The organism is Rhizobium sp. Root708 (genome assembly GCF_001429725.1).
Taxonomy (GTDB): domain Bacteria; phylum Pseudomonadota; class Alphaproteobacteria; order Rhizobiales; family Rhizobiaceae; genus Rhizobium.
Genome location: NZ_LMHV01000003.1, coordinates 112,178 through 168,915, shown reverse-complemented (window position 1 = coordinate 168,915; position 56,738 = coordinate 112,178). Strand labels below are relative to the sequence as shown.

50 protein-coding genes and 1 pseudogene (2 of these 51 running past the window's edge) are annotated in these 56,738 nt (G+C 60.9%); 30 read left to right on the top strand and 21 right to left on the bottom strand.

The genetic code is table 11. The features are described 5' to 3' along the window. Together ASE04_RS03945 and ASE04_RS03940 are read left to right on the top strand one after the other, a co-directional pair. A protein-coding gene (locus ASE04_RS03945) for a GntR family transcriptional regulator (RefSeq protein ID WP_056812304.1) crosses the window boundary here: on the top strand, positions 1–14 show its end. It extends 691 nt beyond the left edge of the window; the window shows 14 of its 705 coding nt (coding positions 692–705); its start codon lies beyond the left edge, outside the window; it ends in the stop codon at positions 12–14. Positions 15–137: 123 nt separating this feature from the next. After that, on the top strand, positions 138–1,100 hold the full coding sequence (locus tag ASE04_RS03940; protein WP_056812301.1) for a dihydrodipicolinate synthase family protein: 963 nt from the start codon (positions 138–140) through the stop codon (positions 1,098–1,100). A 70-nt stretch (positions 1,101–1,170) separates the two neighbouring features. Here the strand turns inward: ASE04_RS03940 and ASE04_RS03935 are convergent, their stop codons facing one another. After that, positions 1,171–2,205 carry an Ldh family oxidoreductase gene (locus ASE04_RS03935; RefSeq protein ID WP_056812298.1) on the bottom strand — a complete coding sequence of 345 codons (1,035 nt, stop codon included), beginning with the start codon at positions 2,203–2,205 and terminating at the stop codon, positions 1,171–1,173. 147 nt (positions 2,206–2,352) lie between these two features. Between ASE04_RS03935 and ASE04_RS03930 the strand changes: the two genes are divergently transcribed. Then, positions 2,353–3,870, top strand: coding sequence for an aldehyde dehydrogenase (NADP(+)) (locus ASE04_RS03930; RefSeq protein ID WP_056812410.1), 1,518 nt, complete (start codon positions 2,353–2,355; stop codon positions 3,868–3,870). 174 nt (positions 3,871–4,044) lie between these two features. Continuing rightward, positions 4,045–5,286: an NAD(P)/FAD-dependent oxidoreductase gene (locus tag ASE04_RS03925; RefSeq protein WP_056812295.1), complete on the top strand. Its 1,242-nt coding sequence runs from the start codon at positions 4,045–4,047 to the stop codon at positions 5,284–5,286. 81 nt (positions 5,287–5,367) lie between these two features. Here ASE04_RS03925 and ASE04_RS03920 read toward each other — a convergent pair whose 3' ends face one another. After that, a complete protein-coding gene (locus ASE04_RS03920; protein ID WP_056812290.1) occupies positions 5,368–7,143 on the bottom strand; it encodes a cytochrome c biogenesis protein DipZ in 1,776 nt (591 codons plus the stop codon). 319 nt (positions 7,144–7,462) lie between these two features. On the opposite strand from ASE04_RS03920, the gene ASE04_RS03915 reads away from it, so the two are divergent. The 8 genes from ASE04_RS03915 to ASE04_RS03885 all read left to right on the top strand — a co-directional run bounded on the left by ASE04_RS03915 (position 7,463) and on the right by ASE04_RS03885 (position 15,958). Next, a complete protein-coding gene (locus ASE04_RS03915) occupies positions 7,463–8,506 on the top strand; it encodes an alpha/beta fold hydrolase (RefSeq protein ID WP_056812286.1) in 1,044 nt (347 codons plus the stop codon). A 96-nt stretch (positions 8,507–8,602) separates the two neighbouring features. After that, positions 8,603–9,343: a response regulator gene (locus ASE04_RS03910; RefSeq protein ID WP_056812281.1), complete on the top strand. Its 741-nt coding sequence runs from the start codon at positions 8,603–8,605 to the stop codon at positions 9,341–9,343. Continuing rightward, positions 9,340–10,662: an ATP-binding protein gene (locus ASE04_RS03905; protein WP_056812278.1), complete on the top strand. Its 1,323-nt coding sequence runs from the start codon at positions 9,340–9,342 to the stop codon at positions 10,660–10,662. The genes ASE04_RS03910 and ASE04_RS03905 overlap by 4 nt, the downstream gene beginning before the upstream one ends. A gap of 171 nt (positions 10,663–10,833) precedes the next feature. Next, positions 10,834–11,250, top strand: coding sequence for an organic hydroperoxide resistance protein (locus tag ASE04_RS03900; protein WP_056812275.1), 417 nt, complete (start codon positions 10,834–10,836; stop codon positions 11,248–11,250). Positions 11,251–11,309: 59 nt separating this feature from the next. After that, positions 11,310–11,438, top strand: coding sequence for a hypothetical protein (locus ASE04_RS31885; protein ID WP_274533861.1), 129 nt, complete (start codon positions 11,310–11,312; stop codon positions 11,436–11,438). A 141-nt stretch (positions 11,439–11,579) separates the two neighbouring features. Continuing rightward, complete coding sequence (locus tag ASE04_RS03895; protein WP_056812272.1) at positions 11,580–14,141, top strand: GcvT family protein; 2,562 nt, start codon at positions 11,580–11,582, stop codon at positions 14,139–14,141. Between the two features lie 131 nt (positions 14,142–14,272). After that, positions 14,273–15,307, top strand: coding sequence for a CorA family divalent cation transporter (locus tag ASE04_RS03890; protein ID WP_056812269.1), 1,035 nt, complete (start codon positions 14,273–14,275; stop codon positions 15,305–15,307). A gap of 96 nt (positions 15,308–15,403) precedes the next feature. Continuing rightward, positions 15,404–15,958 (top strand): RrF2 family transcriptional regulator, encoded by a 555-nt coding sequence (locus ASE04_RS03885; RefSeq protein WP_244490327.1) that lies wholly within the window; start codon positions 15,404–15,406, stop codon positions 15,956–15,958. Between the two features lie 164 nt (positions 15,959–16,122). Here the strand turns inward: ASE04_RS03885 and ASE04_RS03880 are convergent, their stop codons facing one another. Continuing rightward, positions 16,123–17,166 carry a porin gene (locus ASE04_RS03880; RefSeq protein WP_056812263.1) on the bottom strand — a complete coding sequence of 348 codons (1,044 nt, stop codon included), beginning with the start codon at positions 17,164–17,166 and terminating at the stop codon, positions 16,123–16,125. A gap of 341 nt (positions 17,167–17,507) precedes the next feature. Further along, the gene (locus tag ASE04_RS03875; protein WP_082597243.1) at positions 17,508–18,575 is read right to left on the bottom strand and encodes a hypothetical protein; all 1,068 of its coding nucleotides are present in this window, start codon (positions 18,573–18,575) and stop codon (positions 17,508–17,510) included. A gap of 256 nt (positions 18,576–18,831) precedes the next feature. On the opposite strand from ASE04_RS03875, the gene ASE04_RS03870 reads away from it, so the two are divergent. The 4 genes from ASE04_RS03870 to ASE04_RS03855 all read left to right on the top strand — a co-directional run bounded on the left by ASE04_RS03870 (position 18,832) and on the right by ASE04_RS03855 (position 22,057). Then, entirely contained in the window at positions 18,832–20,883 is a 2,052-nt protein-coding gene (locus tag ASE04_RS03870; protein ID WP_056812407.1) for an NAD(+) synthase, read from the top strand. A 66-nt stretch (positions 20,884–20,949) separates the two neighbouring features. Beyond that, positions 20,950–21,153 carry a hypothetical protein gene (locus ASE04_RS03865; protein WP_056812405.1) on the top strand — a complete coding sequence of 68 codons (204 nt, stop codon included), beginning with the start codon at positions 20,950–20,952 and terminating at the stop codon, positions 21,151–21,153. Between the two features lie 49 nt (positions 21,154–21,202). Further along, positions 21,203–21,409 (top strand): hypothetical protein, encoded by a 207-nt coding sequence (locus ASE04_RS03860; protein WP_156408701.1) that lies wholly within the window; start codon positions 21,203–21,205, stop codon positions 21,407–21,409. Positions 21,410–21,592: 183 nt separating this feature from the next. Then, positions 21,593–22,057 carry an RrF2 family transcriptional regulator gene (locus ASE04_RS03855; protein ID WP_056812258.1) on the top strand — a complete coding sequence of 155 codons (465 nt, stop codon included), beginning with the start codon at positions 21,593–21,595 and terminating at the stop codon, positions 22,055–22,057. A gap of 3 nt (positions 22,058–22,060) precedes the next feature. Here the strand turns inward: ASE04_RS03855 and ASE04_RS03850 are convergent, their stop codons facing one another. Further along, positions 22,061–23,164 (bottom strand): monooxygenase, encoded by a 1,104-nt coding sequence (locus ASE04_RS03850; RefSeq protein ID WP_056812255.1) that lies wholly within the window; start codon positions 23,162–23,164, stop codon positions 22,061–22,063. 188 nt (positions 23,165–23,352) lie between these two features. Here ASE04_RS03850 and ASE04_RS03845 point away from each other — a divergent pair, with 188 nt between their 5' ends. Further along, complete coding sequence (locus tag ASE04_RS03845; protein WP_056812253.1) at positions 23,353–24,090, top strand: metallophosphoesterase; 738 nt, start codon at positions 23,353–23,355, stop codon at positions 24,088–24,090. On the opposite strand, the gene ASE04_RS03840 is transcribed toward ASE04_RS03845, so the two are convergent. The 8 genes and pseudogenes from ASE04_RS03840 to ASE04_RS03810 form a co-directional block, all read right to left on the bottom strand. Next, positions 24,091–26,451 (bottom strand): polysaccharide biosynthesis tyrosine autokinase, encoded by a 2,361-nt coding sequence (locus ASE04_RS03840; protein WP_056812249.1) that lies wholly within the window; start codon positions 26,449–26,451, stop codon positions 24,091–24,093. It abuts the gene before it with no gap. After that, positions 26,448–27,464, bottom strand: coding sequence for a glycosyltransferase family 2 protein (locus ASE04_RS03835; RefSeq protein WP_056812246.1), 1,017 nt, complete (start codon positions 27,462–27,464; stop codon positions 26,448–26,450). Before ASE04_RS03835 ends, ASE04_RS03840 begins: the two co-directional genes overlap by 4 nt. Further along, positions 27,461–28,387 (bottom strand): glycosyltransferase, encoded by a 927-nt coding sequence (locus ASE04_RS03830; RefSeq protein ID WP_056812243.1) that lies wholly within the window; start codon positions 28,385–28,387, stop codon positions 27,461–27,463. Before ASE04_RS03830 ends, ASE04_RS03835 begins: the two co-directional genes overlap by 4 nt. After that, the gene (locus ASE04_RS31110) at positions 28,387–29,382 is read right to left on the bottom strand and encodes a glycosyltransferase family 2 protein (protein WP_056812402.1); all 996 of its coding nucleotides are present in this window, start codon (positions 29,380–29,382) and stop codon (positions 28,387–28,389) included. The genes ASE04_RS03830 and ASE04_RS31110 overlap by 1 nt, the downstream gene beginning before the upstream one ends. A gap of 75 nt (positions 29,383–29,457) precedes the next feature. Continuing rightward, positions 29,458–30,591 (bottom strand): annotated as a pseudogene (locus ASE04_RS32015) (glycosyltransferase); the annotation flags it as partial. Between the two features lie 35 nt (positions 30,592–30,626). Next, positions 30,627–31,418 (bottom strand): glycoside hydrolase family 16 protein, encoded by a 792-nt coding sequence (locus ASE04_RS03820; protein WP_056812399.1) that lies wholly within the window; start codon positions 31,416–31,418, stop codon positions 30,627–30,629. Positions 31,419–31,423: 5 nt separating this feature from the next. Further along, entirely contained in the window at positions 31,424–32,545 is a 1,122-nt protein-coding gene (locus tag ASE04_RS03815) for an acyltransferase family protein (protein WP_056812396.1), read from the bottom strand. Between the two features lie 196 nt (positions 32,546–32,741). Then, positions 32,742–32,954 carry a hypothetical protein gene (locus ASE04_RS03810; RefSeq protein ID WP_056812240.1) on the bottom strand — a complete coding sequence of 71 codons (213 nt, stop codon included), beginning with the start codon at positions 32,952–32,954 and terminating at the stop codon, positions 32,742–32,744. Between the two features lie 127 nt (positions 32,955–33,081). On the opposite strand from ASE04_RS03810, the gene ASE04_RS03805 reads away from it, so the two are divergent. Beyond that, a complete protein-coding gene (locus tag ASE04_RS03805; protein WP_056812237.1) occupies positions 33,082–34,050 on the top strand; it encodes a glycosyltransferase family 2 protein in 969 nt (322 codons plus the stop codon). Here ASE04_RS03805 and ASE04_RS03800 read toward each other — a convergent pair. Both ASE04_RS03800 and ASE04_RS03795 read right to left on the bottom strand, forming a co-directional pair. Beyond that, positions 34,047–35,048, bottom strand: coding sequence for a glycosyltransferase family 2 protein (locus ASE04_RS03800; RefSeq protein ID WP_056812234.1), 1,002 nt, complete (start codon positions 35,046–35,048; stop codon positions 34,047–34,049). The genes ASE04_RS03805 and ASE04_RS03800 overlap by 4 nt on opposite strands. Before the next feature lie 133 nt (positions 35,049–35,181). Further along, on the bottom strand, positions 35,182–35,454 hold the full coding sequence (locus ASE04_RS03795; protein WP_056812230.1) for an exopolysaccharide production repressor protein: 273 nt from the start codon (positions 35,452–35,454) through the stop codon (positions 35,182–35,184). A gap of 769 nt (positions 35,455–36,223) precedes the next feature. Here ASE04_RS03795 and ASE04_RS03790 point away from each other — a divergent pair. The 4 genes from ASE04_RS03790 (at position 36,224) to ASE04_RS03775 (ending at position 40,591) form a co-directional block, all read left to right on the top strand. Then, positions 36,224–36,904 (top strand): sugar transferase, encoded by a 681-nt coding sequence (locus ASE04_RS03790; protein ID WP_056812228.1) that lies wholly within the window; start codon positions 36,224–36,226, stop codon positions 36,902–36,904. Positions 36,905–36,978: 74 nt separating this feature from the next. Continuing rightward, positions 36,979–38,250 (top strand): polysaccharide biosynthesis/export family protein, encoded by a 1,272-nt coding sequence (locus ASE04_RS03785; RefSeq protein WP_056812225.1) that lies wholly within the window; start codon positions 36,979–36,981, stop codon positions 38,248–38,250. A 9-nt stretch (positions 38,251–38,259) separates the two neighbouring features. After that, positions 38,260–39,525, top strand: coding sequence for an O-antigen ligase family protein (locus ASE04_RS03780; protein ID WP_056812223.1), 1,266 nt, complete (start codon positions 38,260–38,262; stop codon positions 39,523–39,525). 58 nt (positions 39,526–39,583) lie between these two features. Continuing rightward, a complete protein-coding gene (locus ASE04_RS03775; RefSeq protein WP_056812220.1) occupies positions 39,584–40,591 on the top strand; it encodes an acyltransferase family protein in 1,008 nt (335 codons plus the stop codon). On the opposite strand, the gene ASE04_RS03770 is transcribed toward ASE04_RS03775, so the two are convergent. Together ASE04_RS03770 and ASE04_RS03765 are read right to left on the bottom strand one after the other, a co-directional pair. Next, the gene (locus ASE04_RS03770) at positions 40,586–43,780 is read right to left on the bottom strand and encodes an efflux RND transporter permease subunit (protein ID WP_056812217.1); all 3,195 of its coding nucleotides are present in this window, start codon (positions 43,778–43,780) and stop codon (positions 40,586–40,588) included. The genes ASE04_RS03775 and ASE04_RS03770 overlap by 6 nt on opposite strands. Further along, the gene (locus tag ASE04_RS03765; protein ID WP_056812214.1) at positions 43,777–44,952 is read right to left on the bottom strand and encodes an efflux RND transporter periplasmic adaptor subunit; all 1,176 of its coding nucleotides are present in this window, start codon (positions 44,950–44,952) and stop codon (positions 43,777–43,779) included. The genes ASE04_RS03770 and ASE04_RS03765 overlap by 4 nt, the downstream gene beginning before the upstream one ends. A gap of 439 nt (positions 44,953–45,391) precedes the next feature. Between ASE04_RS03765 and ASE04_RS03760 the strand changes: the two genes are divergently transcribed. Genes ASE04_RS03760 through ASE04_RS03750 form a run of 3 tightly spaced genes read left to right on the top strand, consistent with a single transcriptional unit; the run spans position 45,392 to position 48,609 of the window. Then, on the top strand, positions 45,392–45,856 hold the full coding sequence (locus ASE04_RS03760) for a MarR family winged helix-turn-helix transcriptional regulator (protein WP_056812211.1): 465 nt from the start codon (positions 45,392–45,394) through the stop codon (positions 45,854–45,856). After that, complete coding sequence (locus ASE04_RS03755; protein WP_056812208.1) at positions 45,849–47,075, top strand: HlyD family secretion protein; 1,227 nt, start codon at positions 45,849–45,851, stop codon at positions 47,073–47,075. Before ASE04_RS03760 ends, ASE04_RS03755 begins: the two co-directional genes overlap by 8 nt. Next, positions 47,068–48,609 carry a DHA2 family efflux MFS transporter permease subunit gene (locus tag ASE04_RS03750; protein WP_056812205.1) on the top strand — a complete coding sequence of 514 codons (1,542 nt, stop codon included), beginning with the start codon at positions 47,068–47,070 and terminating at the stop codon, positions 48,607–48,609. The genes ASE04_RS03755 and ASE04_RS03750 overlap by 8 nt, the downstream gene beginning before the upstream one ends. A gap of 3 nt (positions 48,610–48,612) precedes the next feature. Here ASE04_RS03750 and ASE04_RS03745 read toward each other — a convergent pair whose 3' ends face one another. From ASE04_RS03745 to ASE04_RS03735, 3 genes are read right to left on the bottom strand one after another with little or no spacing between them, the layout of a single operon-like run. Continuing rightward, entirely contained in the window at positions 48,613–49,203 is a 591-nt protein-coding gene (locus ASE04_RS03745) for a DNA-3-methyladenine glycosylase (protein ID WP_056812202.1), read from the bottom strand. A gap of 30 nt (positions 49,204–49,233) precedes the next feature. Then, a complete protein-coding gene (locus ASE04_RS03740; protein WP_040674664.1) occupies positions 49,234–49,554 on the bottom strand; it encodes a hypothetical protein in 321 nt (106 codons plus the stop codon). A gap of 46 nt (positions 49,555–49,600) precedes the next feature. Beyond that, positions 49,601–50,491 carry a LysR family transcriptional regulator gene (locus ASE04_RS03735; RefSeq protein WP_056812201.1) on the bottom strand — a complete coding sequence of 297 codons (891 nt, stop codon included), beginning with the start codon at positions 50,489–50,491 and terminating at the stop codon, positions 49,601–49,603. A gap of 120 nt (positions 50,492–50,611) precedes the next feature. On the opposite strand from ASE04_RS03735, the gene ASE04_RS03730 reads away from it, so the two are divergent. Both ASE04_RS03730 and ASE04_RS03725 read left to right on the top strand, forming a co-directional pair. Next, complete coding sequence (locus ASE04_RS03730; RefSeq protein ID WP_056812197.1) at positions 50,612–51,352, top strand: SDR family oxidoreductase; 741 nt, start codon at positions 50,612–50,614, stop codon at positions 51,350–51,352. Positions 51,353–51,435: 83 nt separating this feature from the next. Further along, positions 51,436–52,335 (top strand): SDR family oxidoreductase, encoded by a 900-nt coding sequence (locus tag ASE04_RS03725; protein ID WP_056812194.1) that lies wholly within the window; start codon positions 51,436–51,438, stop codon positions 52,333–52,335. A 240-nt stretch (positions 52,336–52,575) separates the two neighbouring features. Here ASE04_RS03725 and ASE04_RS03720 read toward each other — a convergent pair whose 3' ends face one another. Further along, positions 52,576–53,487 carry a LysR family transcriptional regulator gene (locus ASE04_RS03720; RefSeq protein WP_056812191.1) on the bottom strand — a complete coding sequence of 304 codons (912 nt, stop codon included), beginning with the start codon at positions 53,485–53,487 and terminating at the stop codon, positions 52,576–52,578. A 168-nt stretch (positions 53,488–53,655) separates the two neighbouring features. On the opposite strand from ASE04_RS03720, the gene ASE04_RS03715 reads away from it, so the two are divergent. From ASE04_RS03715 to ASE04_RS03705, 3 genes are all read left to right on the top strand, one after another. Beyond that, positions 53,656–54,477 carry an alpha/beta hydrolase fold domain-containing protein gene (locus ASE04_RS03715; RefSeq protein WP_056812393.1) on the top strand — a complete coding sequence of 274 codons (822 nt, stop codon included), beginning with the start codon at positions 53,656–53,658 and terminating at the stop codon, positions 54,475–54,477. Positions 54,478–54,518: 41 nt separating this feature from the next. Beyond that, a complete protein-coding gene (locus ASE04_RS03710) occupies positions 54,519–55,709 on the top strand; it encodes an efflux RND transporter periplasmic adaptor subunit (protein ID WP_056812188.1) in 1,191 nt (396 codons plus the stop codon). 123 nt (positions 55,710–55,832) lie between these two features. Continuing rightward, positions 55,833–56,738, top strand: the 5' end (the start) of a protein-coding gene (locus ASE04_RS03705) for an efflux RND transporter permease subunit (RefSeq protein WP_056812185.1). Its footprint extends 2,295 nt past the window's final position; the window shows 906 of its 3,201 coding nt (coding positions 1–906); its start codon is at positions 55,833–55,835; its stop codon lies beyond the right edge, outside the window.

Below are 56,738 nucleotides of genomic sequence, written 5' to 3'. Positions count from 1 at the left end.
ACATCGCCCTGTGAGCGGCTGTCGATTTTTTGTCGACAAATAAAATACAAGACGCTATTGTGTCTCTCGAGGGCACGGCTCCCGCTCAGGTCTCATGAGCGCGGCGATGTCAGTCCATTCGGCCAACAGGAGTTAGCATGAGAGCCAAGATTTTCTCCGGTGTCATTCCGGCATTGATGACGCCTTGCAAGGAAGACCGCAGCCCGGATTTCGACGGTCTGGTCCGCAAGGGCAAGGAGCTTATCGCTCAGGGCATGTCGGCGGTCGTTTATTGCGGCTCGATGGGCGATTGGCCCCTGCTGACGGACGCACAGCGCATGGAAGGCGTCGAGCGCCTTGTTAAGGCCGGCGTACCCGTCATCGTCGGAACCGGTGCCGTCAACACCGCTTCTGCGGTCGCACACGCGGCCCATGCGCAGAAGGTTGGCGCGCAGGGCCTGATGGTCATTCCGCGCGTCCTGTCGCGCGGCTCGTCGGTTGTCGCCCAGAAGGCGCATTTCAAGGCGATCCTGGCGGCTGCTCCCGACCTTCCGGCTGTCATATACAACAGCCCGTATTACGGCTTCGCGACCCGCGCCGATCTATTCTTAGCGATCCGCGCCGAGCACCCGAACCTCGTCGGCTTCAAGGAATTCGGCGGCCCTGCCGATATGCGCTACGCGGCTGAGTACATCACCAGCCAGGACGACGGCGTTTCGCTGATGATCGGTGTCGATACGGCCGTTTTCCACGGCTTCGTCAACTGCGGCGCGACCGGCGCGATCACCGGCATCGGCAACGTTCTGCCGAAGGAAGTCATCCATCTCTGCAATCTGTCACAGGCCGCCGCCAAGGGCGACGCCGATGCACGCCAGCGCGCCCAGGAGCTGGAGCAGGCCCTCGCAGTGCTGTCGTCCTTCGACGAAGGCGCTGATCTTGTTCTCTATTTCAAGCACATGATGGTGCTGAAGGGTGACAAGGAATACACACTGCACTTCAACGAAACAGACGCGCTGACGCCAAGCCAGCGTGGCTACGTCGAAGCCCAGTTCGCGCTTTTCAACACGTGGTACGCCACCTGGAGCAAGCTCCCGGGCGCTGTCGAAGCCTACAAGGGCTAAGCCTGTCGGCAACGAGAAAGAAAAGCCCGCCGGATGGCGGGCTTTTTATTGACTGCCTCCCGATCGCTCGTCAGGCGATGGCGTCGAGGCCGAGTGCCTCCAGCCGATCGAGCTGCTCGACCTCTGCAGCGGTCAGAGCAATGCCGTTGGCGACCGACTTGGAGCGCGCGGCATAGCGGCGCTCGGAGGGCAGGCGGGCGCCCTGTCCGACGATCGCCTCGAACAACAACTCGGCGCGTGCAAACGGATCGCCGCTGCGACCCGCCGCAAAAGCTTTTGGCGAAAAGGCGAGGATGAGTTCGCCGTGCCGCGGCGCGAGCGTCGTCGTGCCGAGATAGTCCAACACCTCAGGGCTGGTCAGATCGCCGATCATGATGCCGGCGAGCAGCTCGATCATCGTTCCGATCGCCGAACCCTTGTGCCCGCCGAAGGGCAGCATGGCGCCTGCCAGGGCTTCCTGCGGATCCGTCGTCGGATCGCCGTCGGCGTCGATCGCCCAGCCATCGGGGAGGGGCTTTCCGGCGCGTCGATAGAGTTCCATTTCACCGCGCGCGGCGACCGAGGTCGCGAAATCAAACACGTAGGGAGAACCGTTCGGGCGCGGCCAGCCGAAAGCAAGAGGATTGGTGCCGAGCAGCGGTTTGTTGCCGCCGGTCGGAGCCACCGTTGCGTAGCTTGGGCACATGACGAGACCGGCGAGGCCCTGCGCCGTTACCGCTTCAACCTCGGGCCACAAGGCGGAGAAGTGCGTGCAGTCGTTGATTACAAGAGCGGCCAGACCGGATGCGCGTGCGCGCTCGGTGAGCGCCGGCAGGCCGAGCTCGAACGCGGCGTTGGCAAAGCCGCCCTTCGCGTCGACGCGAACGATCGCCGAATTCTCCTGCTCGACCAGAACAGGCAGAGCATCCGGGCTGACCTTGCCGGCCTTGACGGTACGCAGGACGCCTTCGATCCGGTAAATGCCATGCGACTTACAGGCGTCACGTTCGCCGGCAATGATGACGCGCGCGATCGCGCCGGCTTGAACGGAGTTGAGACCTGCCTTGGCGAAGATCGCTTCGACACGCTGTTGCAGGGCTTCGACGGTGACGGTGAGGTCGGTCATGACATGCCTTTCTCGAACGCCATTCTGCCGGGAAGGGCGCGATTGAATTCTGAATACATAAAGTATACAAAGATCTTGCAAGTGCAATTCGGCTATGAACCGATTCTCGCTGAAACGCGCCCAAAGATACAGAGAAAGGATCGGCTTATGGTCTTCGTTCCCACAGGAAAACACCTTGTCGCAGGCGAATGGCTGGACGGGGAAAGCACTTTTCAATCCTCACCCGCTCATGGCCCGTCGCACGCTTTTGCCGCCGGCACGGTCGAGCACGTAAACCGTGCCTGTGAAGCCGCGGAAGACGCCTTCTGGACCTACGGTTACTCCACGCGCGCCGAGCGCGCAGCATTCCTCAGAGCCATTGCCGAGGAAATCGAAGCGCGCGCCGAGGCCATCACCGAAATCGGCAGCCAGGAAACCGGTTTGCCGGCAGCACGCCTGCAGGGCGAGCGTGGCCGCACGACCGGCCAGCTGCGGCTTTTCGCAGATCACATCGAGAAGGGTGAATACCTCGATCGTCGTCTTGATCAGGCGTTGCCGGATCGCCAGCCGGCGCCGCGCCCGGAAATCCGCCTGCTTCAGCGGCCGATCGGTCCGGTGGCGGTGTTCGGCGCCTCGAACTTCCCGCTCGCCTTCTCCACCGCCGGCGGTGATACCGCTGCCGCGCTTGCCGCAGGTTGCCCGGTTGTTGTGAAGGGCCACTCCGCGCATCCGGGTACCGGTGAAATCATCGCGCAGGCGATCGATGCCGCCATCCGCCGCACCGGCGTTCATCCGGGCGTTTTCTCGCTGATCCAGGGCGGCAGCCGTGACGTCGGCCATGGCTTGGTCAAGCATCCGCGCATCAAGGCCGTTGGCTTCACCGGTTCGCTCGGCGGCGGCCGCGCTCTGTTCGACCTCTGCGCTGCGCGTCCGGAGCCAATTCCGTTCTTCGGCGAGCTCGGCTCGGTCAATCCGATGTTCCTGCTGCCGGAGGCCCTCAAGGCACGCGCCGAAACGCTCGGCCAGGGTTGGGCGGGATCGCTGACGATGGGTGCCGGCCAGTTCTGCACAAACCCGGGTATCGCCGTCGTCGTCAAGGGTTCGGATGCCGACCGCTTCACGGCTGCGACCGTCGAGGCACTCGGCAAGGTCGCGCCGCAGACGATGCTCACGGACGGGATCGCCAAGGCTTACCGCGACGGACAGGAGCGCTTCTCGACGCGCAACACCGTCAAGGCACTGCTGACGACCGAATCGTCCAACCGCAACGCCTCGCCGAACCTCTATGAGACGACAGGCGAACAGTTCCTTGCGGACCACGCGCTCGGCGAAGAAGTATTCGGACCGCTCGGCCTCGTCGTGCGTGTCGACACGGTCGCTGAGATGGAGACACTCGCCCGCGGCTTCGAAGGCCAGCTGACGACGACCATCCACATGGATGGCGGCGATCTCGATGCGGCCCGCCGCTTGCTGCCGGTTCTCGAGCGCAAGGCAGGACGTGTCCTGGTGAACGGTTTCCCGACCGGCGTCGAAGTCGTCGATTCCATGGTTCACGGCGGCCCGTATCCGGCGTCGACGAACTTCGGTGCGACCAGCGTCGGAACGATGTCGATCCGCCGCTTCCTGCGCCCGGTTTCCTACCAGAACATGCCTGAAGGCCTGCTGTCCGAGGATTTCCTCGGCTGATTGCCGCATGAACAGAGGGAGGGCTTTCACCAAAGCCCTCCCGTGCCGACCCAACTCATGCAAGGGCGGTGGATCACCGAGCCGGTGAGCCGGTCCATGCTTCGAAATGCTTCCCTTTCAAGAATATGACGTTGGCCGACCGTCCCGGCCTCCGGTGTCTGCGGAGATAGTGCAGTGGTTGAGCGTGATGTGATCGTGATCGGTGCCGGTGTTGTCGGCCTGTCGGCAGCCATTGCCGCGCAGGCTCGCGGTTTTTCCGTTACCGTGCTTGATCGCGTCGGGCCGGCTGCGGGCGCTTCCGCCGGAAATGCCGGCGCGTTCGCGTTCACCGACGTTCTGCCGCTGGCCTCGCCGGGCATCCTCAAGAAGGCGCCGAAGTGGTTGCTTGATCCGCTTGGCCCGCTGACGGTGCCGCCGGCCTACGCGCTGCAGATCGCGCCGTGGATGTTCCGGTTCTGGCGCGCCTGCGCGCCTGACCGGGTCGCGCAATCGACTGCGATGCAGACGGCCCTGATGGATCTTTCGAAGGCCGAGCTCGAGCCCTTCCTGAATGCCACGGGCACCGCGGCCATGCTGCGCAAGGAAGGCAATCTGCAAGTTTACGAAAGCGATGCGGAGTTTCGCGGATCGCTGCCGGGCTGGAAGGCCCGCGAAGATCACGGTGTCGAGTTCCGTCACGTCAAGGGCGACGAGATGGCGGCGATCCAGCCGGGCCTTGCGTCCCGGTTCATCCTCGGCACCTTCACACCCGGTTGGTATTCGATCGCGGATCCGAAGCTCTACACTCTTGCGCTCGCCGATCATTTCCGTGCCAAGGGCGGGCTGATCGAAACCGGTGAGGTCGTCGACCTGAAGCCTGGCGATAGTGCCGTCGAGGTCCGGACGGCTGATGGCAAGACGCGCAAGGTCGGCCAGGTCGTTCTTGCGGCTGGCGCTTTCTCTCACCGGATCGCTCGAACCATCGGCGAGAATATCCCGCTGGAAACGGAGCGCGGTTACAATACGACGCTGCCGACAGGGGCTTTCGATCTGCGCACGCAGGTGACCTTCGGTGGCCATGGCTTCGTCGTGACGCGGCTGTCGACAGGCGTTCGCGTCGGCGGCGCCGTCGAACTTGGCGGCCTGCAGTTGCCGCCGAACTTCAAGCGTTCGCAAGCGATGCTGAAGAAGGCCGCGATGTTCCTGCCGGGGTTGAAGACGGAAGGCGGCGTCGAATGGATGGGCTTCCGCCCGTCGCTTCCCGACAGCTTGCCGGCGATTGGCCGGGCTCGCGCGACCGGTCGCGTCATCTATGCCTTCGGTCACGGCCATCTTGGGCTGACGCAGTCCGCGGGAACGGCCAGGATCGTTGCCGACCTACTGAGCGGACAAACACCATCGATCGACATCAGCAGGGTTTCCCCGCAGCGTTTCTAATTGACGGCCCTTTGGGTCCGACGAATGAGAGCGGCCCGGATCGGTTGATCGCGGGCCGCTTCTCTTTGCGCGTGGCTGGGCTCAGCCGAAGGTGAAGGCATAGGCGTTCACGCCGGGATCCAGAAACTTGATCTCGAAGTTGCGCGCAGTGACCGTGCCGGACTGACGGACCAATTGGTACAGTCTCGTCGCCGTCACCGTGCCATTGCCATCGGCATCGACGTCGGCGCCGTGGTCGGCTCCGGGCGGCTTCCCGTCAACGGTGACCTTGAATCGGATGGGCTTGCCCGCTTTATCCGGCCCGAGCACGAGATGAAGGTCGCGGGCGCTGAAGCGGTAGGCGATGCCGCCGTCAGACTGGTCCAGTGTCGCGGCCTCGGCCCCGACGGTCCATGTGCCGGACAGACCCCATTCGTTCAGGTGTGGATTGCTGATCGAATAGAGATGGGGTGCGTCGGAATGCAAACCTTCCGGCGACACGAAGTTCGATGCCTGCTGGTAGCCGATGTAGGTTTCGCCGGACCGTATGGCGGCAAGATCCGGTGCCATTTCGGCACCCTTGGCATCCGGGGCGACGATCGGGGTGTTCTCGGCGGTCTTGCTGCCGGCCTCATGCAGCAGGTCCTGAATGGCCTGTTCCGTCTCCCGGTAGTCGCCTTCGCCGAAGTGATGGTAGCGAATTTGTCCATCGGCATCGATCAGGTAATGGGCGGGCCAGTAGTTGTTCTCGAACGCCCTCCAGATCCGGTAGTCGTTGTCGATTGCGACGGGATAATCGATCTTGAAGTCTGCGACCGCCTTCTTGACGTTGTCGATCTTCTTCTCGAAGGCGAATTCGGGAGTGTGGACGCCGATCACGACGAGGCCCTGATCCTTGTATTTTTCCGCCCATTCCCGAACGTAGGGAAGGGTGCGGATGCAGTTGATGCAGGAATAGGTCCAGAAATCGACAAGCACGACCTTCCCACGAAGCTGCTTTTCAGTGAGCGGCGGTGAGTTGAGCCACTCGACGGCACCATCAAGCGATGGAGCGCGACCCTCGACGCCGAGCGAGCTGTGATACGGCTGCTTGTTGTCGACGAGCATGGCGGTCGCGTTGCTGGCCACCTCGGTTGGTGCCGTGCTCAGCGAGCGGGCATCCAGCCGGTTGAGCACGGCCTGTTCGAACGAGGCTGTGCTGGCATAGGAGAGTCGTGCCAGAAGCGTTGTGTCGAGACCGGACGCGATGATCGCAACGCCTGCGAGGACAGCGACGCCGAGCACCTGGCGGATACGTTCGCCGATGCCGAGCGACCGCTTCATCGCGGCGAATATCCTGCCGCCGAGCAGAAGTGCGGCGGCAAGCGACGTAGCCGCACCGGCTGCGTAGGCAAGCAACAGCAGACTGGTGGTCAGGTTCGCGCCGTGCAGGGCGGCACCCGTGAGAACAAGGCCGAGGATCGGGCCTGCGCAGGGAGCCCACAGCAGACCGGTCGCGACGCCGAGCAGGAGAGAACTTCTGATGCTCGAGGCTGCGCCGCGATCACCGGTGGCGGCCAGCAGATCGTTTCCAAGGCCGACGACCGGCTGGGTGATGCGCGTCGCAAAGCGTGGCGAAAGCAGGCTCAGTCCGAAGAATGCCAGCAGGACGATGGCGGCGATGCGGCCGTATTCGTTTGCCTGAATGGCCCAGGCACCGCCGACCGCGGCCAGTGTCGCGACGACCGCGAAGGTGGCCGCCATGCCGACGAGCATCGGAAGCGTGCTTTTCAGGAACGGCTGCCCGGCGCGTGCGAAGACGAAAGGCAGGATCGGAAGAATGCACGGGCTGAGGATCGTCAGCGCGCCTCCAAGATAAGCAATGATAAGAAGCGTCATCGTCGTTTTCCTTTGGTGCCGATAAGTCGGTTCTGGTGACGCGATGCGCCAAAGCCAGAAAACGAGATGCATATGGCCGTGCGCTGGTATCCTCGATGTGTCCGGTACCTTGGTGATTTGTAGCGGAATGTCGGTTTCGGCGGCCTCGCTACAGAGCGATACAAAGTCGCGCCGCTGGCGGCTTTCCTGGTGTCGATTGTATCGCATTGTATCCGGAGGGCTGCTCGCTACATCTCCATTCAAAAAAGGTCGCGTGCGACACATCGACGATACACGCAGGCTGTTTTCTTCGGGTCATATTCAAACGCAGGAGAGATCAATGTCCCAGGGGATCAATCGCCGCCGATTTTTCGGCATCACCGCCATGGCTGTCGCCGCTGCCGAGATCGGCATGTCAGGCCTTGCAGGGCGCGCAGCGCAGGCGGCGCAGCCTCCCGCAACCGCCTCGATGGCCGGCAAGCACAGCTCCTTTGAAGCCCTGAAGCAGATCAGGGCTGGCGTGCTCGATATTGGTTATGCCGAAGCAGGTCCGGCGAACGGTCCCGTCGTGCTGCTGCTGCACGGCTGGCCCTACGACATCTACAGCTATGTGGACGTCGCACCGCTGCTCGCGGACGCCGGCTACCGCGTTCTCATTCCTTATCTGCGCGGCTACGGGACAACCCGGTTCGTTTCAGCCGAGACCCCGCGAAACGGCCAACAGGCGGCGCTCGCCGCCGACATCATCGCGTTCATGGATGCGCTGAAGATCGAAAAGGCGGTCGTTGCCGGATATGACTGGGGCGCGCGCACCGCCGATATCATGGCGGCGCTCTGGCCCGAGCGTTGCAAGGCGCTGGTCTCGGTTAGCGGCTATCTGATCGGCAGCCAGGAGATCAACCGGAAGCCGCTTCCGCCGAAGGCCGAGCTTGCCTGGTGGTATCAGTTCTACTTCGCGACCGAGCGCGGTCAGCTTGGCTACGAGGCCAACCGCAGCGAATTTGCGCGGCTGATCTGGCATACGGCATCGCCGAAGTGGAATTTCGACGATGCGACCTTCGAGAGATCGGCTGCCGCCTTCGACAATCCCGATCACGTCGCCGTTGTGATCCACAATTATCGCTGGCGCCTCGGCGTCGTCGAAGGCGAAGCCAAGTACGACGCCTACGAAAAGAAGCTGGCAATGGGTCCTTCGATCTCCGTGCCGACAATCACCATGGAAGGCGATGCCAATGGTGCACCACATCCGGAGCCTGCGGCTTACGCCGGCAAGTTCACCGGCCGATACGAGCATCGGACCATCACCGGCGGCATTGGACACAACCTGCCGCAGGAAGCGCCCGAAGCCTTTGCCAAGGCCGTGATCGACGTCGATCATTTTTAAGCCGGAGCGCGGTGCGAAGCGCGGGATATTCAATTTGCGCTTCGCAGGCTAAAGAGAGTCGAGGCTGCCTTCTGGGTGCGCAGCGTGGAGAAGTTCATGGAGCATGTCGATCATATCATGATCGTTGACGACGATCGCGAAATCCGCGAGCTGCTGTCGGGCTATCTGACGAAGAACGGGCTGCGGGTGACCGTAGCCGCCGACGGTCGGCAGATGCGCAGCTTCCTGGACGGTAACACTGTCGACCTGATCGTGCTTGATGTGATGATGCCCGGTGATGACGGCCTTGTTCTCTGTCGCGAGTTGCGTGCCGGGAAGCACAAGGCAACGCCGGTCCTGATGCTGACCGCGCGCAGCGACGAAATGGACCGCATCCTCGGGCTCGAGATGGGGGCCGACGATTACCTCGCCAAGCCGTTCGCCGCGCGCGAGCTTCTCGCCCGCATCAAGGCGGTGCTGCGCCGGACACGGATGCTGCCGCCCAATTTGCAGATCAGCGAAGCCGGGCAGCTGCTGATATTCGGGGAATGGCGTCTGGATACCGTCTCGCGGCACCTTCTCGACAAGGACGGCACCGCGATTGCGTTGAGCGGTGCTGAATACCGCTTGCTCAAGGTCTTCATCGATCATCCACAGCGTGTTCTCAATCGCGATCAGCTGCTCAACCTGACGCAGGGCCGGGATGCCGATCTTTTCGATCGGTCGATCGACCTGCTGGTCAGCCGCCTGCGTCAGCGTTTGGGCGACGATGCGCGCGAGCCGACCTACATCAAGACGGTTCGCAGCGAGGGCTATGTGCTGTCGGTTCCGGTTGAGATCGCGGAGACCAGGCAATGAGCAGTCGAGGCGCCGTCAGCCTTGTCGGGTTCTGGCCGCGAACCCTGAGGTCCCGGTTGTTCATCATCCTGCTTGCCGGGCTCGCGGTTGCCTACGGGCTTTCCTTCAGCGTTCTTTACACGGAGCGCTCGATGTCGGCGAAAGCGGTGATGCTCGGAACGCTCGAGAGCGATGTCGCAACATCGATCGCTGTGCTCGACCGGCTGCCAGCCGACGAGCGCGCGGCCTTGGTCGATCGATTGGGCCGCGGCAACTATCAGTTCGTCCTTGGACCGGGCATCGCCGGCACTCCCGACACCTCCAGCCGTGGCGCGGAAATCGCCGCCAAGATCGAGGATGCCGCGGGCAGTCGCTTTCCCATCCGCATGGAGAAGATCCCCGGGGACGTAACCCGGCTGCAGGCGCATCTGACCTTGAGCGACGGTAGCCCGTTGACGATCGACATCACGCCGAGGGGCGTCATGCCGATCGCGCAGTGGCTGCCTTATGTGTTCGGCATCCAGATGCTGCTCGTCGTGCTCTGTGCATGGCTTGCGGTGCGACAGGCTATTCGACCGCTTGCCGATCTCGCGGCCGCCGCGGATGCGCTTGATCCCAACACCAAGGCGCCGCTGCTCAGCGATAGCGGACCAAGCGAAGTCGCGCATGCCGCGCGCGCCTTCAACGCGATGCGCGATCGGATCGCGCATTATCTCGAGGAGCGCGTCCAGATCCTGGCGGCGATCTCCCACGACTTGCAGACGCCGATCACGCGCATGCGTCTGCGCGCTGACATGGCTGATGATTCAAACGAGAAAACCAAGCTTCTGCACGATCTCGGCGAGATCGAGCGGCTTGTGCAGGACGGCATCGCCTATGCCCGGAGCTCGCACGGCAATGGCGAGAAGCTCTCCCGCATAGATCTGGCATCGTTCGTAGAGAGCATCTGTTACGACTATCAAGACACCGGCAAAGCAGTGTCCCTCGTCAGCGCGGTCAGCGGTACGGCGGCGACCAAGCCGCATGCCCTGCGGCGCATCCTTTCCAACTTCATCGACAATGCGCTGAAGTTCGCCGGATCCGCCGATGTCAGCGTCGAGCGCAAAGAGGATGGCCGGATCGCCATCACGGTGATGGATCGGGGGCCGGGCATTCCGGAAGAGCAGCTGGAGGCGGCGATGCAACCGTTCTTCCGGCTCGAACAGTCGCGCAATCGCGAGACAGGCGGGGCAGGGCTCGGCCTTGCCATCGCCCAGCAACTGGCCGCCGCGCTCGGCGGATCGGTCCGGCTCTACAACCGCGACGGCGGCGGGCTGGCGGCGGAAATCACCATCGGCTGATGCGCGCGCCCCACGGGGGCGCGTTGCATTTGTAGCGTATCGTATCCACAAAACCGGCCGCTACGCTTTGTGACATTTCTCCATGTTTCCGAAACATGCGGGATACCTCGACTTGGCAAAAACCACCTCGTCAACGCAGCCGCAAAGAGCGGCGCAACAACGGAGTGTTCGATGACTAAGATCGAGAAGGTTCTCTACACCGGCAAGACCCATACCACCGGCGGCCGTGACGGCGCTGCGCGCAGCGACGATGGTGAGCTGGATATCAAGCTTTCTCCTCCCGGAAGCGCCCGCGCCGGCACCAACCCCGAGCAGCTCTTCGCCGCCGGATGGTCGGCCTGCTTCATCGGCGCCATCGGGCTTGCAGCCGGCAAGCACAAGGTAAAGCTGCCTGCGGACCTTTCTGTCGATGCCGAAGTGGACCTCGGAACCACCGATGGCGCCTACTTCCTGCAGGCGCGGCTGAACGTTCGTCTGCCGGGCCTCGATGCCGAGCTGGCGCGGACGCTTGTCGAGGAAGCGCACCAGACCTGCCCTTACTCAAAAGCGACACGCGGCAACATCGCCGTCGAGCTTAATATTGTCTGATTGCAAGCGGGTTCGTCGCGGCGTCAAGCCGCGGCGAATCTCGCAAACAGGAGGTACCAATGAAGCTGTTCATCATTCTTCTTCTGGGGGCGATCGTGTTCGCTACCCCTTGTATCTATGACATCAGCTCGCGCGAGCCATCCGCGTTCGGCGGGTTCGTTGCGGCGGTCGGGGCCGGCGATTGGTGACCGGTTGCCGGGATGAGGCGCAGGGTTCCGCGACGATCGTGACGACAGTCGCGCGGCTTGCGAATTGTGTCGCAGAAAGGCTGCAATTTTGCTTCGGCAGGGCTTACAGTCGCGCCACATCTTCATTCGGAGTCACAGGCAATGGCAGAGTTTCCTCAGAAGGCAAAGGTCGTCATCATCGGGCTGGGCGGCATAGTGGGGGCGTCGATTGCCCACCATCTGGTGGAGCGTGGTTGGGACGATATCGTCGGTATCGACAAGTCGGGCATTCCGACCGATATCGGCTCGACGGCGCATGCCTCTGACTTCTGTTACACGACCAGCCACGACAATCTCTCGGTCTGGACGACGCTCTACTCGATCGATTTCTACGAGAAGATGGGCCACTACGCCCGCATCGGTGGCCTCGAAGTCGCGCGTACCGGCGACGACACCTGGATGGAAGAAATCAAGCGCAAGCTGTCCTCGGCAAAGGCCTTCGGCACGCGCGCTCACTATGTCAGCCCCGCCGAGATCAAGGAAAAGTTCCCGCTGATCGAGGAAGACCAGGTGATGGGCGGCATGTTCGACCCGGACGCCGGCCTCGTCATTCCGCGCTCCCAGACGGTCGCCGGCAAGCTGGTCGATTCCGCTGAGAAAGCCGGCAAACTCAAGGTTTTCGCCAATACGCCCGCAAAGTCGCTGATCGTCGAAGGCGGCCGGATCAAGGGCGTCGTAACGCATCGCGGCACGATCATGGCTGACCATGTCATCGTCTGCGCCGGCCTCTGGGGCCGTCTCATTGCCGAGATGGTCGGGGAAGATCTTCCGGTCATGCCGGTTGACCATCCGCTGACCTTCTTCGGGCCGTATAACGAGTTCGAAGGGACTGGCAAGGAAATCGGCTTCCCGCTTCTGCGCGACCAGGGCAATTCCGCCTACATGCGCGACACCGGCGATCCGAAGACCACCGAAGGTGGCCAGATCGAATGGGGTTACTACGAAACGACCAATCCCCGCATGTGCCATCCGCGCGAGCTTCTTGAAAAGCACGAGGCGCGTCTGTCTCCCTCGCAGCGCGACCTGGAAATGGAGCAGATCATCGAGCCTCTCGAGCGTGCGATGGAGCTGACGCCCATCCTCGGCGAACTCGGCTACAATGAAGGCCACTCGTTTAACGGCCTGCTGCAGGTTTCGGCCGGCGGCGGCGCTTCCTGCGGCGAAAGCCAGAAGGTGCGCGGTCTGTGGTATTGCGTTGCCATCTGGGTCAAGGATGGCCCGGGCTACGGCAAGCTGATCGCCGACTGGATGACGGACGGTCGCACCGAGATCGACCACGCCAGCATCGATTATTCGCGTTTCTATCCGCACCAGCTGAGCGAAGATTTCATCGCCGGCCGGTGTTTCGAGGCGGCGCAGAAGATCTACTTCCCGGCCGTGCATACCCGCGAACCCTACGCGTCCAACCGCAACGTCAAGCGCTCGCCCTTCTACGAGCGCGAAAAGGAACTCGGCGGCTACTTCATGGAGCTTGGCGGCTGGGAGCGTGCGCATGGTTACGCTGCCAACGAGCACCTGCTCGAGAAATATGGCGACCGCGTTCCTGTCCGCGCGAACGAGTGGGACAGCCGTCACTTCTGGCGCGTTTCCAACGCCGAGCACCTGGCGATGAGCGAGGATTGCGGCATCGTCAACCTCAGCCACTTCTACATGTTCGATATCGAAGGTCCTGACCATGTCGAGCTAATGGAATGGGTTGCCGCTGCCAAGATTGGCGGCGACGCGAACATCGGCAAGGGCATCTACACCCACTTCCTCGATGACGAGGGAATGGTGCGCGCCGACCTTACGATCATCCGCATGGCCGACCGCTGCCGCGTCATCGATGGCGCCGATGCAGGCCCGCGTGACTTCAACTACATCAAGCGTATTGCCGAGGATAAGGGCTTCAACGTCACGGTCACCGATGTCTCGGAGACGTTCGTCACCGTCGGCATCTGGGGTCCGAACGCCCGCGAGACGCTGAAGAAGGTGGTTGCCGATCCGGCTGGTCTCGATGCCGAGAATTTTGCTTTCGCAGCGATCAAGCCGATCGAGATTGCCGGCAAGACCGTTACCGCCTTCCGGATCTCCTATGTCGGCGAACAGGGCTGGGAACTTCATATGAAGTATGAGGACGGCCTGGCGGTATGGGACGCGCTACGTTCCACCGGCGTCATGGCGTTCGGTGTCGAAACCTACGCCAACTCGCGCCGCATGGAAAAGAGCCTTCGCCTGCAGAACGCCGATCTGTTGACCGAGTACAATCTATTGGAAGCCGATCTCGCTCGTCCGAAGGTCAAGGAAGCCGACTTCCGTGGCAAGGCGAAGCATCTGGAATACAAGGCGCGCGAACACCAGCCGGCGATGCTTTGCACGCTTGTCATGACTGAAAACGTCGACGCAAAGGGTGTCGCCCGGTATCCGGTCGGTAGCATGCCGGTTCTCGATCCCGAGACCGGCAAGACGCTGGTGGACGTACTCGGTCGACGCTCGTTCACGACCTCGGTCGCCTTTGGCCCGACTGTTGGCAAGAACATCGCGCTTGCATATCTGCCCTGGGATTATTGCCAGGTCGGCCGCAAGCTGCAGGTCGAGTATTTCAGCGAAACCTATCCGGTAGAGGTCGTCGGCATCGGTTACAAGCCGATCTACGACCCCGAGAATCTCAAGCCGCGCAGCTAGGCTGACGGCAAACGAAACGCCCGCCACAACGGCGGGCGTTTTTGTTTTCAATGATGTTGCGCGACTCATACGAGGTGTTAGAATCACGGACGGCAAGCTTCTGTGTTTCCTGCATTTTTGAGGTTCGGCGAATGGAGACGACAGCTGCAAATATCACCCGGATCAGCTACGGGGCCGAACCCGGAATACGCTTCGCCTTGCTGTTGGATGGCAAGGGTGGCTGTCGGCAGCTCGACATGGCCGGCATGTGTGCCTGGAAGCCCTCCGACGGTGTGATCTGGCTTCATCTCGAGCGCGATCATCCGGCGGCGGCCTCCTGGGTCAACGTCGAAGGACGCTTCGATCCGCTTGTGGCTGAAGCGCTGCTCGAAGAGGAAACGCGGCCGCGCGTCGAGCCCGTCGAGGAAGGTCTTCTCATCATTCTGCGCGGTGTCTGCGCGACGTCGCCCGACGAGGCCGAAGAGCCGCATCCGGACATCGATCTTGTACCTCTGCATCTGTGGGTCGACGTCAACCGTGTCGTCTCGCTGCGCGATAGCGGGCACTACATAACGGCTCTTCGCGATATCCGTGCCGCGCTGGAAAAGGGGAAGGGGCCGCAGCGCAGCGGCGACCTTCTCGCGCTCATCGGCGACAAGCTCGTGCGCGATCTAGAGCCGGTGCTGGATGCGATGGACGAGGAAGTCGACGAGCTCGACGAGATGATCTTCCATGGTGACGCAGGCGAGGTCCGCGAACGGCTGAAGCTGCTGCGTCGGCGGTCTGTTCAACTGCGCCGCTACCTTGCTCCGCAGCGTGACGCTCTCAGCCGGATCGAGCACGATGACGCAACCTGGCTTGTCGAGCGCGACAAGCTGCGGCTACGCGAGGTGATCGACAAGCTCATGCGCTTCATCGAGTATTTAGACGCGATCCGCGATCGTACGGGCATTCTACACGACGATTTGTCGACCGTTATCAGCGAACGCATCGCGCGCAATTCAAATCGCCTCGCGGCACTTGCCGCCCTTCTTCTGCCTCCAAGCGTCGTTGCCGGTCTGTTCGGCATGAATGTCGGCGGCATCCCCGGCGTCAACGACACCTGGGCCTTCATCATCATCGTCGCCTTCGTGACGATCTCGTCCGTCGCGACGCTGTGGGTTCTGAGGCGAATCGGGTGGCTCTAAGGGAAGCTCAAGGCTTTCGGGCGCGGCTAGGCATTCAAACAACCGTGATTTTAGGTCCCAATTCTTGACAACCAAATTTTCACGGAAATATCTGGTTTGGGACAAAAAATCTGCGGCGGTTCACGTCGTGGGATGGGGACTAGGACAGGACTTCAGATCGAGATGATCGACACTCGTTTCTCGACAGCCATGCAAATCGTGATAAGCGTCGCGGTGAACGATGAAGCGGGAACTCGGACAACAAGCCAGTCGCTGGCGGTGGCGCTGGACACCAGTTCCAGCTTCGTGCGCAAACTTCTTCTGCCGCTGACGGAAGCGAATATTCTTGTCGCTTCGGTGGGCGGCAAGGGTGGGGTGCGGTTGGCACGCCCGAGGAACGAAATCCAGCTGGGCGAAATCTATGCCGTCGTCACCGGCAACAAGCGGCTCTGGGCCACTAGGCACGAGATTCCCCACGAAGGTCTGGTGGGCGAGAATATCGGCGATCTTTCCGAATATCTCTGCGATCGGGCGGAACAGGCGGTTGTCGATATGCTGGGATCAGTGACCGTGGAGGATAGCGTGGCAGAATTGCGTCGCCTCGACGTGGAGAGGCAAAAGCTCGCGGCGGCCGAGACATCCGCGGCCGATCGGCGTGACGCGGCGGAATAAAAATTCAGCCAATAGCAAAAGGTGGCTCGGCAGGGAAACCGCGCCACCTTCCGTAAACTGATCGGAGGTCAATCTGATCAGAAACACCTGTTTCGGGCGCCATTCTTCAATCACGCCGGATCAAAGTATCCGGCGTGATTGAAGGAGAGTGGCGCCCGAAAATATTAGAATGCGCGCTGCAGGCGGAAGAAGCCCGTCGTTACGCCGTCGGCGTTGTCGGCGTCGAGGTAGTTGACGGTCGCCTTGGCATAGAGGTTGTCGACGATCTGATAGTCGACGGTTACGCCGTACTTCCAAGCATCGACGTTGGCGAAGTCGGTGTTGCCGCTGATCGCGCCGTAGTTGCCGTAGTACTGAACGGCCGGGGTGATCTTCAGCTTGTCGGTTGCCTTGATGGCGTATTCAGCAACGAGAGCCCACTCAGACTTGCTGTAGTAGGAGTTCGGGTTGCTGGAGTAGACGCCTGCGAGACCGAGAACGCCAGGACCGATTGCAACGGTGCCCATAGCGCGAACAGCGCCTTCTTCGTTGTCGGTGTCGTAGCCAGCGGTGATCTGGTACGTGAAGATGCCAGCCTTGCCGCCGAGGCCGACTGCGATGCCAATGTTGTTGCCGTTTTCGCCGGTCTTGAAGACGCCGTCTTCCAGTTCGTCGGCGCTGATGCCGGCGTAGAAGCTGTCAGCTTCGTACTGGTAGCGGAACGAGTTGTGGAGGGTTACCTTCGAGCCGATATCGTCGGTCTCGCCGGAGAGGCCATCGTCCCACCAGCTGTAGAACAGACCGGCGCGGATGCCGGCGATGTCGATGTAAGCGGAGTCGAGGACGGCAGCCTGCGAGGAGGCGTTGTCCGCATTGGTCTGCAGAACGATAACGCCCGTGAGCGGGCCGTATTCAGTGTCGCTCTTGGCGGTGAACTGAACCTGACCACGGGTGTACATGTCCCAGTCCGAATTGTTAGCGACAGTCGAGCCGTTACCGGTCGTCGCGCTGGCGTTAGGGCCGGCGTTGACCTGCGTACGGATGTAGCCGCTGATCTTGAGGCAGGTTTCCGTGCCCGGGATGTAGAAGTAGCCGGTGCCGTAAGCGTCGCAAACGCGAACGTATTCTACAGCTTCCGGTTCAGCAGCGACGATAGCGTCTGCAGCCTGAGCGCCCGATACGGCTGCGAGAGCCGCTGCCGAGCTGATGAGCATCATACGAATAGTCATAGTTGAGTCCAATCTATTTAGGATTGGGCACAGGTCATTGCTGCCGAGAACGGCCCCTACCTACCCCAATTTCAAAACAAGCCCTCACGGGGACGTGATGTTCCCGTGACCGGCAAATTACATTTTGGCTTAAATGTATCAATCATAGATACAGTCATAATTCGTTTTATTTGCGATGCAACATCGGGCTGTTGCAGAAAGGCAACTGTGGCAAAGGCCGCAATAATCCCTTTATTAGCCATTCAGAAAACATAATGTTCTCAATGGCATGGAAGACATCTCTTTCGCCGGCGAACAATGTTGCAATGCAGCATTATTGCGAGAGAGGCGTGCTGTCCCGGTTATGAAGCCCTTGGTTTCTCTCCGTCCGATCTGCCCATAAGACGATCCAAGACCGCATCCTTACGCTGCAGCCAAAGATGTTCCCCGGGTTCAACCAAGTGTTCGAGCAGTCGTCGGACACAATCACTGAACAATCGACTTGCTTCGGCGGCTTCGTTGCTTGCGAGCAGCGTCGAGCCGACGATGCTGACTGCGTGCGCGGTCACTGTTTGATCGATGCGCGTGAATGCGCAGTTTCCTCCGTTCGCGGCTGCAAGGTCGATGATGACCGAGCCGGGGGGCAGGGAGCTGAGCGTTTCTTCGTCGATCAGCACCGGGGCGGCGCTGCCTGATTCGTGGAGGTTCGTGACGATCATCTGCATCGAGGCAAGCTGACGACCGAGTTGCCGGCGAGCTTGCTCGGGCTTGAGACCGGCAGCCAGGATTGCCGTGTCTATCGCCGAGAATTTTGCTCCCAGTCGCTCCACTTTCGCTCGATCGATCTCGCTCAAGCCGAAAACGTGGGTGAGGGCGCCTAGCTTTCTGGCGGTTGCAATCGCTTGCAGGGATGCCGTGTTGACGCCGATGGCTGCCATTCTGATCGGGCGGACGAAGCTGCCTTCCAGCGTCAGCATCGAATGTCCGATCTTCATCAACCGTACGCCCTCGAGGACGGCAGCATGGCCAAGAACGGTAGCCTGCGTGGTGGCCGCATCCATTGCGGCAGCATCCGCAAAGCCTTCGAGGCGCGCGAGCTCGAGCTCGAGCGACGGGCCGAGCGAGGTGTTTGCAGCGCGTGCCGAGCTTCCGAGAAAGACGGTAGCAGTGTGATTGGGGACGGACCTCTCCGGTCTGCGGACGCTGACGACGAGATCGCATTGTACGACGTCGGCTGGTGCAGCGGCGTGCGCGCCGGCTTTCATGTAGTCGGGATCGCTGTAGCCGGCGGACTCGCCGCATCCGGGCTCGAACAGAAAGGTAAAGCGGCTGGATAGTCGGCGAATGTCGTCCGGCGTCAACGCAACGCGGCGCTCACCGGGAAAAGATTCCCGAAGCAGTCCGGCGCGGACATGGGCAGGTTCAGACATTCATCGCTCTACTAGAAGGCATGCAGAAGGGGCGCGGGAGTGCGATATAGGCCGCGTCGCTCATAGTTTTATGACAGTTTTGTAATTTTTTGCCCCTAATCGCACTTGATCTTTGGTGTATGCAACCTGCGGTCATGCAAGCGCGTGCAACCTTTCGGTAGGCTTGCAGAGCGGGGGCGTCGTCGGCAGATATGGTTTTGCCGCAGCGCTTTTGGATGTAATGGTTGGGCAGGGCGCTTTGCTGCTGGAGGCATTGGTGAATTTCTATTCGGTTTACGATCAAGGATTTGTCCGCGTGGCGGCATGCACGCCGAGCTGCGAGATCGGCGATCCGGATTTCAACGCAGCGGCAACGCTCGAACTCGCGCGCCAGGGCCATACACGCAGCGTCGGCTTGATGGTCTTTCCGGAGCTCGGTATCTCCGGCTATTCGATCGACGATCTGCTTGGACAGGATGCGCTGTTGAGATCGGTCGATGCGGCGATCGCCGATATCGTCAGGGCCAGCAAGGATCTGACGCCGGTGCTGATCGTCGGCGCTCCGCTGCAAAGCGGCGGACGTCTTTATAATTGCGCGATCGCGATCCATGCCGGCAAGGTTCTCGGGGTCGTGCCGAAGACCCATCTTCCGAACTACCGCGAATTCTATGAGAAGCGCTGGTTTGCGTCGGGGAGGGACGTCAGAGGTCGCAGCATCACTGTGGCCGGCGATGTTGTGCCGTTCGGCACGGATCTGATTTTTGCGGCCGAGGAGCTGCAGGATTTCATCTTCCATGTCGAGATCTGCGAAGACCTGTGGGCGCCGGCGCCTCCGAGCGATTTCGGCGCGCTGGCCGGCGCGCTGGTCCTCGCCAATCTCTCCGCAAGCAACATCACCGTGGGTAAGGCCGATACACGCAAGCTGCTTTGCTCCGCGCAGTCAGCCCGCAGTCTCTCGGCCTATATCTACTCCGCCGCGGGCCCCGGTGAATCGACCACCGACCTTGCCTGGGACGGCCAGGCCTGCGTCTACGAGCTCGGCACCATGCTGGCGGAGACGGATCGCTTCCCCACCGAGTCGCAGATGTGCGTCGCCGATGTCGATCTCGAGCGGCTGCGCCTCGAACGCCTGCGGACCGGGACGTTCAACGACGCTGCGACGCTCAATCTGACGGCGGACAGGCAGTTCCGCACGGTTCGCTTTTCATTTGCGAAGCCTGCCGGAGACGTCGGCTTCGAGCGTGACGTCGCGCGCTTCCCCTTCGTGCCGGCCGATGCCAGCAGGCTCGACCAGGATTGCTACGAAACCTTCAATATCCAGGTGCAGGGGCTGATGAAGCGGTTGAGCTCGACCGGCATCAAGCGGCTTTGCCTCGGCATCTCGGGAGGGCTCGACTCGACCCACGCTCTGCTCGTCGCCGCCCGCGCCTTCGATCGGCTGGGTTGGCCGCGCTCGGATATCTTGTGCTTCACGATGCCGGGGTTTGCGACCGGCGACGAAACCAAGTCGAACGCCTGGTCTCTGATGCGGAGCATGGGCGTGTCAGCCGAAGAGGTCGACATCAAGCCGCTGGCGCTGCAGCTGCTGCGGGATCTCAAGCATCCGTTCGCCGGTGGCGAGCCTGTTTACGATACGACGTTCGAGAACGTCCAGGCGGGCCTGCGCACCGACTTTCTGTTCAGGGCGGCAAACCAGCGCAACGCGTTTGTGCTCGGCACCGGCGACCTGTCGGAAATCGGCCTTGGCTGGTCGACCTACGGTGTCGGCGACCAGATGAGCCATTACAACGTCAACGCATCGGTGCCGAAGACGTTGATCCAGCACCTCATTCGCTGGGTTATTCGCACGAGCGACTTCGACGCGGAAACCAAGGCCACGCTGGAGCGTATCCTGGGCACCCTGATTTCGCCGGAGCTGGTTCCGGCCGACGAAAACGGCGTGATGCAGAGCACCGAGGACAAGATCGGTCCTTACGACCTGCATGATTTCTTCCTGTATTACACGACGCGGTTCGGGTTGCGCCCGTCCAAGGTCGCGTTCCTTGCCTACCAGGCGTGGAGCGATGCGAAGTCCGGCGTATGGCCGCCGCATTTCCCGGCCGACAAACGCAGGAGCTTCGACCTGCCGACAATTCGCCGCTGGATGGAGGTTTTCCTGTTCCGCTTCTTCACGATCAGCCAGTTCAAGCGATCCGCGTCGCCGAACGGCCCGAAGGTGACATCGGGCGGATCGCTTTCGCCGCGAGGCGATTGGCGCGCGCCCTCCGACGGCAACGCGCGGATTTGGATAAAGGAACTGAAGACCAACGTTCCCGATGGCGAAAGTTAAGCGCCGTCCTTGTCGGGCGCGCAGGTCGCAACACATATCGTAGCGAGTATTCGCGAGGTGGCCGAGATGACATGCGACGAGCCCGAGGAGCTTCCACGCTACCAGGTCCGCAGGGAGACGCCTGGCGGATGGTCGGTCATCGACACCTTTACTTCGTTGCCGGCCGCGACCGACGGGCGCGATCTCGTCGGTCTCAGCAAGCAGGATGCGGAAGATATCGCCGCGGAACTCAATGAGAGTGCCGCAGAAGGACGAGATCCGCTGGTCTGAGGACCGGACCGATCGTTCTCTGCCGATGGTCTGGTTGCAGAGGTATGTCATGGCGCAAGATGAACCAAGAGCAGGTACTTCCTCTCCGCGACCGGAGCCGACCGTCGCGCGCGAGGAGCATCTGATTGCCGAGGGGCGAAGGATGTCGATCTGGGCGGTGCTCGGCGCGATCATTTTCGTGATCCTCATGGTCGCGCTTGCATTCGGCGTTTTCATGAGCGGCGGCCCCACGCCGACCGGCACGGGACGGGGCTAAACAGCCAGGCGTTCGTATAGCGTGCCCGCCAAAGTGCGGAACCGGAGTATTCTTCAGGTCTACTATCCCCACGCGATCTGCAAACATAAACTATATAAATGATAGCTATTTGTTGTGTGTTCACGCTTTTGGCGTTATTTGCTGATTGATGGGGATGGATACAGGGCGGCAGGGCAAACGAACATGCTGACGAAAAAGGGAAAGTATGGCTTGAAGGCGTTGGTGGATCTCGCGCGTCTCGCGCCGGGAGAAACTGCCTTCATCAATGATGTCGCCGCTCGCAACAACATTCCCAAAAAGTTCCTCGATACGATCCTGCTGGAACTTCGCAACGTCGGTATTCTCCGCTCCAAGAAGGGGCCCGGCGGCGGCTATTCGCTGTCGCGGGCCGCATCCGATATCCGCATCGGGCATGTGATCCGCACGCTGGATGGGCCGTTGGCCCCAATCCGCTGCGCCAGCCGCACCGCCTTCGAAGCATGCGACGACTGTCTTGATCCCGAGACCTGTCAGGTGCGACGCTCCATGACCGAAGTTCGGGACGCGATCGCCGACATTCTCGACAACATGACGCTCGAGCAGTTCGTGGCATCGGGCAACAAGATCGATGAAAACGAAGATGCGGCTCCGCTGAAGGCCGCAAAGTAAGCCTCACCCATCGTTGCGTTGCAGGTTGCCGACGCGGCTGTAGATTTCCGCTGTGGTGTGACCTGCGCCATGCAGCCGCGCGTTGCGCCAATGTCGATCGAGATTGAGACCGATGCTCGTTGTCGCGGTCGAGGATAGCTCGAACAGCAGGCCCGATGCTTCGAGCGCCGTCGTGCCCGCAATTGCTTTTGCCGCCAGCGCCGATAAGGTTGCCGCTTCGATCGAGCGGTTGGAGGGGCCGACCTGGGCGAGGTCGATACGTCCGCCAGCGCGCTGGATCAGCGCGGCCGTTGCCTCTATGTCGATCATCAGTTTTCCCAGTCGCGAAGAGCTTTGAGGCTCCAAGAGGCCCGCCAGCACGCTGCGCGCTATTCCAAGCGCGGTCCCCGCATGCATCAGGGCTTCGAGTGCCAGCACGAGAGAGGGCGTCGATGGATCGACATGAGCCGTGGTGTCGCCGGCGGCGCGCACGTCAGTCGCAACCAGTGTGCCGGTCCCGTTGGTTCGTTGGCCAAAGCCATCCCAATCATCGAGACACTGCAATCCGCCAGCATCCCTCGGCAGATAGAACTCCATTCCCTCGCCTGCCTGATCTATCCCGATGACGGCTATCCAGTCGTAAAAGAGCAGGGCGGTGGCGGGCAGGCTTCGGCCGGTGATCCGATGAGCGAGCTGGTCGGCGTGAATGGTTGCCGTGTCCTGAAGGATTGCCGTCGTAAACCTCTCTCCCGCCAATGCACGCTCGTACAGAACCTGCTGCAGGCTTTCGCTTCCGGTTTCCCTCAGGCGCTCCAATGTCGAGAAATGCCGTTCGAGGCATTCACTGATCGAGGGATCGCCCTCCGCTATGATCGCTACGATTTCCCCGAGCAGGGCGTTGCCGATGTCGAGCCCGTCAAACTCCGGCGGCACGGTGACCGCACCCAGCCCGGAGGCGAAAAGTGCGTCGATTTCGGTATGAGGCAGGATGCGGTTGATGTCGCGTTCGCTCGACTGTAGCGCGAAGGATGCAGACAGCTGCCGGGCGACCGCCAAGGCTTCCTCTTCGCTCTCGATGCGATGAGCGACGGGCCTTTCTCCGTTGTGAAACTGCGATACGCTTCCCATCGGTTGCCTTCAATCATGCCAAGGGTCTAAGGAATGCTGTATCGCTCACGCGATGGTAAGACCGGTTTTTCTAGAAATACGGGTGCTGCTGGAATTTTATTACGCGCTTGATTGTCGTAAGCAGCGGGATAGTTATGTGTCGCTGGCAGCATTCGACAGCCGCGACAGACGATAATGCGAGGTTTTGTATGGCATCGACCGCCCGAACGCGGCTTCATATCGATCCCGGCGACATGCCGATCTACGCCATAGGCGACATTCACGGCAGGCACGATCTGCTTGAGCGCGCCGAGCAGGCGATCGTTGAAGACGCTTCGAAGCTACCGGGCCGTAAGCTCATCGTTACGCTGGGCGACTACATAGACCGCGGGCCTTCGTCGGCGCAGGTGATTTCCCATCTCATGGCGCCGCCGCCGCAGAATTTCGATCGTGTCTGCCTGACCGGCAACCACGAGATCGTCATGCTCGACTACATCGATGGGCGAATCTCCTTCAATGATTGGCTGCCGATGGGCTCGGACGAGTTGCTGCGGTCGTACGGGCTGGATCCGGATCAGTTGCCGTTGATCTTCCCGACAGCTGCCAAGCTTGATGCGTTCATCAGGCAGTCCCTGCCGAAACCTCATATCGACTTCCTGCGATCGCTGCCGATCCTCGTCGATACGCCTGACATTCTCTTCGTGCATGCGGGCATCGAACCGAGCCTGTCGCTCGAGGAGCAGAGCGATGACGATCTCGTCTTCATCCGCCATCGCTTCTTTGAAAGCCCGGTGCCGCTTCCAAAGCTTGTCGTTCACGGCCATACGCCGGTCGAGAAGCCCGATGTACAGCCGGCGCGTCTTAACCTCGACACCGGCGCGTTCCGCAGCGGACGGTTGACGGTGGCGCGGTTCTGGCAGGGCCGCGTCCACCTTTTCTCGACCTGATCAGGTGCCGGCTTCTGCCGGCTCACGCGCCTTCGGCGTCTCGTCCGCGTAGTAGCTTACATATTTCGAGCGATAGCGCTCGGCTGCGCCGAAGTTCGTGAACTTGCCAAGTTCGGTCATGTCGGTCTTGTTCAGGATCACACCCAGAACCTTCGACTTGATTTGCGGCTCGGCGTTGAGAATATCACGCACGACGTTGGTCGGCGTCGATCCCCATTCGGTCACGAACAGGAAGCCGTCGACCTGCGGGGCGAATGCCTTGGCGTCGATGACAGGACCGAGAGGCGCAAGGTCGACGACGATATAGTCGAACATCTTGCGGGCATTTTCCATGAGGTTGAACATGCCCTGCGATGCCAGCAGTTCGCTGGTGTGCATCAGATGGTCGTTGGACAGCACCGGCAGGATGGCAAGCTTGCTGACCGGGTCGACCTTTACGGCGCTCGCCCATGGAACCTCACCAAGCACGGCCTCCACCAGACCGTACTGGGGCGGGGTCCGCAGCATGCGCGTGAGGCCGGGATTGCGAAGGTCGGCGTCGATCAGGAGGGTTCGCTTGCCGCTGGAGGCGAGCAGGGCGGCGAAATTGGCCGCTGTCGTGGACTTGCCTTCTCCCGGCATCGCCGAGACCACGCCGATGACGCGATCCGACTTGCCCTGGAACATCACGTCGCTTGCCAGCTTGGCGTTGCGCAGCGTTTCCGCGAAGACCGAGCGGGGCGCCTCGAGCACCACACGCATGATACGTTCGAAGGTGGCGCCGCTGTCCGGGGCTGGATCGCTCTGCGGCGGCGCGGCCGTTGCTGCCTTCGGGCGGAAGATTTTCTTTTCGCGCGGGCCTTTCCCAACGAGCGGCAGATAGCCCAGGAATTTCAGACCGAGAATCGTGCGAACGTCACCCTCGACGCGGAAGAAGCGTTCGCGGAATTCCTGGAATGCCGTCAGCGCGCCGCCAGCCATGAGGCCGAGTACGATGGCGAGGCCGAGGGTCATTGTCTTCTTCGGGCTGGACGGCGAAACCGGTACGCCAGCTTCCGAGATGACGCGCGCCTTGGCGATCGGGAAGGACTGCTGTTGTGAGGCTTCCTCATATTTCCCGAGGTAGGACTCATAAAGCGTCTTCAGCGCAGCGGCGCGCTGTTCCAGATCGTTGAGCTGAACCAGCGACTTGTCAGCTTCGGAGTTCTTGCCGGTCAGGTGATCGATGTTGGCCCGCAATGAGGCTTCACGGGAACGCGCGACCTCGAACTCATTGCGATAGCTTGCGGTCAGCTGCTGCAGTTCCTGATAGATCTGGCGGGAGACATCCAGCTTCTCAGAGCGCAGCGCAACGGCCTGGGGATGATCCTCGCCAAAATTGGTCGTCACTTCCTGTTCGCGCTTGCTGACGGTGATATAGCGGGTTCTCAGATCCTTGATAACACTGTTATCCGCCTGGCCGGCCGAGACGGCGGCGTTATTGACGGCGCTCTCCGGACCAAGATCGATGATCGACTTGAACTGGTTGTAGCGCGCGGAAGCGCTGGCGGTGTCGGCCTGGGCGACGATCAACTGCTTGTTCAGGTCGGCAAGCTGCTGCTCCGACATCAGCTCGCCGTTGGCTGAGGTCAGGCCGTTATCGGCCTTGAACTTGGCCACTACGAGAGCTGCCTGCTGCGAGCGTTCGCGCAGGTCAGCCAGGCGCTGCTGCAGCCAGACTGATGCGCTTTCAGTCGCGTCGAAGTTGGCGTTGAGCTGGTCGCTCAGATAGGCGGTTGCATAGGCTTTCGTGATGCGGGCCGCGAGCAGGCGGTCGGTCGAGCGGAACGAAACGGCGAGAACCGCGCTTCGGTTGACGCGTGATACCGCCAGCGCGTCCTGCAACAGAGCCGCGGCCTTCTGTCGGCGGCCGTTGCGGGCATCATTTTCGTTGGCGGGAAGCTTTCGAGGCAGCAGCGCGCTTGCAATCAGTTTGACGCCGGCCTTCACCAGGGCGGCGGGAGACTGCGGCGGCTCGAGGATGGTGTCGTTGTCCTGCAGTTTTTCGGCGTCGACGACCCTCAGCGCCAATTCGTTGGACTTCAGGATTTCGACGGCGCTTGCGATCTGCATGTCGATCTGCTGCGAATTCGCGACAGGCGGGGCATCCTGCGCATAGCGCGTCATGCTGTCGTCGAGCAGGATTTGTGTCATCGACGTGTATTGCGCGGTCGCAAACAGCAGATAAACAACGGCGATCGCCACCATGGCGCCGACGCAGAGGGCTACCGAACCCGCTCTCCGGATCACAATTGCAATCAGCCGATCAATGTCGATGAAAGAGTCGGAATCGTCGGCCGGTTTCGCCAGTGTGCTGTGCAAGGTGAGGTTCCGTTGGTTCATGGCTCTATCCTTTGCGGGGAGCGGGTCGTGCCATCGATGGCTGGGAGATCGGTATCGGCGCCAGTCAGTTTCCGCAGGGGCATCATCGCGCGGTTGAGCCGGGCGAAAACAGGCATGCGTAGGTGAGCCAACGCGCCCGGATCGTTCCAGGCAGTTCTGATCGCGCTGAAGACCGATCGATCTTTAATGTTCTGGACGAGCACGAGAAAGGCGCGTCCCTTGTGAAGGCTGCGTGTCCGAAATGTCTGCGCTGCCGCAGCTTCGGAATCCAGCCGGTGATGTTCGAGGAAATTCTTATCGCCCTCAATCATGTCGTCGATGTGATGAAGGGCAAGTACGCGCGAAATGGAGCCCGCGCGGATGTGATAATCGTAGCCGACAGCGGGCTCGATGACGCAGCGACCGCCAAGCGCCAATGCGGCGGCAAGGAAGAGGTAATCCTCGCCGATCCGCAATGCCTCGTCGAATTCGAGGCCGTGGCTTTCGATGAAGCTGCGCAGGAATACCGGCTTCAAGTAGCCGAAATTGTGGGTCGACTCGAAGAGCGCGTTGGAGCGGATGAAGGCCGACAGGGTGAGTTCAGGCGTTTCCCGCAGCGTGCTTTCGGCAAACATCGTCTCGGCGGGCGTGCCATCAGCCCTGATGACGCGGAGATTGTCGACGGCAATCTGGGCGCCTGCCTTTTCGGCACGCGCGATCATTTGGGCCATGCGCTCGGGCGCAACCGCATCGTCGGAATCGAGCACCGCCAGCCAGCGGCCTTTGGCCTCGGCGATCGCGGCGTTGCGCGCCACCGACGGTCCGCCATTGCGGGGCAGGGGCAGCAGGCGGACGTTCGCGCCGGCATAGCTCTCAGCAACTGCTCTCGTCTCGTCCGTCGAGCAATCGTCCGCGACGATGACTTCGACCGAAACACCGGTCTGTGCCAGCGCGCTGTCGATCGCCCGGACAAGGGTGTCGGCCGCATTGTAGGCTGCGATGATGAAGGTGACATCAGGTGCCGATGGCGTCATGCAGCCTCCGCCGTGCCGTATTGACGGATTTCGCGGATTCCGAGCAGCCCGCTGACGACGCCGGAGTGCATGACGCCGCGAAGGCCGTAGCGGTAACGCGGGACAGGGACGACGACGCATCCGAGTGCCGCAACATAGCAGAAGGCGGCTTTTGCGGTGGCCAATCCGATCTGTCGCAAGCGTTTTACGCCGGTGCTCTTTTCGAGCAGCAACCGGCCATGCGTCTGGCCGAAACGGAAGCGGCGTTTGGCGAGCCACACCAGATCGGCACGGTTTTCCGTGACCGGTTCGTACACGTAAGCCTTCTCCGCATAGGCGATCGCGCCGCCCTCGGCATGCATCTCAGCGAAAAATTCCGTGTCCTCGCCTCCGGTCCGTCCCAGTGCCAGATTGAAGCGGCGGCCGGCCACATGCGGCGAGCCAAGCCGTAACAGGACATTGCAGGTGTAACCAGTGCGGATCTCGCCGCCGACCCAGACGGGCAGCGTCGAGTGGAAGTCGCCGTGGCGCATCCAGTCCGGCGCGGTCGATGAATAGACGCTGCGCACAGGGCCTAGCACTGCGTCCGCCTTGGTCGCGACCGCGGCGGCAAGCAGTTCGGAGATCCACTCCTCGCTCGCATCCTCGTCATCGTCGATGAAGGCCAGAAAGTCGCCGGTCGCGGCTTCCAGGCAGGCATTGCGCGCGATCGAGATGTTCGACGCGGGGCAGTGGACGTAGGCAATCTCGTGGGGGATGGTGGCGCGCAACGCTTCCACACGCTCACGCGCGCTTGGCACCTTGTCATTGTCGGCAACGATGATGCGCAGATCCACATTCTCGGGAACCGACAGCACTGCAAGCGAAAGAAGCGCCTCGTCGAGCGAGGCGCGGCGATAGGTGCAGACGCCGATATCGATCCGGGTCGTATTCCGTTCGTTCATCACGAGGCCTTTCGTCCACGGAATTTGAGAAGCTCCATCCAGAAGCCGGCCGACCAGGCGAAATGCATGATCATGGCCGAAACGGCCGCGAGCGGCCCATAGGGGTTGCGCTGTCCAACCGCCATCCAGAAGCCATAGCCGACGCAGGCGACCGCCCAGAGGCTGAACGGAATGACCGCGGCCCAGTTGAGGACGGCAAGAAAGGCGCCGATGAATACCGGCACGACCAGAAGCGGCAGCATCTGCCTCACGCTCGGCATGCTGCGGTGCTTGAGAATGTTCTTGGCACGTCCGCGTCCATAGCCGATGTACTGCCGAAACAGCGTCGCGATGCTCGACCGCGGGTAATAGATCATCCGCGTCTTGTCGGTCATCCAGATGCCGAAGCCTGCCTTCTTCAGACGATAATCGAGTTCGGCGTCTTCGTTGTGGCTGAAGGTTTCGTCGTATCCCCGAACGGCATCATATGCGGCAATCCGCATCAACGCGTGGTGACCGTGATCGGCCCAGTGGCCTTTGGCGCCCTGGCGATGCTTGGAGCCGCCGTTGCCGAGTTTCGAATTCTGGGCAAAGGCGGTTGCCTTCTGGAAGATGCCGAAACCAACCGTTTCCATCGCCACGACGACGGAGTCCGCCTGGGTGCGGATCGCTTCGCGAACGAGCTGGCGGCAGTAGTCATCAGGATAGTCGCCGTGGGCGTCGATGCGGATCAGGTATTCGTAGTCGCGCCCGAAGGTGGCTACGGCAAGATTGATGGCGGCGCTCTGGATGCGGCGGGGATTGTCGAGCAACAGGATGCGGGGATCGTTTGCGCTGCGCGCTGCGACAATGTCCCGGGTCGCATCGCGGCTGCCGCCGTCGGCGACGACGATCTTCGCATTCATATGATCGAGCTCGGCGCCCAGCTTGTCGAGCAGCGCACCGATATGTTTTTCTTCGTTCAGGCAAGGGATGATGATGAGACTGGAGACGCTCTTACACACATCAGACTTCATGTTTGTCCACCCTTCTTCAGATACGATTTGCTCAGGGATCACACCGGTTTCGCCCCTCTCTGCGAAGTCCGGTACGAGGCGGGAAAGGCTGTCGACGAGCGCTTCGAAGTCGCTGCGGTCGGCGAGCCATGTCTTGCGGTCTTTGGAAGCGACCGCTTCGGCAAGGCTCTGGTAGCGCTCGCCGGTCATGCTGGAAAACAAGGCGTCCAGCGCCACGGGGCTGGCTTCCGGAAGAGCAAGGCCGATGTCATGTTCTTGCAGGAAGTTGGCGGTCTGGGTGCCCTCAAGGGCAATCGGCACCGCACCGTAGAGGCATCCTTCGTACAGCCGGTTCGGCAGCAGCCAGCTCGAATTCAGACCCTCTTCGAAAAAGTCGATCGCCCATGAAAAATGGACGTCGTCATAGATCGCACGGAGGTCCTCCGGGTTTCGATAGGGGCCTTCGAACCGCATGTAGGGTTCGGCGGCGACGAAGCCGTCGAAGTCTTCGAATTCCGAGTAAGCAGGACGACCGCGAAGAACGATTTCGACGCGGCCCTGCATGTGACGAGAGAAATCGGCGAGCAAATGCAGGGACTTGCGGCAACGGAGCGCGCCGAACCATCCGATTTTCCACGGCTGTCCCGGCTGCTTCAACGGGCGGGCGAAGGAGGGTTCGATGGCGTTGTCATCCAGAGCGATGACCTTGTTTTCGACAAGCAGCGCCGGTGCCCGAACACCGGATCGGGGTTCGAAATACTGCTCGATGAACGCCGGCGAGCTTGTGAGGATAAGCTTCGCGTTGCGGCCGAAGCGGGCCTCGGCGCCACGGACTACCTTGCCGATCGCGTCGTTCCTGGTCAGGAGACGATGAATGTCCAGGCACTCGTAGACAATGGGGACGTCGCCGCCGTAGAGGGCGTTGGCCCTGTGAGCGACGGCAAGCGCTTCCAGATTTCGTCCGATGACGACATCCGGTTTGGCTATGCCCGCAAGCTTGGTCTTCAGGCCGGCTACGGCGCTGACGACTGCCCCGATGCGCTGGGCGAATTTGGCGTCGCTGGTCTGCCCGAGTTCGATCGGGCGCACTCCATGCACCTCCGCCAGGCTGTTCTCCCCACGCCGGAAGCCCGCTAGGGTGACGTCGGCTCCGCCCTCGCGCAGCATCAGGACCCGCCGGCGAACGGCTGGATCGGCCAGATCATGCACGAGGTAGAGGATTTTCAGCATCGAGCGTCCTTTTCCGGTGTGAAAGCGGGAGCGACTTAGTTCAGCGCGCATGCGATGGAGTCAGGGAACTGGCACTTGTCGCCGGTCGCCGTGTAGGCGATCCGATCGATCTGCATTGTGGTGGGTGCGGTGTAGGCGAAAGCGCCCATCCAGTTCGCAAGCGTATCCGTGCCCCACAGGCTGAGGAAAATCTTCTGCGGGCTGGTCGGAATCTTCGAGGCGTCGGTGACGTCCTGAACGAGCTTGCCGTTCAAATAGTAGCGCAACCGGCCGGGCTCCCAGACGAAGGCGTAGTCGTTGAAGCCGTCATCGGCCTTGCTGCCGACCGGCACCAGCTTCTCGTGGCCGCCTTTCGCCTTCACATACTGGTTTACCTGCACTTCCGACGTATTCTTGCCGAGCACCTCGAAGTCGATCTCGTCGTGTTCCTTCTTGTCGGTAGGGCCGATGTAGGTGAAGAACGCTGAATTGAGACCTGAGCCGGCGGCTGCTTTCAGCCGGGCTTCGTAGACGCCGTAGCTGTAGCGCTTTGTGGTCTGGATCTCGCCACAGAGATACTTGCGGTCCTTGGATTTTCCTTCTGCAAAGCCGAGGTTCAGCATGCCGCCATCGACCTTTGCCTGGCTCTTGGACCAAGTGCAGTTCTGATGGGCGCCATTGTTCCAGCCATCGGAGGTGTACCAGAAGGCCTTGTCGAGCTTATCGAAGTTTTCGACGAACGAGGTTCCGCTTGCCTGCTGCGCGTAGGCAGCCGGCGCCGACGCAAACGCGGTGCCGGCGATGACAAGAGCGGAAGAAAGAGTTCGTGCGCGGGTGAGTTTAATCATGACGATCACCTCTGCTGAGAAACGAGTTCGGGACGGATGGTGCCGGCGGACGGTGTTCGGTCCGTCGGCTTCTTGGTTCTTCCGCCGGTCAGGATCGCGTAAAGCCGAGGAGCGACCCTTCGGCACGCGGCGTTCGAGACGGCGAGGAATGGAAACAGAAGTGCCAGGGAAAGCACGAAGAAGATCGGATAGGTGTCGATCCCCGACTTGCCCCAGACGATCCAGAGCAGGATCAGAATCGGGTAGTGTGCACAGAAGATCCAGAAGCTGAGGCTCCCGGTCTTCGAGAGGCGCTGTCCGATCTGGGTCTTGATCAGCGGCGCCGACAACAGCCAGAAGCCAAGGGCGCCGGCAATAGCAAGCGTGTTGCGCAGCAGCTGGATCCAGTCCGGCACCTGCGGTCCAGCCAGATAGATCGCGGTCGCGAGGAGTGCCGAACTTGCCAGCAGCAGGGCGATGCCGACAGGCGCGAACCGGTCGAGAGCCTTGAGGTCGATATTGTAGAGCCCGACATAGATGCCGAGGCTGAAGCTGAACAGGATCGAGCGCTTGAGGACGATGTAGAGCGGCAGCTCGGGAACGAGCGCCACCACCAGCAGTGCGGTCAGGGTGATCAGCGGCACGCGGCTGATCAGCAGCGCCAGCAGCGGCGAAATCAGAATGCATACGAAGAGATCGCGCAGGAAATACAGCGGAACGTTGACCGGGAAATCCTCGATGCCAAACAGATGCGTGAGCAGCTCGCGCGCCGAGGCATGCCAGGGATCCGGCACATATCCATCACCGATGCCGAGCGCGAGTGCTGCAAGGATCGCAAGGAAGAAGGCCCCGTTCCAGATCAGGAACGGCAGCAGCACGGTCTGCGATTTGGTTCGCACCGTCTTCAGATAGCTGAAGTTCTCAAGCCCGCCGCGAAACAGCAGGTAACCGGAGATCGCACTGAGGCACGGAACCCCGACGCGAAACAATGCTTCGGTCAGAAAAACCCTGAACCAGTCGAACGCGCCATACGTCCCGTTGAAGGGACTGCTTTTGACATCGAATGGTATGTGGACGAACACGATGCCCGAAATGAGCACGATGCGCATCAGGTTGATCCGCGACGATACGTTGGAGTCAACAGTCACGTTGTCAGTCACCCCTTTTGGGCCGCATCCCCCATGCGACCGTTTCAATCAGAGCAGACTCGAGCCCGCGTCTCAAAAGCTAGAGCGAATTCCCGGAAGAAAATATGGCACTGCAGCAAAAACTCGCGGGAGGTCCCGCTTCGACACGTCTGCTACCTGCCGTTACGGAAGGTGAAAAACTCGCCATGAGCGCGTCTCAGAGCATCCGCAAAGCCATGGTCAGCAGTGCATAGCAGAAATCGATTATATTCATTTGGTTAGCGGTTCCGCCGGCGCGGAGGACGCCAAAAGTTTTTCCGTATTGGTGAAAAATATCTGCATCGCTGAGCGGCGAAGCTGTGCCGATTGTGGCCGAAATGTGGAAATTGGCGTTGGGCAGGTTTGTTTTGATACAGGCAGCCTCAATCACCGAGTCTGCCGGCTTTGACAAAATTCGGACGAAATGACCCTGATGCTTTCGCAGTGCAGCAGGTTGTCCAAGGCGTCCTGCCGACTAGATGCAGCAGCAGATAACTCGAACCCTTCAGGGAGAGCGCATGGCGACGTTCACGATCATCATTCCTTTTTACCAGCGCGAGGACGGCATCCTCCGCCGCGCCTTGGCATCAGCCTTTGCGCAGAGTTTCCAGGATTTCGATGTCATCGTTGTCGATGATCAGTCGCCATACGCGCCTTCCGACGAATTGGGACCGCTGCCGTCGTCCGAGCGCGAGCGAATCACGGTTATCAGCCAGCCGAACGCTGGCCCGGGTGGTGCGCGCAATACGGGGCTCGATCATGTTCCTGCTGCCACTCGCCATGTCGCCTTTCTCGATTCGGACGATATCTGGGCGCCCGATCATCTCCAGAACGCGCTTACCGCCATGGCGACGCTCGGCGGTGAATGCTATTGGGCGTCGATCGAAGGCGGGGAGGAATTCGACTATCACTTCGGAATCGCGGCGCTAGAACAGATCGAGGGTGCGAAGCGCCTCATGGACAGTCCGCTCATTCTCGAAGTCCCCGATATCGCCGGCGTGATGATCGGCAACTGGGCCTTCCTGCACATGTCCTGCATGGTGATCGGGCGTCCGCTGATCGAGACGGTACGCTTCGACGCGGCTCTGCGATTGGCGGCTGAAGATGTGCTGTTCTTCTGCGATAGCATTCTCGCCGCCCGCCGGGTGCTGCTCTGCGGCGATGCCGGGGCGTTGCGCGGGGAGGGGATCAACATCTTCCACGGCGTCGACAACACGTCGCCGGAATTCCTGAAGCAGCAGTTCATCACCTGGATGGCGCTCGATCGGCTTGAGAGCCGCTTCCGCAGCCGGCCACGCGAGATCGCCGCGATCAAGGCACACAAGAGCACGACCCGGCGGCAGGCGCTGTGGAGCCAGGTGAGCCTGCTTCGCCGGCGCCAGCGCCCTGATTTCGGACTGCTGGCGCGTTGGGCGTTTCAGGATCCACGTCTTCTGCAGAGCGCCCTTGAGCTTGCCGCCGGAAAACTCGTGAAGTCGCCCTCTTAGGCGGCTGTCGCCTCGAGAAGATATCTCAGGCGGCCGCTTCCCGCCGTCGCCGAGACACCGGAAGGATTGCGCCAGCGTTCCGTCTTGTCGGCAAGAATGCCGCCCGCGATCGCCGGGAAGGCGGCCGGGTGCCCGACCGCATACGCCAGAGCGGCGGCAGGGCCGTTCTGCGCCTTGAGGTCAAGGAAACGGCGTAGCTCGTACTTATCGCGCACATGCTTTTCGTGGCGGCGAACGGCCGCCTTTGCATCCGGCGTCAGCGCGTGGGTGTCGAGAAGGGCGCGGTCGGCTTCATAGAGCCGGCGCAGATCTTCGGTGCGATGACGTCCGCTGAGCGAGTCACCCCGAACGACAGCGCCGTAGCCGCAGCTATGGATGATCTTGTAGCGGGCGCCGAGGGCCAGAGCCCTGATGTAAAGATCGTAATCCTCTCCTAGACGCATCTCCTCGCGGTACCTGAGGCCATGCTGGTTCAGGAAGCTGCGACGCATGACCGGCTTGAGAAAGCCGATCTCGCCGCGCCGGACACCGCGTTTCGAAATGTTGCCATCGACGAAGGCGGCCAGATCGAGAAATCGGGGGTTCTCAGCAAAAACGTCGAGATGGTGGGGGGCTTCGGCAGCCGTATCCGCATCAACGAAGGCGATGTTGTCGGCAACGAACTCCCAGTCGTCAGCGGCGATCATGCGCTGGAAGCGCCCGGCAAAGAAGAAGTCGTCAGCGTCTAGGATCGCGATCAGCGGCGCGGAGGAGATTTCGATCGCGTGATTGCGGGCTGCGGACGGCCCCTTGTTCTGTTCGAATCGGGCAATTGTCAGCCGGCCGCTGGCGTCATCGGCTCGTTTTGCCGCCTCTGCGGTACCGTCGTTCGATCCATCGTCCACCACCACGACCTCGGCCACCTCGGGCTCGCGCAGTGCGGATATTACAGCGGTTTCAATGGTGTCGGCCGCGTTCTTGGCGGCGATGATGACGCAAATATTAGCCGTTTGAGCCACGCTTTACCTCCGTTGTTTCGCCCAAGAACTAGGACGTCGGAGCGCGACAAACAACGCATGAGGAGTCAATTCGTGTTACGAAAGGGTCGCCGGACGCCGGGACGGCGCGCTACAGACAGAGCTCGTCAGGGGCTCAGCGGTTGAACGGCTCGGAGCTTTTGAACGGCGTTACCGAAAGCTTTTCAGGCTCTTCAGCACGGCCCTGAGACGGCTGGCGGGCGCGGCGTTCCCTGCTTTCCTTCCAGACGAGATAGAGCACGCCACCGAAGTATCCGGCCTGCAAGAGAATCACGCAGATCACGGTCTTGATGATCGTTCCGGAAAGAGAGCCGCTCAGCCAGTATGTCGCCACAGCAAAAACGCCCAGGGCGCCGAGCATGCTGACAAAAACGCGAGGTGCATACATGTGTTGCCTCCCCATCGAAGCGTTGTTCAATGAACTTTCATCGGACGCAATCGCTTCACCAGGCTATTAGTGCGGTTCTGTTTTACAGGACTTCTGCGAACAACTGAAGCACTGGCGCCGTTTTTTACGTCGCGAGGTCGGTAGTACAAGCGTGATCTTAAATGTTTGTTCCGAGGATTGGTAAAAATGCCACTTACGAAAACGGCGCCGCGGCAAATCACCGAAGATCATTAAGGATCGGCTATTTCTTCTGGTTGTGATGAATTTGGCAATACACGCAGACGTTTTTGCCTTAATCGGTCTTCCAGGGCGTTCCCAAAACGGTTTTGCGTTCAACTTTTATTTCAAAGTTTTAATTTAAACCGATTTGTGAGTGCGGCGCAAAAATCGTGCTGCGATGCAATAAAACTGGTCATTTAAAGATCAAATTGGTCGTTCGGACAGAAGCAATCCACGATTGTCATGACTTCGCGGCGATGCACCTCAACAACATAACCTTCAGTATTTTTACGCGCTACAGAGATTTGGGAAAGTTCTATTGGGACACGGTGTAATCTTTTCAAAAGACAACCCCAACTTTAAAGTTGTTTAAGCACGTGCTGAAGAATTAAAAAGTTGAATGAACGGTCGTAAAATGTGCGTGAAACGATCGGTCTTAAAAATGTGGCTTAAAAAAACAAAATCCGCTCATACACTTCGATCTCGTCAGCGCTAGCTAAGCGGCCTGAGCCTACCCGACCAAACGGCAAACATAAGTGGAGTTACCTCTATGAAGTCTGCGACGAGATCGGACAGTTCGCCATTCTATGGCGCAGTTCATGAACGCGTGTTCCCGCCCACCGGCGGTTTCGCAAAACGGGCATTTGACGTGTCCGCCGCCTGCCTCGGGCTCCTTCTTCTGAGCCCGATCTTTTTGATGGTGATGTTGCTGGTGAAGCTTTCGGACAAAGGTCCGGCCTTCTACGGGCATCGCCGTATCGGCCATAACGGCCAGGAATTCCGTTGCCTGAAGTTCCGCACCATGGTGACGGATGGCGACAGGGTTCTGCAGGACTACCTGCGTAACAATCCGCAAGCCATGGATGAATGGCGCAGCACGCGAAAGCTGCAGAACGACCCGAGGGTGACCACCGTCGGTACCGTACTGCGCAAGCTGAGCCTTGATGAGCTTCCACAGCTCTTCAACATCATTCGCGGTGAAATGAGCATCGTTGGCCCACGACCTGTCGTGCGCGATGAGCTCGAAATGTACGAGCATGCTGCGGTCTACTACCTGCAGTCACGCCCGGGGCTTACCGGCCTCTGGCAGATCAGCGGACGCAACGACGTTTCCTATGCGGCGCGTGTTGCCTTCGATACCCACTATGTCGAGAACTGGTCTCTGGTTCGGGATGTCGTGATCATCGCTCGCACTATCCCGGCGGTCTGCGCTCAACGCGGCAGCTACTAAGCGGATTATTCTTCTACCACCGAGCCACTGCACGACGGGGCCTAGCCAAGTCGTGCCGAAACACGGGGAAATTCATGAGAGATTGCTTCATCGAGAGCAGAGCGGCCCGAAAGCGCGCTTTGCGATCGAGCATCGTGCTGGTCGCCGGATTGACTGGCGTCCTGCTTTCTTCGTCCATTGCCAGTGCGGATGACTATCGCCTTGGCGTCATGGACAAGCTCAAGATTCGCGTTGCCGAATGGCAAACGGCCGACGGGACGATACGGGACTGGTCGGTCGTGAGTGGGGACTACACAGTGGGACCCTCTGGAAGCATCTCGCTTCCGTTCGTGGGCGACATGCCCGCTTCCGGAAAGACGACGGATGCTATCGCGCAGGAGATCGGCACGGCACTGCAGAAGCAATTTGCCTTGAAGGATAGACCGTCCGCTTCCGTCGAACTGTCGGAATACCGACCGGTCTATCTATCCGGCGACGTGGAAAAGCCGGGTGAATACCCGTTCGCCCCCAACCTTTCCGTCGTAAAGGCTGTCAGCCTTGCTGGCGGTCTGCGCCGCGCCGATGCCGGCCAGCGCTTTGCCCGCGATTTCATCAACGCCAAGGGCGACGCTGTCGTCTACATGGCGGATCGTGCCCGTCTGCTGGTGAAGCAGGCACGATTGAAGGCCGAGGCCGCCGATCAGGAGGGCTTCGAAACACCGAAGGAACTTCAGGACAAGCCTGAGGCAAAGGCTCTGGTCGCCAGCGAAACGGCGCTGATGAAGTCGCGCAAGAAGCGACTGACTCTGCAGCTGCAGGCGCTCGACGACCTCCGGGCATTGCTGCAGAGCGAAGTCGAGACGCTGGCAAAGAAAACGGAAACGCAAAGCCGCCAGTTGCAGCTTGCGACCGAAGACCGCGACAAGGTCGAGGATCTTGCCGAAAAGGGTCTTGCGCTCAGCGCCCGGAAAATGGCGGCCGAGCAGCGCGCCGCCGATATCGAGGCGACACTTCTCGATATCGACACCAATTCGCTGAAGGCCAAGCAGGACATCAGCAAGGCGAACCAGGACGAGATCACGCTACGGAACGATTGGGACGCACAGCTGGCCCAGGAGCTGCAGAGCACCGAAGCCCAGCTCGATGAGCTCGATCTGAAACTTCAGACGAGCAACTCGCTCATGTCCGAAGCCCTGACGCAATCGACCGACGCAGCGCGTTTTGACACCACCAGCGGCGCGGCGAGCATTGCCTATTCCATCATTCGCGAAGTCGATGGAAAGCCGCAGGAAATTCCGGTTCAGGAAAACACCGCACTGCAACCCGGCGATCTCATCAAGGTGACCGCCGGGCTGTATATGAGATAACGAGGCAGTATGCGTATCGCAAAGTCGGCTCTCATCCAGCCGGGCAGGAACGCTGCGTATGCGATTCCGGCCGTAGCATTGTCGCTGTTTTGTTTCGCCTACTCGATCAGGTTCGGGCAGGCGGCGATCCTGCTGTACTATGCGCTCTGGCTGCCTCTGATCGCGGTCGATTACCGCAAGGTGCTCGGCAGCTACAGCCGCTATCTCTGGCTTTTCGCCTTTGCGATGCTTGCCTTCCTTTCAGTCTTCTGGTCGGCGGTTCCAAGTGTCTCGCTGCGCGCCAGCATCCAGTATCTGACGCAGGTGATCTGCGCGCTGATTGCCGTCAGGGTGCTGGACATTCGTACGCTGACGCTCGGGATGGTCGCGGGTGTCGGGATCGTTCTCGTTTACTCCGTCCTGTTCGGTTATTACGAATTCGATCCGCTCGACGGGACCTTCAGCTTCGTTGGAGCCTTCGCCTCCAAGAACCAGCTCGGATTCTATGCCTCTCTTGGGCTTCTGGTCTGTTTCTCCGCGGTCTTCATCTTCGGCGAGCGTCGGATTTGGATGATGGCGGCGGGTGTTGTCGGCCTGCTTTCGGCCTACTGCCTTGCCGTCTGCCAGTCGGCGACGTCGGTGCTGACCACTGTCGTCGTCCTGGCGCTGGTCATGGGGTTGCGCATCGTTCTCGAGCTTGCGCCCGGTCACAGAAAGCTCCTGATCGTGGGCGGCGGCGTAGCGTTTGTCGTTCTTGCCGTCGCAGGGGTCTATCTCGGTGCCGTGGATGCGGTGCTCGGGATTTTCGGCAAGGATTCCACGCTGACCGGCAGAACCTATCTCTGGCAGCAGGGTATCGAGGCCGCAGGCCAGAATCCCATTTTCGGGGTGGGCTATCAGGCCTATTGGGTCCAGGGCTTTTCCGAGCCGGAACGGCTTTGGGAAGAGTTCTTCATCGGATCGCGCAGCGGCTTCCATTTCCACAACACCTATATCGAGACGGCGGTGGAACTCGGCCTCGCCGGCGTCTTCACGCTTGCGGTGACGCTGCTCCGGATATTGTGGGGCCATCTGCGGCGGTTCATCGAAGATTTCAGAAACGACGAATCCTACCTGCTGTTTTCGATCGCCGTGCTTCTGACGATCCGCTCCTTCGTGGAGATCGATATCCTGACGCCCTACAACGTCGGAACGTTCCTCTTTTACTTTGCGGCCGGAAAACTCGCGACCTCGTCTCGCGTTTCCGCGCCCGGGATTTGGCGGCGACAACGACCGTCAGAGCCCGTTCTGTCATAGCAGCTCACATCATTTCGCAGTTTTCGGCCGGGATTGACCGGCCGCTTGAGGTTCCCGGATGAAAACTCTTTACGGCATCCAATATTTGCGCGCGTTCGCCGCTTTCGCTGTCGTCGTGTTTCATGCGGCGGAGAGGGTGGGCGAGCATTTCGCGATTGGCGCGGCGGGCGTTGACGTGTTCTTCGTCATCAGCGGCTTCATCATGTGGGTCATCAGCGACCGGCGGCCGATCACGCCTCAGGCCTTCCTGCTTGATCGCGTCAAACGCATCGCTCCGTCCTACTGGCTGGTGACCGCGGTCATGATCGCGGGCGCCATGGCTGGCCTGTTCCCCAATCTGCAGCTGACGGCCGAGCACATCTTCGCGTCTCTGTTCTTCATTCCGATGCGCTCGCCGAGCAGCGGGGAAATCTGGCCGGTTCTCGTCCAGGGATGGACGCTGAACTTCGAGATGTTCTTCTACGCGATCTTCGCTGGTGCCCTGTTCCTGCCCAGGCATCTGCGGCTGGCGTTCCTTTGTGTGGTCTTCGGCGGCTTCTTCCTCATCGGCGTCTTGGTACACCCGACATCGCCGGCACTTTATACCTACACGCGTCCGATCATTCTGGAGTTCCTCGGCGGTGTCCTGCTTGCGGAGCTCTGGCTTCGCCGGTGGATCGCGGGCACCAGCCTCGGGCTCGCCTGCGTGGGCGCGTCGCTCTCTGGTTTCGCCGCGATCTTCCTGATGGGCGCCGATTTCGATGAGGCGATCTGCGGGCCGCTGGCGATGGCGCTCGTCTACGGCATGGTGTCGCTGGAGGCCGATGGCAGCATCGGTCGCGTGCCGCTGCTGACCTATCTCGGGGATGCGTCCTACTCGATCTATCTCTGGCACACGCTTGCGATCTCGGTGATCGTCAAGGCGGCAGGCCTGCTCGAACTGTCTGCCACTGTTACCATAGGTGCAGCCGTCATCGGCGGGACGTTCGTCGGAGCCTTGGCCTACGAGTTTGTCGAGAAACCTTTCAGACGGATCGTTTCCCGCGCGAGTTCCAAGAATGCCGAACTCGCGCGACGGGCTTCATGAGGCGGTTTCGGACGCCGCGCTTTCGGGTGCGGCAGCGTCGTCAGGGCGCGAAGCCGGCTTTTTCCGGCGGCCACGCAGGACGACATAGAAAACTGGCGTCAGGAACAGGCCGAAGATCGTTACGCCAAGCATCCCGGAGAAAACGGCCGTTCCCAATGATTGGCGCATTTCGGCGCCGGGGCCGGTGGCGATCGCGAGCGGCAACACACCGAAAATAAAGGCGAACGCCGTCATCAGGATCGGGCGAAGGCGAAGGTGGCTGGCCTCCACGGCAGCCTCCACGGCTGACTTCCCTTCCTCTTCAGCCTGCCGGGCGAATTCCACGATCAGGATGGCGTTCTTGGCAGCGAGGCCGATCAGCACGATCAGACCGATCTGCGTGAGGACGTTGTTGTCCATTCCTCTCAACCAGACACCGATCAAGGCAGCCAGCACGGCAAGCGGGACGATGAGGATGATCGCCAGCGGCAATACCCAGCTCTCGTATTGAGCCGCTAGCGCCAGGAAAACAAACACGACCGACAGGATGAATATGTAGATCGCCGTGTTTCCGGTGTGCGTTTCCTGGTAGGCCAGTTCCGTCCATTCGAACGTGGTTCCCTGTGGCAGGATTTGCGCCGCCAGCGCTTCCATCTTCTTGAGGGCATCGCCGGTCGAGGTGCCGGGCGTCGGATTTCCTTGCAGCGGCACAGAGACATACATGTTGTAACGCTGGACAAGCGTAGGGCCGCTTGCGTCCTGAATTTCCATCAGGGTGCCGAGGGGCACAAGCGCACCCGTCGCCGACCTGACCTTCAGGGCGAGAATGTCTTCCCTATCCATTCTGTACTGCCGGTCGGCCTGCGCCCGAACCTGGTAGACGCGGCCGAACGCATTGAAATCGTTGACGTAGGAAACGCCAAGGTTGATCGACAATGCGTTGAAGATATTGGGGATCGGCACATTCAGGAAGCGAGCCTTGTCGCGGTCGATCGCGAGGTAATATTGCGGGCTGGTATCCGAGAAGGTCGTGAACACCCCGGTCAGCCCCGGCGTGGTGGCCGCGGCACCCATCATCTGGCGGGCAAGGCCGAGTACGCGGGTCATATCCGCGTTATCAAGATCGGAAATCTGCATCTTGAAGCCGCCGGAGTTGCCGACGCCCCGAACAGATGGCGGCGGGATGGCAATAATGAAGGCTTCCTGGATATTCTGCAGCCTGCCGTACAGCTCGCCAATGATCTTGTTGGCCGTCTCGCCGCCTTCCTCGCGCTCGGCGAACGACTTGAACGGCACGAAGACGACGCCGGCATTCGAGGCATTCGTGAAGGTCGCTCCGCTGAAGCCGGCGAACTGCACGGCGTTGCCGACGCCGGGAACTTGTCGGGCGATGTCGCCAACCTGCTTGACGACGGCGTCCGTACGCGCAAGCGATGCGCCGTCCGGAAGCTGTACGACGACGATGGCGTAGCCCTGGTCCATCGTCGGGATAAACCCTGACGGGACCTTTGTGCCCATGTACCAGGTTGCGCCGAGCAATCCCGCGAAGACCAGCAGCGAGGCGGTGAGACCCACCCAGCTGCTGACCAGATGCCGGATGATCCACGAGTAGCCGGCACTCATTCGATCGAAGCCGTGGTTGAAACCGTCTGCCAGGCCGCGCACGAAGCGTGTTGCGATGCCGGCGCGCTTGGTCTCGTGGTCATGGCTCTTCAGCAGGATCCCGGCGAGCGCCGGAGACAGCGTCAGCGAGTTCAGGGCCGAGATTGCCGTGGTCACCGAAATCGTGACCGCGAACTGCCTGTAGAACTGGCCCGATATGCCGGGGATGAAGGCAGTCGGCACGAAAACGGCGATGAGGACCAACGAAATCGCAATGACCGCCGTGCCAACTTCATCCATGGTGACGTGCGCGGCTTCCTTCGGCGTCATGCCGCGCGCCAGATTGCGCTCGACGTTCTCCACCACGACGATCGCATCGTCGACGACGATGCCGATCGCCAGCACCAAGCCGAACAGGGTCAGCATGTTGAGCGAGAAGCCGAACGCGAGCAGCACGGCGAAGGTGCCGATCAACGACACGGGTATCGCCACGATGGGGATGATCGCCGTTCGCCAGGACTGCAGAAAAACAAGGACGACTATGGCCACTAGAATCGCCGCTTCGGCAATGGTTCGATAGACCTCCGAAATCGAGTCCGAGATGAATTCGGTCGTGTCGTAGACGATCCGATACTCCAATCCCGGGGGGAAGTTCTGCGAGATATCCTTCATGAGCGCCTGAACCTGATGCGCGGTATCCAGCGCATTTGTTCCGGGCCTGGCGAAGACGCCGAGGGCAACCGCGGGATCGTTGTTCAGATAGCTGTTGGTGACGTAATCCTGCGCACCGAGCTCGATACGGGCCACATCCTGCAACGCGACCAGTCGGCCGCTGGCGGTGGATTTGACGATGACGTATCGAAACTGACGGACATCGGAAAAGCGCCCTTCGGTTCGCACCGTATACTCGAAGGCATTCTTGCCGGTAACGGGAGGCGCGCCGATCTTGCCGCCTGACACCTGGACGTTCTGGTCGCGGAGCGCCGAGACGACATCATCCGATGTCATCTGGTAGGCGGAGAGCTTTTCCGGATCGAGCCAGATTCGCATCGAATACTGGCGCTCGCCAAAAATCTGCACGTCGCCGACGCCATCGAGACGAACCAGGGTGTCGCGGATGCGGTTGCGCGCGTAGTTCGAGACGTAAAGCTGGTCGTAGCGATGCGACGGCGACAGCAGATGGACGACCATCATCAGGTCCGGCGAACTCTTGTCCGTGGTCACCCCGAGCCGCTGCACCTCTTCGGGAAGGCGAGGCAGGGCAATCGAAACGCGATTCTGGACGAGAACCTGGACCTTGTCGAGGTCGGTGCCGAGCTTGAAGGTAATCGTCAGCGACATGGCGCCGTCGGCGCTGGAATAGGAGGACATGTAGAGCATGTCCTCGACGCCGTTGATCTGCTGTTCAAGCGGTGTCGAGACGGTGTCCGCGATGGTCTGCGGATCGGCTCCAGGGTAGGATGTCCGCACAACGATCGTTGGCGGCGCTATCTCCGGATACTGGGCCACCGGCAATTGTGTGTAAGCAATGCTGCCGACGACGAGGAAAACGATCGAGATGACGGCCGCGAAGATCGGCCGGTCCACGAAGAAATGGGCAAATCTCATTGGCCGCTCTCCGGGATGGCGGAATCGGGCGGCGTATCACGCCGTTCTTGCGGCAACTCCGTCATCTTAGGAGTGATCGTTGCGCCGGGCCGCACGCGCATCAGCCCATTGACGACGATCGTTTCGGTGCCGTCGAGGCCTTCGCGAATGACCCGGTAGCCATAAAGGCGCGGACCAGGCCGCACGGGCGCGGTCGAAACCTTTCCGTCCGGGCCGACGACATAGACCACGCGCTCGTTCTGGTCGGAGCCGATCGCCTCGTCGGGGACGAGAACGGCCTTATAGGTGTTGGAGGCCTCGACCTGGATGCGCCCGAACAGGCCGGGCTGAAGGACGAGATCAGGGTTGGCGAAGCGAGCGCGGAGCCTGATCGTGCCGCTTTGGTTGTCGATCCGGTTCTCCGCGAAATCGAGCTTTCCGATGAAGGGCTTGGCGTTGGGATCACTGATCGTCACCGTCACGTCGACGCCGCCGCCGCCCTGCTGCAGGACCTGGCCCTTCTTGCGCGCGGTTTCGGCGAAGTTCAGCAGCCGGCGCTCATCGACATCGAAATAAAAGTCGATCGGGTCGAGCGAAACGATTGTCGTCAGTATCGATTGGTCGGCCTGGACCAGGTTGCCGATAGAGATCAGGCGACGATCGATACGACCGCTCAGGGGAGCGGTGATTTTCGTATAGTCCATATCGAGAGCAGCGCGATCGGCTGTTGCCTGCGCGCCTCGGACGTTTGCCTGTGCCGAAAGCCACTCGCGACGACGGTCGTCGAGGATCGAGACGGACTGACTGCCGCTGGTGGCCAATGACTCGGCCCGTTTGAACTGCGCATCGGCGTAGGTGAGGGTGGACTTGGCCACTTCGAGCGCCGCGTTTGCCTCGTTCAACGTGGTGATGAAGGGCCGCTGGTCGATCACGAAAAGCAGGTCACCTTGCTTGACGATGGCGCCGTCGGTGAAGTGCACTTCCTGGAGATAGCCGCCGACACGGGACCGGACAGAGACCTCGTCCACCGGCTCGAAGCGGCCGATGAACTCGTCGTTGTCGACAACATCGCGTACCACGGGCTTGGCAACCGTGACCGGTGGGGGAGGCGGGGCGCCTTGGGCAAGAACGCATGTGGCAGGCAGCATGACAGCAGCGCCAAGCACCAAAGCGTGTCGGAGCAGTGAAAGCATCGCAGTCCTCCAGGGCGGCGCGTGCCGCTTTCAGGTCGAAGAAATCAAACTGTTCATTTGCTGCTGGTTCGGATGAAAAGCGCTTCATCCGCATGTCTGCTGCTGTCGGCGCGGGTATCGTTATGCGAGACCCGGGATGCACTTGCATTCTTAACGGTGCAGTATCGCGTGATGACCGGCGCGAGCGGCGGTAAGTATCTGTAGAAGGTATATAAACGGCGTCCGCTGAAAAATGCAAATGCGGGATGGTTGCAATTCAGTGGAGCTTGAAACGCCATGCGTGCGCGCGTCCGGTAGGCAGGACATCGCTGATGTTGGTGAAAAACACTGCGGCATTTTGGTCGCGCTGCACGAATCTGTAGTCGGCGTACTTGTGCGCTGCACACGCTTAATATATCTGAGCACATTATAAGTGTGCTTATGATTGGCGCAGATATCAATGAACGACAATCCGACCCTCGGTTTCCTGCTGCACGACATCGCGCGCTTGCTCCGCAAGCGTTTCGAACAGCGTGCGCGCTGCCTCGGCCTCACACGTTCGCAGTGGCAGACCCTGGCTTATCTCGCGAACAACGAGGGCATCCATCAGGGCGGATTGGCCGAGATGCTCGAAATCGAGCCGATCACACTTGTTCGCATTCTCGACAAGCTCACGGATCGTGGGCTTATCGAGCGCCGGCAGCATCCGACCGACCGTCGTATCTGGCTACTCTATCTGCGGGACGAGGCTCGTCCGCTGATGGGGACGATGCGCGACATCGGCGATGTGACGCGCGGCGAAGCTTTGGACGGCATATCCGCCGAGGAGCGCGAAAAGCTGTTCGAAGTGCTTTCCTTGATGAAGATCAATCTAGTCAATGCGTGCCGTACCCCCCTGGCCGAAAATGAGACCAACCATGGCTGACAAGTCCTCCCTGCGCGTCGTTGCAGACGCAAATGCCAAGAACCCAATCGAAGAAAACGAGGCTTCCCCCCGCGAGGAAACGGTGGCCGAGGCGCCTTCATCCAATTCAGCGCCCGCCACTGCAGTGGCTGCGCCCGGCGGCACAAAGGTCCGCCGCCGGCGCAGTCTCACGCGGCCTGTTCTCTTCGCCTTGCTGCCGATCGCTCTCGTCGTCGGCGGATATTACTATGTCAACGGCGGTCAGATCATGTCGACCGACAATGCCTATATCCAGGCCGATATGATGGGGCTGACGACCGACGTTTCCGGTATCGTCGACCAGATCAACGTGCATGAGAACGAAGCGGTGAAGAAGGGCCAGGTGCTCTTCAGCCTGCAGCAGGATGCGTTCAAGATCGCGCTTGAAGGTGCGGAGGCGCAGCTTGGCGCCGTGCGCAACCAGATCCTGAATATGCAGGCCAGCTACCAGCAGGGGCTTGCCGAAATTACCCAGGCGGAAGCCGATATTCCGTACTATCAGACCGAATTCGACCGCCAGCAGAGCCTGCTGAACAGCTCGGCCGCGACACGGACCGCCTACGATCAAGCCAAGCATAATCTCGATGCCGGTCACCAGAAGGTCACCGTTGCCAAGGCCGAGGCAGCAGCGACGCTGGCGCAGCTCGGCGGCAATGCCGATCAGCCGGTCGAACAGAACCCGCTCTATCTCGAAGCCAAGGCGAAGGTCGACGACGCCCAGCGCGAACTCGACCATAGCGTCGTCAAGGCGCCGTTCGACGGCATCGCGACGAACGTCAACTCGCTGCAGCCGGGCTCCTATCTGCAGGCGTCGACGCAGGCCTTCTCGCTGGTTTCGGACAACAATCTCTGGATTGCGGCGAGCCCGAAGGAAACCGAGCTCACCTATGTGAAGCCCGGCCAGCCGGTGACGATCTATGTCGATACCTATCCGGGCGTCGAGTGGAAGGGCAAGGTCGAGAGCATCAGCCCGGCCTCCGGTTCCAGCTTCTCGCTGCTGCCAGCGCAGAACACCACCGGCAACTGGGTGAAGGTCGTGCAGCGTATTCCGATGCGCGTCAGCATCGATAACGCCGCCGGAAAGCCGCCGCTTCGCGTCGGCATGAGCACCGTCGTCGACGTCGACACGGGTCGCGCCCGCGGCCTTCCGGATTTCGTTTCCAAGCTTTTGGGCCGCTCGGGCGGCAAGGACCATGAGTAACGCTGCATCATCCCCGGCCACCCCGGTTGCCAATCGCGGCGCGATCACGGCTTGCGTCATTCTCGCCGTGATCATGCAGGCGCTGGACACGACCATCGCCAACGTCGCGCTGCCCTATATCCAGGGAAGCGTCTCGGCGAGCGCCGACCAGATCAACTGGGTTTTGACCTCCTACATCGTGGCGGCTGCGATCATGACGCCGCCATCGGGCTTTCTCGCCGCCAAGTTCGGGCGCAAGCGGGTACTGCTGGCGGCGATCGCCGGCTTCGTCTTCGCGTCCATTCTCTGTGGCCTTGCGCAATCGCTGAACCAGATCGTCGCCTTCCGCCTGTTGCAGGGCTTGTTCGGCGCGTCGCTCGTTCCCCTCTCTCAGGGCATCCTCCTCGACATTTATACTGTCGAGGAGCGCGGCTCGGCCATGGCCTTATTTGGCGTCTCGGTCATGGTCGGGCCGGTCCTCGGACCTGTCATCGGCGGCTGGCTGACCGACAACATCAGCTGGCGCTGGGTGTTCTACATCAACATCCCGATCGGTGCGCTGGCATTCGCCGGCATCGTGATCTACGTCACGGAAACGAAGCTGGATGCGCTGGCGAAGCTCGACTGGTTCGGGTTCGGGATGATGAGTCTCGGCATCGCGTCGCTGCAGCTCTTCCTCGATCGCGGCGAACAGCTCAACTGGTTTGCGTCGGGCGAGATCATGGTCGAGGCCATCGTCTGCGCCGCCGCCTTCTATCTCCTGATCGTGCATACGCTGACGGCGCAGAAGTCCTTCGTCAATCCGAGGCTGTTCCTCGACCGGAACTTCTCGGTGAGCATGCTCTTCATCTTCGTGATCGGCATCACCTATCTCGCCTCCCTGGCGCTGATGACGCCCTATCTGCAGACGTTGATGGGTTACCCTGTCATCACCGCGGGTATCGTCATGGGGCCGCGCGGACTTGGCACGATGCTTTGCATGTTCATCGTCGGCAAGCTGATCGGCAAGGTCGATACGCGCCTGCTTCTGGTGCTTGGTCTCGGCCTGACGGCCTGGGCAATGTACGACATGACGGGCTGGACGCCTGATGTTTCGCAGTGGACGATCATTTCCGTCGGCTTCATTCAGGGCGCCGGGCTAGGCTTCCTGTTCGTGCCGCTGACGACGATCGCCTTCTCGACGCTGCCGGCGCACATGCGCGGTGACGGCACCGGCCTCTACAATCTGTCGCGCAACATCGGCTCGAGCGTCGGTATCTCGATTGTTTCGGCGCTGCTGGTGGAGAACGCACAGGTCAACCACGAGAACATCGCTGCCTATGTGACGCCGTTCAACCGCGCCTTCGAGGCAACGGCGGCGCAGGGTATGAGCCCGCTGACCGCGGCCGGTCGTGCGGCGCTCAACGAGGTGATCACCCTGCAATCGACGATCATAGCTTACATCGACGATTTCAAGCTGCTGATGCTGATGTCGCTTGCGGTCATCCCGCTTGCGCTGCTGCTGCGCAAGCCGAAAGTCGCGCCTGTTTTGGATCACAGCGCCGTCATGGAATGATGTTCAGCGAAACGGTTTGCTGAGATAGCGAGACCCGGAGATGCCGAAGCGCCAAGGTGCTTCGGCATTTTTCGTTATGCCGATGCGTTTGCCGGCGACAATTTCGACAGGAGCTGAAGGGGCAATCGAGAAGGGCGGCTGATCGAGGAGCCTGTCGTTTAGGGACAGGTCGATACCGAGCGCCTGGCAAAGCTTGCCGGGGCCGCTGCAGAGTTGCGTCATCGCATCGTTGTTGCGGCGCTCGATCATGGTCGCGATGCCGGCTTCGGGCTCGACTGCGCGGATCAGCACAGCGGAGCCCGGGGTGCAGACGAAATTCACGCACCAATGCATGCCGTAGATGCGGTAGATGTATATGTTGCCGGGCTCACCGAACATGGCGCGGTTGCGCGGTGTCGGCCCGCGAAAGGCGTGCGAGGCCTCGTCATCAGGGAAATAGGCTTCGGTCTCGGTTATCCGGCCGCCGACATCGCCGACAAGCAGATGGCAGCCAAGCAGATCCCGGGCAACGGCAATCGCGTCGCGCTCGAAAAAGCGCGTGAGATCAGGGCCGGCAAGGGGAGCAGCGCCGATCGCACCGGCGGCATGTGTCATCTGCTTCAGACCTTCGATCCATCGGACACTCTAGTGGCCGACCTTGGGATCGTGCGCGGAAATCGACGATCCGGTCACCGATACGGGATCGCTGGCGGGGAAGGTATCCTCGAGACCCTCTTCCAGTTCCTCTTCCAGAAGTGCGGCATCCTTGCCGCGTGCCCCGTCGACCTGGGAACTCTGAAGTGTCGCGGCAAGCAACGCCCTGGCGCGGGTGATCGCGTTGTCGCTCGTCAGCCCGGGAGAGGCCGCGGCATAAAGCGTGACCGATATGTTGTTGCCGGACTGATCCGTGAAAATGACAACGAAGCCGCCGTCTTTCGGATGTACGGTGACGTCTGTGATGGCCATGGAAATCTCCGGGTTCTGGCAGTTGCTCCAAGTGAAACGCTTTTCGCTAGGATTGTCGAGCAAAGACCTTCACCAGCCAGTCGATGAAAACGCGAACGCGCGGAGAGAGCTGCCTGTTTCGCGGATAGAGCAGCGAGACGGGCGTCTCGGTCAGCGGAAAATCCGGCAGCACATGAACGAGCGTGCCATCGGCCAGATCCTTTTCGGCGTGATATCGCGGCACCTGGATCAGGCCGAGGCCGAGCCGGGCTGCGGATATGAAGCTCTCGGCGGCATTCACTGTTATCGTCGCGGGCAGGGTGACGTTGCGGATGTTTCCAGCGACCAGGAATTCCAGGGGCAGGACACCACCGGTCGCGGTCGAGCGGAAGCCCACCATGCGATGACCGTCGAGCTTGTCGGGATGCTCGGGCATGCCATGCCTTTCAAGATAGGCGGGAGAAGCCAGCGTGACTTCTTCCAGCATGGCGACGCGTCGCGCCACCATGTCGCTGTCCTGAGGAACGCCGACGCGCAGCACGCAGTCGATGCCTTCGCGGACGAGGTCGACCAGTCGGTCGCCCTCGCTCATGTAGAACTCGATATCCGGATAGGTCGCGAGGAAGGACGGAAGGCTCGGCAGTACGAAGTGGCGGGCAAGCGTGCCGTGCACGTCGACGCGCAAAATTCCCTTCGGCTTGGCGCCGGCGAAGGCGCCCTCGGCATCCTCTATGTCGGCAAGGATGGAAAGACAGCGTTGATAGTAGGCTTCGCCATCGAGCGTGGGGCTGACATGGCGCGTGGTTCTCTGCAGCAATCGCACGCCGAGGCGGGCTTCCAGCTGCTTGACCGCATCGGTGACCGTGGAGCGCGGAAGGCCGGTATCCTCGGCGGCGAGCGTGAAGCTTCGCCTCTCCACGACGCGGGAAAACACCCGCATGGCATCGAATCTGTCCATCTTTTTTGTTCGCCATGTCCGGATAGTGATGCCGAATAATGGCTGATTATCCGCCATTCGAAAAGTGACATCTTTTCCTCATCGAAAACGCGGCAAGCCGCATCGAGAAGGAGAAAGGCAATGAGCAGCAACGAGAACAAGGTCGCACTGGTCACAGGCGCATCGAGGGGCATCGGCGCCGCAATCGCGGAACGGCTGGCCAAAGACGGTTTCACCGTCGTCGTCAACTACGCAGGCAACGCAGCACTTGCCGAGACGCTGGTGGAAAAGATCGAGCAGAGGGGCGGCAGGGCGCTGACGGCGCAGGCCGATGTCAGCGATCCCGCAGCCGTCCGTCGCATGTTCAACGCCGCGGAAGCAGCCTTCGGCGGCGTCGATGTGCTGGTCAACAATGCCGGGATCATGCAGCTCTCGTCGATTGCCGATGCCGACGATGGCAATTTCGATCGCCAGGTCAGCGTCAACCTGAAGGGCACCTTCAACACCCTGCGCGAAGCCGCAAAGCGTCTGCGCAACGGCGGCCGCATCATCAATTTCTCAACGAGCGTTGTCGGTCTGAAGCTTGAAAACTACGGCGTCTACGCCGCGACCAAGGCGGCCGTCGAAACGCTGACGGCGATCATGTCGAAGGAAATGCGCGGTCGTGAAATCACCGTGAACGCCGTGGCTCCCGGGCCGACAGCGACCGACCTTTTCCTCGATGGCAAGTCGGATGAACTGATATCCCGCATGTCCAAGATGAACCCGCTGGAGCGCCTGGGAACGCCCGAGGACATCGCTGCTTCCGTCTCATTCCTGGCAGGCCCCGATGGTTCCTGGATCAACGGCCAGGTTCTGCGCGCCAACGGCGGCATCATCTGACCTCCAGCCTTCAGCGGCGGGCTCGGCCCGTCGCCGACTCTCGACATCAGACTTAACCGGTCACTATTCGAAGGAACAGAACAATGGAAAAGCAGGTCATCGTCATAACAGGTGCGTCCAGCGGCTTCGGCGCTCTCACCGCACGCATGCTCGCCGGGGAAGGGCATATCGTTTACGCCGGCATCCGCGATACGGCGGGCCGCAACGCAAAGGCGGTTGCCGATATCGCGACGTTCTCGCGGGACAACAATGTCGATCTCCGCTCGGTCGAGCTCGATGTCGTCTTGGATGCGTCGATCGAAGCCGGCATCGCAAAGGTGCTCGAACAAGCGGGCAGGCTGGATGTGATCATCCACAATGCCGGTCGCATGTCCTTCGGGCTTGCCGAAGCATTTACGCCGGAGCAATATGCTGAGTTGTTCGACATCAACGTCTTGTCGACGCAACGGGTGAACCGCGCCGTGCTTCCCCACATGCGCAAGCGAGGCAAGGGGCTCGTCGTCTGGGTGTCTTCTTCCAGCACGCGCGGCGGCACGCCTCCCTATCTCGCACCCTACTTCGCGGCCAAGGCGGCGATGGACTCGGTTGCCGTCTCCTATGCGTCAGAGCTAACGCGCTGGGGCATCGAGACTGCGATCATCGTGCCCGGCGCCTTCACCAAGGGCACCAACCACTTCGCGCATTCCGGTTCGCCCGCCGATACGGCGCGCGCGGCCGAGTATAACGACGGCCCTTACAAGGGTGTGCCGGAGCAGGCGTTGCAGGGACTAGCCGCGCTTGAGCCTGCCGATGCGGATGCCGGTGCCGTTGCGACTGCGATCGCGGAGGTCATCGCGATGCCCTTCGGCAAGCGGCCGTTCCGAACGCACATCGATCCGTCGGAAGATGGTGCTGAAGTGGTCAATGGTGTTGCTGATCGGGTTCGCGCCGAGATGTTTCGCCGTATCGGCCTGGAGGATTTGCTGAAGCCGGCCGTTCACTAAACCGTGATACGGGCCATTGTTCCGTTTTTGCGAACCTTTTATGCACGAATCAGCACTTAACAAACTGCAAAAAGCAGGCTTATATTAGTTTTGTAAAGGCGACTGGAAGACCTCCAAGTCCTGGCGCCAACCTCAGATACCGGCCGAGCCATTTCCCTGGTGACGCGGCAGGGTCTGAAAGGAATTTGAAGACAGACAGTTGCGGCCCGTCGAAGGAACCCCTTCCGGGCCGCAACTGCATCATGGATCATTCAGCTTCGCATCCGAGAGCAGCTTCACCAGCCAGTCGACGAAGACGCGGACCTTGTTGCTGAGGTGCCGGTTCGGCGGATAGACGATGTAGAGCGGCAAGGGCTCGCGGCTCCACTCCGGAAGAAGCTCGACGAGACTACCCTTGGCAAGCTCCTCACGGATCATGAAGCGCGGCAGTTGCGCGATTCCAAGCCCGTTCAAAGACGCATTGACGAACGTCCGGCTGTCGTTGACCGAGACCAGATAGCGCGGATTGACCTCCAGCGCCTCATTGTCCTTGCGGAATTCGAAGGGAACCGTCCGGTTGGTCTGTGCGCGGAAATAGCTCACCGAATAGTGAGAATTTTCAAGATCTTCCGGCCGCACCGGTTTGCCGAATTTTTCGATATAGAGCGGTGCTGCACAGGTGATGAGATCCACCTCCGACACCCGCCTTGCGATCAGCGACTGATCGGCAGGCGTGCCGGCGCGAAGCGCACAATCGACGTTCTCCGCCAGGTAGTCGACCGTGCGGTCTCCGACGCCGAGGTCGATGCGGATGTCGGGGTACTTCTGGTAGAAGTCGCAAAGCGCCGGGATGACGATCCAGTCGGCAAAGGCGCCGGCCATCTCGACGCGCAAGCGGCCGGTCGGCAGGCCTTGCGAGTTCGAAAGGCTGCCATCGAGCTCCGCGAGCTCCGAGACGATCTGCGCCGCTCGCTCGTAATAGAGGGCTCCATCTGTCGTCACCATGACGCGGCGGGTGGTGCGGTTGAGGAGCTTGGTGTGCAGATGGGCTTCAAGCCCCTGTATGAGATTGGTCACCGTCGCCTTGGGCATGGCGAGTGTATCGGCGGCCCGTGTGAAATTGCCCGTCTCTACGACGCGAATGAAAGCGCGCATTGCCGAGAGCTGGTCCATCGGAAATCACCTAAGCAGGTTGCACTGCGGTATTGTTCGAAATTCGGAATAGTGTAATCGTTACGAAGCTTCTTATTCCGTCGGGGGAATAACAATATCTTTTTTTCAGAAATTGCAAGCGGCCGTGGCTCGCAATACGTTATGTCGGTGAAGCGAGAGTCCGAAACAATGACGGTGCAGGTGAAAGATATCGTGTTTGAAAAGGTGGCCACCGGCCCCGTTTCTGCACGCGTCTATCAGGGCGCCGAGTTTGGTAAGGGTTCGCCGATCGTGTTGTTCTTCCACGGTGGCGCTTTCCTGCAATCCGGCGTCAAAGACAATGTGGTTGCCGAGTGCCTGGCGAAAGCCGGTGCGATCGTTGCGGTCCCCGATTACAACGCGCCGCTCGGCAACGTCTTTCCGAAGCCGCTCGAGGTCGGTTACTCGATCTTTTCCTATCTTGCCAACAAGCGCGCGTCCGGGATCGGCGACCGCAATTCGCTGCTGATCGTCGCCGGCGAAGAGGCAGGCGGCAACATTGCTGCGGGCGTCGCCTTCAAGGCACGCGATCATTATGCGGATGCGCTCAATGGTCAGGTTCTGATCTCGCCGCTGCTCGATCCGTTCATGGGCACGTCGTCGATCCGCAAGGCGGATGGCATCGGCATGCGTCAGCGCTGGGCCGAAGGCTGGAGCCATTACCTCAGCGGCGGCGGTTGCCATCCCTATGCTGCGCCGTGTCTGTGTTCCCGTATTTCGGGGGTCGCCCCGGCACTTGTTCTGACGGCGGAGGATGATCCGCTGCACGACGAGACCGTCGGTTACGCCGATCGCCTGAAACAGGCTGGTGTCCCAGTTCGCCGGAATGTCCTCCCCGCCGGGGCAGGCTGGCCATTGCTTTACGGCGGGAAATGCGAACAGGCACCGAACTGGCAACAGACGATCACGGATCAGTTCGAGAGCTTCGTTCAAGAAATTAGCAGCCAACCTATTGCATTGAAGACGAACTGATTGAATTCGGCCACTGAGAGAGGGCCGTAAGGAGAGTACCAATGACGTCCAGTAAAAAGCGCTGGGCCCTTGTGGGCGCCGGCTTGGGCCTTGCTGCGTCCGTTTCGGCCGCAGCCATCTTTTTCGAACTGCCGATGAGCTCGACTGCAACGGCGGCTTCCACACCTGCGCAGGCTCCCGCTGTGCCGGTGACGGTTGCCGTCGTCGCCAGCCGTGACGTCACGACATGGCAGGAGTTTTCGGGGCGGCTCGAGGCCGTCGACCGCGTGCAGGTCCGTTCACGCGTGGCCGGTGCCGTCCAGTCCGTGCACTTCCGCGAAGGTGCGCTGGTGAAGGCCGGCGATCTGCTGTTCACCATCGATCCGGAGCCCTACCAGGCGGCGGTTTCGCAGGCGGAAGGACAGACTGCCTCCGCCGAGGCCAAGGTCAATCTTGCTCAGATCGAACTCGAGCGCGGCCGCAGGCTTTCCGACAACAAGACGATTTCGCAAAGCGATTTCGACCAGCGGCAGAATGCCTTCACCGAAGCGCAGGCCGGTCTTCGCACCGCTCAGGCGGCCCTTCGCTCGGCCCAGCTTCAACTCGGTTATACCGAGGTCCGCGCGCCGGTTGCCGGCCGCGTCGGCAAGATCGAGGTCACCGTCGGTAACCTCGTTGCCGAAGGCAGCACGTCTTCCGCGCTGACGACGCTTGTGTCGGTCGACCCGATCTATGCAAGCTTCAATGCCAGCGAGGAAATGGTGACCAAGGCGCTGGCTGAGTTGCCGGCCGGCGATGGCGCCGTTCCCGCTGTCGAGCAGATCCCGGTCGAGGTCGGTACGCTGGCCGACCAGGGTACGCCGATCAAGGGCAAGCTGCAGCTGATCGACAATCAGGTCGATGCGGCCAGCGGCACGATCGGCGTTCGCGCCGTCTTCGACAATCCTGGCGGCAAGCTCATCCCCGGCCAGTTCGTTCGCGTCCGCATGGGCGAGCCGAAGGCCGAGAACAAGATCCTGATCAGCGACCGCGCGATCGGTACCGACCAGGACAAGAAGTTCGTGTTCGTTGTCGATGCCGAAAACAAGGTCAGCTACCGGCCGGTCCAGCTCGGCCCGTCTGCGGACGGCCAGCGTATCGTCGAAAGCGGCCTGACTGTTGGCGACAAGATCGTCGTCAACGGCCTGCAGCGTATCCGTCCGGGTGCCGTGGTTGCACCGCAGGCGGAAGAGAAAGTCGCGGCGGCTCAGTAAGCCGAACTATCCGGAGCGCTTCGGCGCTCCGTGCAATTCCGAAATTACCTGACCCACCGGCGGCGTCCCAACCGCCGGAGAGGGTCGTTGCATCCCAAATTTCATCCCGGAGAGGGCTTTGAAATGAATTTTTCCAGATTCTTTGTCGACCGTCCGGTGTTCGCCGGTGTTCTATCGGTCCTCATCGTGGTCGCCGGCCTGCTTGGCCTGCGTTCACTGCCGATTTCCGAATATCCGGAAGTCGTTCCGCCATCGATCGTCGTGCGCGCCACCTATCCCGGGGCAAACCCGGAGGTCATCGCGCAGACAGTGGCGACACCGCTCGAAGAGCAGATCAACGGCGTCGAGGGCATGCTCTACATGTCCAGCCAGGCGACATCCGACGGCGTCATGACGCTGACGGTCACCTTCAAGCTTGGCACCGACCCTGACAAGGCACAACAGCTGGTTCAGAACCGCGTCTCGCAGGCCGAGCCGCGTATGCCGGAAGAGGTGAAGACCATTGGCATCACGACGGTCAAGAGCTCTCCCGACCTGATGATGGTCGTGAACCTGATCTCGCCTGACAACCGCTACGACATCACCTATCTGCGCAACTACGGCGTCCTCAACATCAAGGATCGGCTGGCGCGTATCGATGGCGTCGGCCAGGTGCAGGTGTTCGGCTCGGGCGACTACTCGATGCGTGTCTGGATCGACCCGCAGAAGGCTGCCGAGCATGGCCTTGCCGCCAGCGATGTCACCAATGCGATCCGCGGCCAGAACGTGCAGGCCGCAGCCGGCACCATCGGCGCTTCGCCGAGCCTGTCGGGTGTTGACCTGCAGCTGAACGTCAATGCGCAGGGCCGTCTGCAGACGCCCGAGCAGTTCGGCAACATCATCGTCAAAACAGGCACCAACGGCGAGATCACCCGCCTGCGCGACGTTGCCCGCATCGAGCTCGGCGCTGCTGATTACTCGCTGCGCTCGATCCTCGACGGCAAGCCGGCGGTCGCCATCCCGGTCTTCCAGTCCCCGGGTTCGAACGCC

Excerpts from the sequence above, each read along its gene's own strand:
- ASE04_RS03940 (WP_056812301.1), top strand. The coding sequence starts at position 138 with ATGAGAGCCAAGATTTTCTCCGGTGTCATTCCGGCATTGATGACGCCT.
- ASE04_RS03935 (WP_056812298.1), bottom strand. The coding sequence starts at position 2,205 with ATGACCGACCTCACCGTCACCGTCGAAGCCCTGCAACAGCGTGTCGAA.
- ASE04_RS03930 (WP_056812410.1), top strand. The coding sequence starts at position 2,353 with ATGGTCTTCGTTCCCACAGGAAAACACCTTGTCGCAGGCGAATGGCTG.
- ASE04_RS03920 (WP_056812290.1), bottom strand. The coding sequence starts at position 7,143 with ATGACGCTTCTTATCATTGCTTATCTTGGAGGCGCGCTGACGATCCTC.
- ASE04_RS03915 (WP_056812286.1), top strand. The coding sequence starts at position 7,463 with ATGTCCCAGGGGATCAATCGCCGCCGATTTTTCGGCATCACCGCCATG.
- ASE04_RS03910 (WP_056812281.1), top strand. The coding sequence starts at position 8,603 with ATGGAGCATGTCGATCATATCATGATCGTTGACGACGATCGCGAAATC.
- ASE04_RS03905 (WP_056812278.1), top strand. The coding sequence starts at position 9,340 with ATGAGCAGTCGAGGCGCCGTCAGCCTTGTCGGGTTCTGGCCGCGAACC.
- ASE04_RS03900 (WP_056812275.1), top strand. The coding sequence starts at position 10,834 with ATGACTAAGATCGAGAAGGTTCTCTACACCGGCAAGACCCATACCACC.
- ASE04_RS31885 (WP_274533861.1), top strand. The coding sequence starts at position 11,310 with ATGAAGCTGTTCATCATTCTTCTTCTGGGGGCGATCGTGTTCGCTACC.
- ASE04_RS03895 (WP_056812272.1), top strand. The coding sequence starts at position 11,580 with ATGGCAGAGTTTCCTCAGAAGGCAAAGGTCGTCATCATCGGGCTGGGC.
- ASE04_RS03890 (WP_056812269.1), top strand. The coding sequence starts at position 14,273 with ATGGAGACGACAGCTGCAAATATCACCCGGATCAGCTACGGGGCCGAA.
- ASE04_RS03880 (WP_056812263.1), bottom strand. The coding sequence starts at position 17,166 with ATGACTATTCGTATGATGCTCATCAGCTCGGCAGCGGCTCTCGCAGCC.
- ASE04_RS03875 (WP_082597243.1), bottom strand. The coding sequence starts at position 18,575 with ATGTCTGAACCTGCCCATGTCCGCGCCGGACTGCTTCGGGAATCTTTT.
- ASE04_RS03865 (WP_056812405.1), top strand. The coding sequence starts at position 20,950 with ATGACATGCGACGAGCCCGAGGAGCTTCCACGCTACCAGGTCCGCAGG.
- ASE04_RS03860 (WP_156408701.1), top strand. The coding sequence starts at position 21,203 with ATGGCGCAAGATGAACCAAGAGCAGGTACTTCCTCTCCGCGACCGGAG.
- ASE04_RS03855 (WP_056812258.1), top strand. The coding sequence starts at position 21,593 with ATGCTGACGAAAAAGGGAAAGTATGGCTTGAAGGCGTTGGTGGATCTC.
- ASE04_RS03850 (WP_056812255.1), bottom strand. The coding sequence starts at position 23,164 with ATGGGAAGCGTATCGCAGTTTCACAACGGAGAAAGGCCCGTCGCTCAT.
- ASE04_RS03845 (WP_056812253.1), top strand. The coding sequence starts at position 23,353 with ATGGCATCGACCGCCCGAACGCGGCTTCATATCGATCCCGGCGACATG.
- ASE04_RS03840 (WP_056812249.1), bottom strand. The coding sequence starts at position 26,451 with ATGAACCAACGGAACCTCACCTTGCACAGCACACTGGCGAAACCGGCC.
- ASE04_RS03835 (WP_056812246.1), bottom strand. The coding sequence starts at position 27,464 with ATGACGCCATCGGCACCTGATGTCACCTTCATCATCGCAGCCTACAAT.
- ASE04_RS03830 (WP_056812243.1), bottom strand. The coding sequence starts at position 28,387 with ATGAACGAACGGAATACGACCCGGATCGATATCGGCGTCTGCACCTAT.
- ASE04_RS31110 (WP_056812402.1), bottom strand. The coding sequence starts at position 29,382 with ATGAAGTCTGATGTGTGTAAGAGCGTCTCCAGTCTCATCATCATCCCT.
- ASE04_RS03820 (WP_056812399.1), bottom strand. The coding sequence starts at position 31,418 with ATGATTAAACTCACCCGCGCACGAACTCTTTCTTCCGCTCTTGTCATC.
- ASE04_RS03805 (WP_056812237.1), top strand. The coding sequence starts at position 33,082 with ATGGCGACGTTCACGATCATCATTCCTTTTTACCAGCGCGAGGACGGC.
- ASE04_RS03795 (WP_056812230.1), bottom strand. The coding sequence starts at position 35,454 with ATGTATGCACCTCGCGTTTTTGTCAGCATGCTCGGCGCCCTGGGCGTT.
- ASE04_RS03790 (WP_056812228.1), top strand. The coding sequence starts at position 36,224 with ATGAAGTCTGCGACGAGATCGGACAGTTCGCCATTCTATGGCGCAGTT.
- ASE04_RS03785 (WP_056812225.1), top strand. The coding sequence starts at position 36,979 with ATGAGAGATTGCTTCATCGAGAGCAGAGCGGCCCGAAAGCGCGCTTTG.
- ASE04_RS03780 (WP_056812223.1), top strand. The coding sequence starts at position 38,260 with ATGCGTATCGCAAAGTCGGCTCTCATCCAGCCGGGCAGGAACGCTGCG.
- ASE04_RS03775 (WP_056812220.1), top strand. The coding sequence starts at position 39,584 with ATGAAAACTCTTTACGGCATCCAATATTTGCGCGCGTTCGCCGCTTTC.
- ASE04_RS03770 (WP_056812217.1), bottom strand. The coding sequence starts at position 43,780 with ATGAGATTTGCCCATTTCTTCGTGGACCGGCCGATCTTCGCGGCCGTC.
- ASE04_RS03765 (WP_056812214.1), bottom strand. The coding sequence starts at position 44,952 with ATGCTTTCACTGCTCCGACACGCTTTGGTGCTTGGCGCTGCTGTCATG.
- ASE04_RS03760 (WP_056812211.1), top strand. The coding sequence starts at position 45,392 with ATGAACGACAATCCGACCCTCGGTTTCCTGCTGCACGACATCGCGCGC.
- ASE04_RS03755 (WP_056812208.1), top strand. The coding sequence starts at position 45,849 with ATGGCTGACAAGTCCTCCCTGCGCGTCGTTGCAGACGCAAATGCCAAG.
- ASE04_RS03750 (WP_056812205.1), top strand. The coding sequence starts at position 47,068 with ATGAGTAACGCTGCATCATCCCCGGCCACCCCGGTTGCCAATCGCGGC.
- ASE04_RS03745 (WP_056812202.1), bottom strand. The coding sequence starts at position 49,203 with ATGACACATGCCGCCGGTGCGATCGGCGCTGCTCCCCTTGCCGGCCCT.
- ASE04_RS03740 (WP_040674664.1), bottom strand. The coding sequence starts at position 49,554 with ATGGCCATCACAGACGTCACCGTACATCCGAAAGACGGCGGCTTCGTT.
- ASE04_RS03735 (WP_056812201.1), bottom strand. The coding sequence starts at position 50,491 with ATGGACAGATTCGATGCCATGCGGGTGTTTTCCCGCGTCGTGGAGAGG.
- ASE04_RS03730 (WP_056812197.1), top strand. The coding sequence starts at position 50,612 with ATGAGCAGCAACGAGAACAAGGTCGCACTGGTCACAGGCGCATCGAGG.
- ASE04_RS03725 (WP_056812194.1), top strand. The coding sequence starts at position 51,436 with ATGGAAAAGCAGGTCATCGTCATAACAGGTGCGTCCAGCGGCTTCGGC.
- ASE04_RS03720 (WP_056812191.1), bottom strand. The coding sequence starts at position 53,487 with ATGGACCAGCTCTCGGCAATGCGCGCTTTCATTCGCGTCGTAGAGACG.
- ASE04_RS03715 (WP_056812393.1), top strand. The coding sequence starts at position 53,656 with ATGACGGTGCAGGTGAAAGATATCGTGTTTGAAAAGGTGGCCACCGGC.
- ASE04_RS03710 (WP_056812188.1), top strand. The coding sequence starts at position 54,519 with ATGACGTCCAGTAAAAAGCGCTGGGCCCTTGTGGGCGCCGGCTTGGGC.